This window comes from Brachybacterium sp. JB7, from assembly GCF_003335205.1.
Taxonomy (GTDB): Bacteria; Actinomycetota; Actinomycetes; order Actinomycetales; family Dermabacteraceae; genus Brachybacterium; species Brachybacterium alimentarium.
This window is the reverse complement of the sequence record NZ_QPGN01000017.1, coordinates 1-56,872: the sequence shown is the minus strand read 5'-3', so window position 1 is coordinate 56,872 and position 56,872 is coordinate 1. Positions and strand designations below refer to the sequence as shown.

The 56,872-nt window shown below is 70.3% G+C and carries 49 protein-coding genes (1 of these 49 cut by a window edge); 8 read left to right on the top strand and 41 right to left on the bottom strand.

The window, feature by feature from the left end:
• The 12 genes from ftsW to CIK81_RS15125 form a co-directional block, all read right to left on the bottom strand.
• Positions 1–502: the start of a putative lipid II flippase FtsW gene (ftsW, locus tag CIK81_RS15180; RefSeq protein ID WP_096164098.1), read on the bottom strand. It extends 947 nt beyond the left edge of the window; the window shows 502 of its 1,449 coding nt (coding positions 1–502); the start codon lies at positions 500–502; its stop codon lies beyond the left edge, outside the window.
• A complete protein-coding gene (murD, locus tag CIK81_RS15175; protein ID WP_096164097.1) occupies positions 499–2,019 on the bottom strand; it encodes a UDP-N-acetylmuramoyl-L-alanine--D-glutamate ligase in 1,521 nt (506 codons plus the stop codon). The genes ftsW and murD overlap by 4 nt, the downstream gene beginning before the upstream one ends.
• Positions 2,016–3,116: a phospho-N-acetylmuramoyl-pentapeptide-transferase gene (gene mraY / locus CIK81_RS15170; RefSeq protein ID WP_096164096.1), complete on the bottom strand. Its 1,101-nt coding sequence runs from the start codon at positions 3,114–3,116 to the stop codon at positions 2,016–2,018. Before mraY ends, murD begins: the two co-directional genes overlap by 4 nt.
• Entirely contained in the window at positions 3,113–4,591 is a 1,479-nt protein-coding gene (murF, locus tag CIK81_RS15165) for a UDP-N-acetylmuramoyl-tripeptide--D-alanyl-D-alanine ligase (protein ID WP_096164095.1), read from the bottom strand. Before murF ends, mraY begins: the two co-directional genes overlap by 4 nt.
• A 2-nt stretch (positions 4,592–4,593) precedes the next feature.
• Positions 4,594–6,180: a UDP-N-acetylmuramoyl-L-alanyl-D-glutamate--2,6-diaminopimelate ligase gene (locus CIK81_RS15160; protein WP_096164094.1), complete on the bottom strand. Its 1,587-nt coding sequence runs from the start codon at positions 6,178–6,180 to the stop codon at positions 4,594–4,596.
• Positions 6,174–7,982 carry a penicillin-binding protein 2 gene (locus CIK81_RS15155; protein WP_241964203.1) on the bottom strand — a complete coding sequence of 603 codons (1,809 nt, stop codon included), beginning with the start codon at positions 7,980–7,982 and terminating at the stop codon, positions 6,174–6,176. The genes CIK81_RS15160 and CIK81_RS15155 overlap by 7 nt, the downstream gene beginning before the upstream one ends.
• 2 nt (positions 7,983–7,984) lie before the next feature.
• The gene (locus CIK81_RS15150; RefSeq protein WP_096164093.1) at positions 7,985–8,503 is read right to left on the bottom strand and encodes a hypothetical protein; all 519 of its coding nucleotides are present in this window, start codon (positions 8,501–8,503) and stop codon (positions 7,985–7,987) included.
• A gap of 1 nt (position 8,504) precedes the next feature.
• Positions 8,505–9,500, bottom strand: a complete 996-nt coding sequence (gene rsmH, locus CIK81_RS15145) for a 16S rRNA (cytosine(1402)-N(4))-methyltransferase RsmH (RefSeq protein WP_096164092.1) — start codon at positions 9,498–9,500, stop codon at positions 8,505–8,507.
• Between the two features lie 195 nt (positions 9,501–9,695).
• Positions 9,696–10,127 (bottom strand): division/cell wall cluster transcriptional repressor MraZ, encoded by a 432-nt coding sequence (gene mraZ, locus CIK81_RS15140; protein ID WP_076810555.1) that lies wholly within the window; start codon positions 10,125–10,127, stop codon positions 9,696–9,698.
• Positions 10,128–10,819: 692 nt separating this feature from the next.
• On the bottom strand, positions 10,820–11,218 hold the full coding sequence (locus CIK81_RS15135) for a DUF3040 domain-containing protein (protein WP_114305459.1): 399 nt from the start codon (positions 11,216–11,218) through the stop codon (positions 10,820–10,822).
• Positions 11,219–11,477: 259 nt separating this feature from the next.
• Positions 11,478–12,713 carry a DNA polymerase IV gene (dinB, locus tag CIK81_RS15130; RefSeq protein ID WP_114305460.1) on the bottom strand — a complete coding sequence of 412 codons (1,236 nt, stop codon included), beginning with the start codon at positions 12,711–12,713 and terminating at the stop codon, positions 11,478–11,480.
• 214 nt (positions 12,714–12,927) lie between these two features.
• The gene (locus tag CIK81_RS15125) at positions 12,928–13,410 is read right to left on the bottom strand and encodes an SAV_6107 family HEPN domain-containing protein (RefSeq protein ID WP_114305461.1); all 483 of its coding nucleotides are present in this window, start codon (positions 13,408–13,410) and stop codon (positions 12,928–12,930) included.
• Between the two features lie 237 nt (positions 13,411–13,647).
• Here CIK81_RS15125 and CIK81_RS15120 point away from each other — a divergent pair, with 237 nt between their 5' ends.
• Positions 13,648–14,496 (top strand): spermidine synthase, encoded by an 849-nt coding sequence (locus CIK81_RS15120; protein ID WP_096164088.1) that lies wholly within the window; start codon positions 13,648–13,650, stop codon positions 14,494–14,496.
• 151 nt (positions 14,497–14,647) lie between these two features.
• Here the strand turns inward: CIK81_RS15120 and CIK81_RS15115 are convergent, their stop codons facing one another.
• Positions 14,648–14,851, bottom strand: a complete 204-nt coding sequence (locus tag CIK81_RS15115; protein ID WP_096164087.1) for a cold-shock protein — start codon at positions 14,849–14,851, stop codon at positions 14,648–14,650.
• Positions 14,852–15,160: 309 nt separating this feature from the next.
• Positions 15,161–16,141, bottom strand: a complete 981-nt coding sequence (locus CIK81_RS15110; protein ID WP_096164086.1) for a proteasome assembly chaperone family protein — start codon at positions 16,139–16,141, stop codon at positions 15,161–15,163.
• Positions 16,142–16,294: 153 nt separating this feature from the next.
• Between CIK81_RS15110 and CIK81_RS15105 the strand changes: the two genes are divergently transcribed.
• Positions 16,295–18,541 (top strand): ATP-binding domain-containing protein, encoded by a 2,247-nt coding sequence (locus tag CIK81_RS15105; protein ID WP_114311631.1) that lies wholly within the window; start codon positions 16,295–16,297, stop codon positions 18,539–18,541.
• Between the two features lie 191 nt (positions 18,542–18,732).
• Here CIK81_RS15105 and nrdR read toward each other — a convergent pair whose 3' ends face one another.
• The gene (gene nrdR, locus CIK81_RS15100) at positions 18,733–19,191 is read right to left on the bottom strand and encodes a transcriptional regulator NrdR (protein ID WP_096164084.1); all 459 of its coding nucleotides are present in this window, start codon (positions 19,189–19,191) and stop codon (positions 18,733–18,735) included.
• 28 nt (positions 19,192–19,219) lie between these two features.
• The gene (locus CIK81_RS15095; protein WP_096164083.1) at positions 19,220–19,615 is read right to left on the bottom strand and encodes a LysM peptidoglycan-binding domain-containing protein; all 396 of its coding nucleotides are present in this window, start codon (positions 19,613–19,615) and stop codon (positions 19,220–19,222) included.
• A 170-nt stretch (positions 19,616–19,785) separates the two neighbouring features.
• Between CIK81_RS15095 and lexA the strand changes: the two genes are divergently transcribed.
• Positions 19,786–20,481 (top strand): transcriptional repressor LexA, encoded by a 696-nt coding sequence (gene lexA, locus CIK81_RS15090; protein WP_096164082.1) that lies wholly within the window; start codon positions 19,786–19,788, stop codon positions 20,479–20,481.
• Positions 20,482–20,520: 39 nt separating this feature from the next.
• On the opposite strand, the gene CIK81_RS15085 is transcribed toward lexA, so the two are convergent.
• Positions 20,521–22,551 (bottom strand): ATP-dependent DNA helicase, encoded by a 2,031-nt coding sequence (locus CIK81_RS15085; RefSeq protein WP_096197350.1) that lies wholly within the window; start codon positions 22,549–22,551, stop codon positions 20,521–20,523.
• 35 nt (positions 22,552–22,586) lie between these two features.
• Positions 22,587–24,170, bottom strand: a complete 1,584-nt coding sequence (gene hflX, locus CIK81_RS15080; protein ID WP_096164254.1) for a GTPase HflX — start codon at positions 24,168–24,170, stop codon at positions 22,587–22,589.
• 192 nt (positions 24,171–24,362) lie between these two features.
• Here hflX and CIK81_RS15075 point away from each other — a divergent pair, with 192 nt between their 5' ends.
• Positions 24,363–24,977: a class I SAM-dependent methyltransferase gene (locus tag CIK81_RS15075; RefSeq protein WP_096164253.1), complete on the top strand. Its 615-nt coding sequence runs from the start codon at positions 24,363–24,365 to the stop codon at positions 24,975–24,977.
• 60 nt (positions 24,978–25,037) lie between these two features.
• Here the strand turns inward: CIK81_RS15075 and dapF are convergent, their stop codons facing one another.
• Positions 25,038–25,886, bottom strand: a complete 849-nt coding sequence (gene dapF, locus CIK81_RS15070; RefSeq protein ID WP_114355854.1) for a diaminopimelate epimerase — start codon at positions 25,884–25,886, stop codon at positions 25,038–25,040.
• Between the two features lie 9 nt (positions 25,887–25,895).
• On the bottom strand, positions 25,896–26,915 hold the full coding sequence (gene miaA / locus CIK81_RS15065; RefSeq protein ID WP_114355853.1) for a tRNA (adenosine(37)-N6)-dimethylallyltransferase MiaA: 1,020 nt from the start codon (positions 26,913–26,915) through the stop codon (positions 25,896–25,898).
• Positions 26,916–27,092: 177 nt separating this feature from the next.
• Here miaA and CIK81_RS15060 point away from each other — a divergent pair, with 177 nt between their 5' ends.
• Complete coding sequence (locus tag CIK81_RS15060) at positions 27,093–27,578, top strand: YbjN domain-containing protein (protein ID WP_241964202.1); 486 nt, start codon at positions 27,093–27,095, stop codon at positions 27,576–27,578.
• Positions 27,579–27,676: 98 nt separating this feature from the next.
• On the opposite strand, the gene miaB is transcribed toward CIK81_RS15060, so the two are convergent.
• From miaB to CIK81_RS15000, 12 genes are all read right to left on the bottom strand, one after another.
• Positions 27,677–29,260: a tRNA (N6-isopentenyl adenosine(37)-C2)-methylthiotransferase MiaB gene (gene miaB, locus CIK81_RS15055; protein WP_114355856.1), complete on the bottom strand. Its 1,584-nt coding sequence runs from the start codon at positions 29,258–29,260 to the stop codon at positions 27,677–27,679.
• Positions 29,261–29,421: 161 nt separating this feature from the next.
• Positions 29,422–30,108 carry a regulatory protein RecX gene (locus tag CIK81_RS15050; protein WP_114355852.1) on the bottom strand — a complete coding sequence of 229 codons (687 nt, stop codon included), beginning with the start codon at positions 30,106–30,108 and terminating at the stop codon, positions 29,422–29,424.
• Between the two features lie 3 nt (positions 30,109–30,111).
• Positions 30,112–31,239, bottom strand: coding sequence for a recombinase RecA (recA, locus tag CIK81_RS15045; protein WP_096164076.1), 1,128 nt, complete (start codon positions 31,237–31,239; stop codon positions 30,112–30,114).
• Between the two features lie 440 nt (positions 31,240–31,679).
• Positions 31,680–31,904 (bottom strand): DUF3046 domain-containing protein, encoded by a 225-nt coding sequence (locus tag CIK81_RS15040; RefSeq protein WP_096164251.1) that lies wholly within the window; start codon positions 31,902–31,904, stop codon positions 31,680–31,682.
• 1 nt (position 31,905) lies between these two features.
• The gene (locus CIK81_RS15035; RefSeq protein WP_096164250.1) at positions 31,906–32,211 is read right to left on the bottom strand and encodes a helix-turn-helix domain-containing protein; all 306 of its coding nucleotides are present in this window, start codon (positions 32,209–32,211) and stop codon (positions 31,906–31,908) included.
• A 205-nt stretch (positions 32,212–32,416) separates the two neighbouring features.
• On the bottom strand, positions 32,417–32,902 hold the full coding sequence (locus tag CIK81_RS15030; RefSeq protein WP_096164075.1) for a CinA family protein: 486 nt from the start codon (positions 32,900–32,902) through the stop codon (positions 32,417–32,419).
• Positions 32,899–33,492 (bottom strand): CDP-diacylglycerol--glycerol-3-phosphate 3-phosphatidyltransferase, encoded by a 594-nt coding sequence (gene pgsA / locus CIK81_RS15025; protein WP_096164074.1) that lies wholly within the window; start codon positions 33,490–33,492, stop codon positions 32,899–32,901. The genes CIK81_RS15030 and pgsA overlap by 4 nt, the downstream gene beginning before the upstream one ends.
• Before the next feature lie 105 nt (positions 33,493–33,597).
• Entirely contained in the window at positions 33,598–36,411 is a 2,814-nt protein-coding gene (locus CIK81_RS15020) for a DNA translocase FtsK (protein ID WP_241964201.1), read from the bottom strand.
• Positions 36,412–36,635: 224 nt separating this feature from the next.
• On the bottom strand, positions 36,636–38,330 hold the full coding sequence (locus CIK81_RS15015; RefSeq protein ID WP_096164072.1) for a ribonuclease J: 1,695 nt from the start codon (positions 38,328–38,330) through the stop codon (positions 36,636–36,638).
• A complete protein-coding gene (gene dapA / locus CIK81_RS15010) occupies positions 38,327–39,265 on the bottom strand; it encodes a 4-hydroxy-tetrahydrodipicolinate synthase (RefSeq protein WP_114306917.1) in 939 nt (312 codons plus the stop codon). The genes CIK81_RS15015 and dapA overlap by 4 nt, the downstream gene beginning before the upstream one ends.
• Before the next feature lie 55 nt (positions 39,266–39,320).
• Entirely contained in the window at positions 39,321–42,104 is a 2,784-nt protein-coding gene (asnB, locus tag CIK81_RS15005) for an asparagine synthase (glutamine-hydrolyzing) (RefSeq protein ID WP_114306918.1), read from the bottom strand.
• A gap of 164 nt (positions 42,105–42,268) precedes the next feature.
• Positions 42,269–42,997, bottom strand: a complete 729-nt coding sequence (locus CIK81_RS15000; protein ID WP_096164069.1) for an HAD-IA family hydrolase — start codon at positions 42,995–42,997, stop codon at positions 42,269–42,271.
• A 74-nt stretch (positions 42,998–43,071) separates the two neighbouring features.
• Between CIK81_RS15000 and CIK81_RS14995 the strand changes: the two genes are divergently transcribed.
• Positions 43,072–43,785 carry an AzlC family ABC transporter permease gene (locus CIK81_RS14995; RefSeq protein ID WP_096164068.1) on the top strand — a complete coding sequence of 238 codons (714 nt, stop codon included), beginning with the start codon at positions 43,072–43,074 and terminating at the stop codon, positions 43,783–43,785.
• Positions 43,782–44,096 carry an AzlD domain-containing protein gene (locus CIK81_RS14990; protein ID WP_096164067.1) on the top strand — a complete coding sequence of 105 codons (315 nt, stop codon included), beginning with the start codon at positions 43,782–43,784 and terminating at the stop codon, positions 44,094–44,096. The genes CIK81_RS14995 and CIK81_RS14990 overlap by 4 nt, the downstream gene beginning before the upstream one ends.
• 27 nt (positions 44,097–44,123) lie before the next feature.
• Here CIK81_RS14990 and CIK81_RS14985 read toward each other — a convergent pair whose 3' ends face one another.
• The 6 genes from CIK81_RS14985 to CIK81_RS14960 form a co-directional block, all read right to left on the bottom strand.
• The gene (locus tag CIK81_RS14985; protein ID WP_096164066.1) at positions 44,124–44,570 is read right to left on the bottom strand and encodes a hypothetical protein; all 447 of its coding nucleotides are present in this window, start codon (positions 44,568–44,570) and stop codon (positions 44,124–44,126) included.
• A gap of 10 nt (positions 44,571–44,580) precedes the next feature.
• A complete protein-coding gene (gene dapB, locus CIK81_RS14980) occupies positions 44,581–45,348 on the bottom strand; it encodes a 4-hydroxy-tetrahydrodipicolinate reductase (RefSeq protein ID WP_096164065.1) in 768 nt (255 codons plus the stop codon).
• Positions 45,349–45,475: 127 nt separating this feature from the next.
• Entirely contained in the window at positions 45,476–46,810 is a 1,335-nt protein-coding gene (locus CIK81_RS14975; protein WP_114306919.1) for a pitrilysin family protein, read from the bottom strand.
• Positions 46,811–47,066: 256 nt separating this feature from the next.
• On the bottom strand, positions 47,067–49,322 hold the full coding sequence (locus CIK81_RS14970) for a polyribonucleotide nucleotidyltransferase (RefSeq protein WP_199586387.1): 2,256 nt from the start codon (positions 49,320–49,322) through the stop codon (positions 47,067–47,069).
• A gap of 212 nt (positions 49,323–49,534) precedes the next feature.
• Positions 49,535–49,804, bottom strand: a complete 270-nt coding sequence (gene rpsO / locus CIK81_RS14965; RefSeq protein ID WP_096164062.1) for a 30S ribosomal protein S15 — start codon at positions 49,802–49,804, stop codon at positions 49,535–49,537.
• 155 nt (positions 49,805–49,959) lie between these two features.
• Positions 49,960–50,976, bottom strand: coding sequence for a bifunctional riboflavin kinase/FAD synthetase (locus CIK81_RS14960; protein ID WP_096164061.1), 1,017 nt, complete (start codon positions 50,974–50,976; stop codon positions 49,960–49,962).
• 370 nt (positions 50,977–51,346) lie between these two features.
• On the opposite strand from CIK81_RS14960, the gene CIK81_RS14955 reads away from it, so the two are divergent.
• Positions 51,347–52,894, top strand: a complete 1,548-nt coding sequence (locus CIK81_RS14955) for a L,D-transpeptidase family protein (RefSeq protein WP_096164060.1) — start codon at positions 51,347–51,349, stop codon at positions 52,892–52,894.
• 158 nt (positions 52,895–53,052) lie between these two features.
• Here the strand turns inward: CIK81_RS14955 and truB are convergent, their stop codons facing one another.
• The 3 genes from truB to infB all read right to left on the bottom strand — a co-directional run.
• Positions 53,053–54,027, bottom strand: a complete 975-nt coding sequence (gene truB, locus CIK81_RS14950; RefSeq protein ID WP_114305478.1) for a tRNA pseudouridine(55) synthase TruB — start codon at positions 54,025–54,027, stop codon at positions 53,053–53,055.
• On the bottom strand, positions 54,024–54,539 hold the full coding sequence (gene rbfA, locus CIK81_RS14945) for a 30S ribosome-binding factor RbfA (RefSeq protein ID WP_096164058.1): 516 nt from the start codon (positions 54,537–54,539) through the stop codon (positions 54,024–54,026). Before rbfA ends, truB begins: the two co-directional genes overlap by 4 nt.
• 315 nt (positions 54,540–54,854) lie before the next feature.
• A partial coding sequence (infB, locus tag CIK81_RS14940) for a translation initiation factor IF-2 (RefSeq protein ID WP_114355850.1) occupies positions 54,855–56,872 on the bottom strand: 2,018 nt, incomplete at its 5' end.

Genomic DNA, 56,872 nt, shown 5'->3' with positions numbered 1-56,872 from the left:
GCAGGGCTCCCAGCCAGACGGCGAGCGCCAGTTTGAGGAACTCCGAGGGCTGGAGGGTCTGCCCGGCGATGCGGACCCAGTTCTGGTTGCCGTCCGCCGCCACGCCCAGGCCGGGGACGAACACCAGGCACTGGAGCGCGACGCCGAGGCCGAGCAGGGGCCAGGCCGCACGCCGGTAGAAGCCTGGCGGCATCACCGCCGCGACGACGAGCAGCACCAGACCCATGACGGCGAACGTGCCCTGGCGGAACAGGCCGGCGTAGCCGGAGTTGCCGCGGGAGATGTTCAGCACCGCTGAGGAGGACAGCACCATGACCAGACCCAGGCTGACGAGCAGGGCTCCGATCACGACGAGCGCATAGAAGTCCAGGGCCGGCGATCTGAGCCAGGAGCCGACGCCGTCGCGCACTCGGGAGCCGATGTTGCCGAGAGGCTGGTCATCTTCAGGGCGGACGACATCGGTGGACCGACGGGGGCCCCGGCGGGTGTCCTCGATCGTCATGTGTGCGCTCCTGGCAGTCGGCTGACGGCCGCCGCGAACAGATCCCCCCGTTCCGCGTAGTCACGGAACTGGTCCATGGAGGCGGCTGCCGGTGCCAGCAGCACCACATCCCCTGCCGTGGCGAGGGATCGTGCGGCCTGCACCGCCTGCTCCATGAGTCGGGAACGTCCGGCGACGTCCACAGTGTCACCCGGATCGATGCGGCGGACGGGGACCTCGGGGGCGTGTCGGTCCAACGCGGAGGTGAAGGGTTCGGGGTCCTCGCCCAGCAGGACCACGCCGACCAGCCGGTCGTGACTGGCCTCGACCAGCTGGCTGATGTCGGCTCCCTTGGTGAGCCCGCCGGCGATCCAGACGATCCGCTCTGCGGTGCGCAGGGAGGCGGCGGCGGCGGCCGGGTTGGTGGCCTTGGTGTCGTCGACGTAGGAGACCCCGTCGACGGTAGCGAGCTGCTGGGCGCGGTGGGCCCCCAGGCGGTAGGCCCGCAGTCCGTCGCGCACAGCGTGCGCCGGGACCCCGTGGGCCCGGGCGAGCGCAGCGGCGGCGAGGGCGTCGAGCACGATGTGCGGGCCCGCGCCGTGCGGCCCCAGGTGGGCGAGGTCCTCGAGGCTCGCGAGCTCGGCGGCGGCCGTGCGGCGCTCGTCGAGGAACGCGCGGTCCGCGAGCAGGCCGTCGATGACTCCGACCTCCGAGAGTGCCGGAGCGACCAGGGAGATGCCGACGGCGCGGGCGCCCTCGACGACGTCCGCCTCCTCGACCAGACGCCGGGTGGCCTCGTCGGCGACGTTGTAGATGCAGGCGCGGTGGACACCCTCGAAGATGCGGCCCTTGGCGCGGGCGTACTGTGCGGCGCCGCCGTGCCAGTCCAGATGGTCGGCGCTGATGTTCAGCACGGCCGCGGCCTCGCAGTCCAGGTGCTCGGTCCAGTGCAGCTGGAAGCTGGAGAGCTCGAGGGCGAGCACGTCGAAGCCCTCGGGGTCCAAGGCCGCCTCGATCACGGGCAGACCCACGTTCCCGCAGGCGACAGCCCGCAGGCCGGCATGCTGGAGGATCGATTCGAGCATGGTGACGGCGGTGGTCTTGCCGTTTGTCCCGGTGACGGCGAGCCACTGGGGGCCGTCGGAGGCCTGCATGCGGCGCGCGAGCTCCACCTCGCTCCACACCGGGATCCCGGCCTGCGCGGCGGCGGCCAGGAGCGGCTGATCCGGGCGCCAGCCCGGGGAGGTGATCACCAGGTCGATCTCTCGGTCTGCGGGCAGGGAGAGGGTGTGCTCCTCGCCCAGGCGCACCTCGACCCCGAGGACCTCGAGGACGGTGGTGCGCTCGCGGATCTCCGGGGTGTCGGAGCCGTCGACCACGAGGACGCGGGCACCGCGCTGCATGGTCTGATCGGCGACGGCATAGCCGGAGACGCCGAACCCGGCGACCAGGATGCGAAGTCCCGAGACGTCCAGCCCCGGCCAGGGCAGGTGCTCGACGTCGATGCGGCCCGGGCCCCGGGGGGCGGAGGCGGTCATGAGGTGAGCCTCGGCAGCGCATCGAGGTAGAACACGCCCAGGCCGAGGCCGGCGAGCACGCCGGCGACGATCCAGAAGCGCACCACGATGGTGACCTCGTTCCAGCCCTTGAGCTCGAAGTGGTGCTGCAGCGGTGCCATCCGGAACACGCGCTTGCCGGTGAGCTTGAAGCTCCCCACCTGGATGATCACCGACAGCGAGATGACCACGAACAGGCCGCCGATGATCGCGCCGAGCACTTCGGTGCGGGTGACGATGGTCAGTCCGGCGATCGCGCCGCCGAGGGCGAGGGAACCGGTATCGCCCATGAAGATCTTCGCGGGCGAGGTGTTCCACCACAGGAAGCCGACGCAGGCACCGATGATCGCCGCGCACAGCACGGCCGCATCCAGCGGGTCGCGGGTGTCGTAGCAGTGCACCAGGCCGCCGGCGTCGAGGTCCACGTTGCACACCTGGCGCCACTGCCAGAAGGCGATCACCAGGTAGGTGGCGGTGAAGATGATGGTCGCGCCGCTGGCGAGGCCGTCGAGGCCGTCGGTGAGGTTCACGCCGTTGGACCAGGCGGCGACCAGGAAGTTGGCCCAGATCGCGAAGAGGACGAAACCGACGATGGTGCCGCCGAACGCGAGGTCCAGCCACGGGATGTCGCGCACGAAGGAGATCTTCGTGGAGGCCGGAGCACTGCCGCTGCCGTCCGGGAACAGCAGGGCGAGCACGGCGAAGGCCGTGGCGACCAGGAACTGTCCCAGCAGCTTCGCGCGCGGGCGCAGACCCAGGCTGCGCTGCTGCGAGATCTTCAGGTAGTCGTCGAGGAACCCGACCACCCCGAGACCGACCATGAGGAACAGCACCAGCAGGACCGAGATGCTGGGAGACGTCAGCAGGAAGAGGTGGGAGAGCCCGTAGCCGAGCACGGTCGCCAGGATGATCGCGACGCCGCCCATGGTGGGCGTGCCGCGCTTGGTGGCGTGCGAGGTGGGGCCGTCGTCCCGGATGAACTGCCCGTAGCTCTTGCGCACCAGCAGCTTGATGAACAGCGGGGTGCCGACGATGGACAGCAGGAAGGCGGCGGCTCCCGCGATGATGATCGCGATCATGCGTCGTCTCCTCCGTGGGGCGGGTGCTCGGGGCGAGCAGCATCCGGACGGTCCAGGTGCTCGATCAGTGGGCCGGCGATCTGCCGGAGGCCGGAGTCGCGCGAGGACTTCAGCAGCACGACGTCACCGGGCACCACGGTCCGTTCTAGCACAGCGAGCGCGTCGTCGACCGTGTCGAGATATTCCGACTCCCCGCCGAAGCTGCCCTCGAGGCTCGCACCGTGGTGGATGGGTGCCGCCCCGTCGCCGACCACGTAGAGCTGGCTGATGTTCAACCGCACCACGAGGCGACCGATCTCGTCGTGCAGCCGCACGGTGTCGGGCCCCATCTCCAGCATCTCGCCGAGCACCGCGATGGTGCGATGGCCCCGGCCGAGATGCGCGAGGGTCTTCAGCGCCTGGCGCATCGAGTCGGGGTTGGCGTTGTAGGCGTCGTTGATGACGAGCGCACCGCCGGCGCGCAGCGCCTCCATGCGCTGTCCGGAGGCGAGCTTCGCGCCCTCGAGGGCGTGCGCCGCAGCAGCCGGGTCGACGCCCGCGCTGACGGCGGCCGCCAGGGCTGCCAGGGCATTGGCAGCCTGATGCTCGCCGAGCAGGTCGGGCCGCACCGGGAAGCGACCGGCCGGAACGGCCCCGCCGCGCAGCGTGGTCACGCCCTCGGGCACGGCCAGGGTGAAGCTCACGCGGGCGTCGTCGTCCAGGGCTAGATCCTCGCCGCGCAGGTCGCCGGTGGTGATTCCCCAGCTGAGCACGGGGGCGGCGCTGCGGTCGGCCATGCCGAGCACGAGGCGGTCCTCGGCGTTCAGGATCGCGCGGCCATCGGAGGTGAGCGCGTCGACCAGCTCCCCCTTCGCCTGCGCGATCGCCTCGACGCTCCCGAACTCGCCGAGGTGGGCGCTGCCCACGTTCAGCACGAGGGCGACATCGGGACGGGCGACGTCGGTGAGCTGGGCGATGTGGCCGACCCCCCGTGCGCCCATCTCGAGGACGAGGAAGCGGGTGGTGGCGACCAGGCGCAGCACGGTCAGCGGCAGACCGAGCTCGTTGTTCAGGGAGCCGACGGGGGCGATGGTCTCGCCCTGGGCTCGCAGGATGGTGCCGAGCAGGTCCTTGGCGCCGGTCTTGCCGGCACTGCCCGTGATCGCGAACACCGTGAGCTCCGGGTTCTCCCGCCGGGCGCGGGCCAGCTGTGCCCGGGCGAGGTCCCACAGGGCGGTGCGCACGTCGTCGACGAGGACCGCCGGACGGCCGAGATCGCGCGAGACGAGGGCGAGGGGAGCCCCGGACCCCTGCGCGGAGGCGACGTACTCGTGACCGTCGGTGTGCTCCCCGACGAAGGCGGCGAAGAGGTCGCCGCTCTCCACCCTCCGGGAGTCGATCCGAGCCGTCCCGGTGACGAGCTCGTCACCGGTCGCCCCACCCACGAGTCGGCCGCCGGTCAGTCCAGCGATCTCCCCAGCCGTGGTCTGCAGCATGGTCAGCGTTCTCCGTCCGTGTCGTCGGCGCCCGCGGGTCCGCGGCCGGTCAGCGCATCGCGCAGCCGGAGGCGGTCATCGAACGGATGGACGATACCGCCGATCTGCTGTCCGGTCTCGGCGCCCTTGCCGGCAACGAGGATGGTGTCGGACACGTCAGCGAGGGAAGCGGCCAGCTCGATCGCCGCGCCGCGCCCATCCACCTCGTGGACCTGCGCGTTCGTCGTCTCCGGGATGCCCGAGCGCACGGCGCGGCGGATCTCGGCGGGATCCTCCGTACGAGGGTTGTCATCCGTGATGATGACCACGTCCGCGAGGCGTGCGACGACTTCGCCCATCGCCGATCGCTTCGAGCGGTCACGGTCGCCTCCGGCGCCCATCACCACCAGCAGGCGACGGGTCCCGGGCACCGCGCGCAGGGTCACGAGCGCCTGCTCGAGGGCGTCGGCGGTGTGCGAGAAGTCCACGACCCCGCGCACCGGCGAGCTCGCGACGAGCTCCATCCTGCCCGGCACGGTGCCGGCCGCACCGAGCACGCGGGCGACCTCGGGGCCGGTGCGCCCGATGGCTGCCAGGAGCAGTTCCGCGGCGAGGGTGTTGGCGACGTAGTGGCGGCCCGGCAGCGCGGCGTGCAGGGAGCGGGGCCCCGCCGGTCCGTCCACCGTGAACGTGCTGCCGTACTCCTCCGCCCGGATGTCGCGGGCGCGATGGTCGGCCTCGATCCCGGGCAGCGTCGAGTAGGTCGTCACCGGCACGCTCGCCTCACGGGCCAGGCGTCGGCCCCATTCGTCATCCACGCAGACGATGCCGCGAACGGAATGGGCGGGGGTGAACAGCTCGCGCTTCGCCTCGTAGTAGGCCTCCATCGTGCCGTGGAAGTCGAGGTGGTCCTGGCTGAGGTTCGTGAAGCAGGCGACGTCGACGACGACCTCGTCGGCCCGATGCAGCACGAGCGCGTGGCTGGAGATCTCCATCGACGCGACCTGCACGCCGTCCTCGACCATGCGGGCGAGGATCCCGTGCAGCTCGGGCGACTCCGGAGTGGTGCGCACGGTGCCGATCCCGTGGGCGGCGCCGGCGGCGTCACGGTAGGCGGTGCCACTGGTGCCGACGACCCCGGCAGGCACGGCCAGCTCATCGAGCACGCGGGTGAGCACGGTCGTCACGGAGGTCTTCCCGTTGGTGCCGGTCACGCCGATCGTGCGCAGGCGCTCGGCCGGACGGCCCAGGACGAGCGCGGCCGCGGTCGCGGTCGCGCCACGGGGGTCCTCGACCACGAGCACGGGCAGGCCGGCATCGAGGCAGGCCCTCTCCCCCGCGCTGTCCGTGAGTGCGAGGACCGCACCGAGCGAACGCGCCTGCTCGGCGAACTGCGCACCGTGCGCATTCGCGCCGGGCAGCGCGCTCCAGAGGTCCCCTGGCCGGACGCTGCGGGAGTCGAGGGTGACCCCGGTCAGTCGCACGTCCTCGGCCGGCGCGGGGGCCCCGAGGGCGGCGGCGAGCTCCACCGCCCCCATGCCGAGGGGGTGGCGCGGACGTGCCGGCTCCGGAGTGGGTGTGCTCGTAGCGATCACCGCGTTGTTCACCATTCGTTCTCGAGTTCACGACCGGCCACGCCGGTCGGGGCGATGCCCTGGTTCTGCAGGGCGAAGGTCGTCAGCTCCGAGAAGGCCGGTGCCGCAGCACGGCTGCCGGAGATGAAGGTGTCGAGTCCGTACACGAACACCCCGACCACGAGATCCGGGTCGTCCGCCGGAGCGAAGCCGATGAAGGATGCCGTGTAGGTCTCCTTGCCGCCCTCCGCCGCCTGGGCCGTGCCGGTCTTGCCGGCGGTCGCGTAGCCGGTGACCGCGGCGCTGGAATCCTCATCGACGTCGTTGTCCATGAGAGCACGCATCGTCGCCGCGGTCTCGCTGGAGACGACGCGGGTGCTCTCGGGCTGGCCGAGGGGACGCAGCGTGCCGTCGGAGCCCTTCACCCCGGAGATCAGCGAGGGCTGGACCCTCACACCGTCGTTGGCGAACGTGCCCACCGCGGAGACCATCTGCAGGGCGTTCACGCTGTATCCCTGGCCGAAGGCCGTGGTGTACCGGGTACGGCCGGTCCAGTCCTCGGCGGGGTGCACGACGCCGGCCGACTCCGCGGGCAGCTGGACTCCCGTGGGCTCGCCGAGGCCGAAGGCTCGCAGATAGTCGTAGCGGACCTCCGGGCTGAGCTGCTCGGAGACCTGCACCGTGCCGACGTTGGAGCTGTTCTTCAGCACGCCCGCGAGCGTGAGCTTCTGATCGGGATGGTGGTGGGAGTCCTTGATCCGCTCCCCGTCGAAGTACATCTCGTAGGGGATCTCGTACTCCGACTCGGGGGTCGCGGTGCCCTCCTCGAGCGCGGTCGCCATGGTGAACAGCTTGCCGGTGGAGCCCGGCTCGAACACGTTGGAGATCGACCGGTTCCCGAGGAACTCGCTGCCGTCCTGCTTGATCTCGTTGGGGTCGTAGGACGGGTATTCCGCCATCGCGAGCACCTCGCCGGTGCTCGGCTTGAGCACGACGGCGCTGCCGCCTTCCGCTCCCCACTTGTCGACGGCGCCCGCGACGATCTGCTGCGCCTTCCACTGCAGGTCACGATCGACGGTCAGCACCAGGTCGCTGCCGTCGACGGCAGGAGTGGTCTGCTGCTTGCCGGTGGGGATGATCTGACCGCCCGCACCGCGCTCGTAGCTGGTCTCGCCGTCGGTGCCGCTGAGCTCGTCGTCGAAGGAGAGCTCGGTGCCGGCCAGCGCGGAGCCGTCCGCCCCGACGAAGCCGAGGATGTTCCCGCCGACCGAGCCGGCCGGGTAGATGCGGTCGGCGACGCGATCGGCGCCGATCCCGGGGATCTTCAGCGCGAGCGCGGCGTCGCGCACCTTCGGCTCCACGTTCTTCTGCAGGTAGACGAAGCCGCGGTCACCGGTGAGGGCCTTCTCGGTGTCGCTGACGGACAGTCCGAGCACCGGGGCCAGCTCCTGCGCGGCGGCGTCGATCCCCGTGACCTCGGCGTCCTTCGACCCCTTGCGGTACTGGTCCACCTGGAGCTGGTTGACCCACAGGTCATAGCGCTCCACCGAGTGGGCCATCGTGGTGCTGTTGCGATCCAGGATGTCGCCGCGCAGCGCTGGAATGTCTCGAGTGACCGTGCGCTGGGCGACGGCCTCCTGGGCACGGGCGCTCGCGTCGAGACCCTGCACCCAGATCAGGCGCCCGGACAGCAGCAGCACCCCCACCATGATCATGCAGATCAGGAGGCGGTGGCGGACCGCGGGTGCACCGACCCGAGCGCGAGGGACGCGGAGCATCGGTGCGCCGGTGCGCGGTCGGCGGCTGCCGGTGGTACGGGTCGAGCGTGACCGGGCCATGGTCAGACTCCCTCGTTGCCCATGCCGTGGTAGGTCGTGGGCTGGTCGTAGATCTGAGCCGGCGGGACGGCGACCTCTGCGGGCACGTCTGCCAGCTCCGGATTGACCTCAGTCTGCGCTGTCGGAGACGTCTCTCCGATGACCTCGCCCGTGTCGAGGTCGATATATGCCGGATCAGTGACGGGAACCATCCCGATCTCGCGCGCCTGGCGCTCGAGCTCCTGCGGCGTGCCCAGACGCTCGTCGGTCTCGACCAGCGCCTGCTTCTCCTCGGTCAGACGCTGCGACTGGCTCTGGAGACGAGTGATCTCGTAGCTCGTGTCGGACATCTGGATGTTCAGGTACAGCAGCGCTGCGAGGGTCGCGGTCACGATGAGCGTGCACAGGATCGTGAACGGCATCGAGCTGCCGCTGGTCTTCGGCGCCGCGACGACGGTCAGCCGCGGCCGGGCGGTGGGTGCGGTGCGCGGCCCGCGGACCGGACGGACCGCGGGGGCGTGAACGGCGGACGTGCTGGCCATCTCAGTGAGCTCTCTCGGCGAGTCGGGTACGGGTCAGGGCGCGCAGGCGGACCGAGGCGGCGCGGGTGTTGGTGCCCCGCTCTGCCTCGTCGGCCTGCAGGGCGCCGCGGACGATCGGGGAGAACGTCGGCTTGTGCTCCTCGAGCTCGACCGGCAGTCCCGGAGGCGCCGAGGATCTGGTGCGGCGGGCGAACGCGGTCTTGACCAGACGGTCCTCGCCGGAGTGGTAGGACTCCACGACGATGCGGCCGCCCACGTGCAGGCAGTCGAGGGCCGACTCGATCGCGGAGGCGAGGATCTCGAGCTCCTCGTTGACGGCGATCCGCAGAGCCTGGAAGGTCCGCTTGGCGGGATGCCCGCCGCTCGCCTTCGAGGAGTTCGGGATCGCCGAGTCCAGCAGCGCAACGAGCTCGCCGCTGCGGGTCAGCGGGACGGTCTCGCGCTGCGCGACGATGCGGCGGGCGATCCGACGGGCGAAGCGCTCGTCACCGAGGTCGTGGAGGATGCGGGAGATCTCCGCCTCCGGCAGGTCCCGCAGAAGGTCCGCGGCGGTGGGCCCGCCCGAGGCGGTGTCCATGCGCATGTCCAACGGGGCGTCCACGGAGTAGGAGAAGCCGCGGTCGGCGGTGTCGATCTGGAAGCTCGACAGACCGAGGTCCATCATCACGCCGTGCGCGCCGGGCAGGCCGAGCTCCTCGAGCACCTCGGGGATCTCGTCGTAGGTCGCGTGGACCAGAGTGACGCGATCGCCGACGCCCTCGCGGTCCAGGCGCTCCCGTGCCAGCTCGAGCGCAGCGCTGTCGCGGTCGATGCCGACCAGGCGAGCCTGAGGTGCGGCACGCAGCACGGCGGTGGCGTGACCCCCCATGCCGAGTGTCGCGTCGACGTAGATCGATCCCGGCTCCTGGAGTGCCGGGGCGAGCAGCTCGACGGAGGTGCCGAGGAGGACGGGCACATGCCGATCCTCTGCCGGCCGGTCGTGCTGCGTCGGATCCATGTCGCCTCCCCTGGGTGGTTCGTGTGCTGTTCGTTCTGATCGGTCGTCCCGATCGGTGGGGTCCTGCCGGCTCCGCCTTCTGGTCGCGGTGCCGTCCTGCCAGATTCCTCGTCGTTCCCGACCCGCCACCGGGGAAGTTGCATCGGGGCGGGAACGACGAGAGGTCTCACAGGACGGAGATCCGTCGAGCCGAGCTCAGAACAGGCCCGGGACCACCTCCTCGGAGGTCTCGGCGAAGCCCTCCTCCTTCTGTTCGAGATAGGTCTCCCAAGCCGGGAGCGACCAGATCTCGAGCCGGTCCAGTGCGCCGATGACGGCGCACTCCCGGTCCAGATCCGCGTATCCACGCAGATGGCCCGGAATGGTGATGCGGCCCTGCTTGTCCGGGATGACGTCCTCCGCGCCGGAGAGCAGCACGCGCAGGTAGTCGCGTGTGCGCCGATCGGTGGTGGGCGCCCGACGGGCCTCCTCGAGCTTCTGGCGGAACTCGGCGAGCGGATACACGGCGATGCAGTGCTCCTGCCCACGAGTCATGACCAGTCCCGAAGCGAGCTCGTCACGGAACTTCGCCGGGAAGATCAGGCGCCCCTTGTCGTCGAGCTTGGGCGTGAAGGTGCCGAGGAACATCCAGGCCCTCCTTCACTCGCCGAGACTCGCGACTGGAAACCATCTCCTCCCAACGCGCCCCACTTTACCCCACTACTCCCCACCTTTCACTACTGATTCCCCCGATCTGCCCCGCATGCCGTACGTCACTGCAGGTCAACGGCGGGGAGGGAGGTGGAGGGAATCTGCGTGCGGCGCGTCGATCCGGCCTCTGCACAGCGCTCCGACAGGGCTGTTCCCGCTGCGCACCATCGATGACCAGACAGCATGTGAGCAGGTCAGAGCCCCTTGCTGCTCAGGCGAGGTGCTGCCGGAGTGCAAGTGGAGCGAAAGGGAGGGCCCGCGTGGAGCGAAGTGGGGAATGGAGCGGATCACGACAGCCCGGGCCGCCGTGACGGGCCTGCCGGAGCTCCTGCGAGGACGTCGTCGTGCGATCCTCGGAGAAGTCGGGGCCTGACCGCATGGTCGGAACACGGCCCCGGAGGGCACAGAGGGCACCGGGCCGAGTCGGCGAAGGCGACTGGGGATCACCGGGCCCGAGTCGGCGAAGGCGACTGGGGATCACCGGGCGCGGCCGCCGGGGCCCGAGGGCCGCTGCGCCCAGGGCCGACGGAAGCGACGTCCACGAGGAGCAGGACGACATGCAGAAGCCCCGGCTCTCTGAGCCGGGGCTTCGGTGTTCGTAGGCGGGAGAGGGAGGCTGCCGCGTCGCGTCAGCGCCGGGGGTCGTCCCCGGAGCGCTTCTCCCAGCGCTGCTCGAGCTTGCGCATGAACGTCCCGCCGTTGTCGTCGCGCGGCGCACTGGGACCCGTGCCCCCGCCGCCGTCGTCCGGCCCCTCCTGCGAGGAGGAGTTCGGAGTGGTCACTGCGTACACCGCGCCGGCGAGCATCCCCAGGAAGGCGATGACCCCCAGCCAGACGGCCGGCAGCGAGACGGCCAGCACGAGGACACCAAGGCCCACGAGGACTCCCCCGAGGCCGATGATGACCCGACGACCACTGCGCCGCGAGTTCTTCGTCGGCGCGAAAGCTCGTGCGAGGTGCGGATCGTCGGCGAACAGCTGACGTTCCATCTCGTCGAGCATCTTCTGCTCGTGTTCAGACAGCGGCATGGTCCCGCTCCTTGTCCCCGGTCCTCACGCGCCCTACCGGCGCCCGACCACCGATCGAGTTCCGTTGCCCTCATCGGCGGTTCACCCAGTTTAGAGCCAGTTCCTGGGGAATGGGAACACTCCGGGGAGAGCATCACGTCGAACGCCCCGCGCAGCGCACCGGACACGATGCCCCGACCGTGCGACGGCGGCTCTCCACGCTCTGTCTCACCCCGTCTCACGCGGGGACCCCCGCGATGCTCAGCGGCGATCGTGGCGGTCAGCGACCATCAGGGTCTTCCGTGCGCTGGGCCCCGTCGGACGCCGGGCCCAGGGTGGAGCCGCGGCTGAGGCTCGCGGCGCCGAAACGACTCGTCGCCTGGTCCATCGCCGTCTCCAGATCCCTCCACAGCGTCGAGCGCGAAGCCAGCTCGTGCTGGACCGGCGCGGTGCCCGAGGACTCGAGATGGGTGACGCGCACTCCGGCGAGACGGATCCGTCGCAGCCGATGCCGCTCGCGCTCCCACAGTGCGACCACGTGCTCCCGCAGACGCTCCCCGCTCGCGGTGGGCTGGTCCAGCGTCGAGGAACGAGTGATGGTGGTGCCGTCAGGGCTGCGCAGCTTGAGCACGACAGTGCGTGCGACGGTCCCCTCCTGGCGCAGCTGCCGAGCGACGTCGTCGGCCATCATCGTGATTCGGCGACGCACCTCGTCGCCGTCCGTGAGGTCCTCGTCCCAGGTGCGCTCGGTCCCCAGCGACCTCTCGCGCACCTGACGTCCCAGCCCTGTGCGATCGCTGCCCTCAGCGAGCCGACGGATCTCCGGAGCACGAGGACCGAGCACCCGCGCCAGCGCATTCGGCGGGATGTCACGGATCTCCCCGATCCGGTGCACCCCGATCTTCTCCAGCGCGGCGACGGCCTTGGGGCCGATCCCGGACACAGCGGAGACGGGCAGCGGAGCCAGGAACTCCGCGGTGCCGGCCGCCGGGACGATCAGCTGCCCGTCGGGCTTCGCGTGCGCGGAGGCGATCTTGGCCACGGCGCGAGAGACCGATCCCCCCACTGAGCTGGGAAGTCCAAGCTCGTCGCGGATTCGCCGGCGCAGCAGAGCGGCGATCTGCTCCGGTTCCCCGAAGAGCCGACGGGCCCCGCGGACGTCGAGGAAGGCCTCGTCGATGCTGAGCTGTTCGACGTCCGCGACGACGGAGTTCAGGATCGTCATCACCTGCGCCGAGATCATCCGGTAGTGGTCACCGCGCGGGGGGACGATGAGGAGATCCGGGGCGAGACGCCGGGCAGTCGCCATCGGCATCGCCGAGCGGATGCCGCGCGTCCGGGCCGGGTAGCTGGCGGCGGCCACGACTCCGCGTGCGCCGGCGCCGCCGACGACGACGGGAAGTCCTCGCAGGCTCGGGTCGTCACGGATCTCCACCGAGGCGAAGAAGGCGTCCATGTCCAGATGGAGGATCCCGGGGATCTCCACCTGCTCCTGCGACCCGCCGTCGGCTCTCACGGGACCTCCTTCTGCTCCGAGCCGCACTGTACTCGGCCCCTCCGCAGGCCTCCGGGGTGCACCGCCGGGTCCATGAGAGCTGTTCGTGGCCGGACTCCGCGGCGTCCGACGCACGGGGTCGTGCGGGCGGGCTCGCCTGGCCGGGAGCTCGGGTGTCGGGCCGTCGGACCCCTCGGAATCCGCGGAGCCTTCGGAATCCGCGGAATTCTCGGAGTCAGCCCGCCAGCGCAGTCATGGAATCTGGCAGGTCGCTGAGCAGCCTCTCGGAGACGCTCTGCAGGTGCTGCGCCGTCTGCTCGATGTGGTGCTGCAACAGGTGCGGATCGGGCTGCGCCGCGCTGTCACGGTCCAACCTCCCGCGCTCCGTCACGAACGGCGCGAGCTCGAGTGCGCGACGTGCGTCCTCCTCGTCGAGCCTTTCCAATGCGGTCCACACGTTCAGCGGCAGCTTCCGACGGCGATCGCGGTTCGCGCGGGCCACCAGGATGCCCGCGCCGCGCAGGGCGGCGCGGTGCACCAGCTCGAACGCCTCACGGGGGTCGTCCTCGAAGGAGGCTCGGCCGAGCTGGAGCAGTTGGCGGGCGCGCTCGAGATCGGCCTGGTCCTGATCCAGATGCGCCAGACGCAGGCGGATGCTGCGGGCGTCAGCGGGCAGCGAGGCGGCGCTCCCCCGGTGGCGGGATGTGGTGGTGTTCATCGCTGCTCCTCCTGTCCGATCTCCGCGGCGGGCCTCGGGTCCTCCCTGCCTGGTTCATGAACCGTAGGACCCGGCACTGACAGACGACGGGCCGCAGTGGTCGTGGTGGACGAGTGGGGCCTGGGGAGGAACGGTGGCCGATTCGGGCCCGTGTCGACGGACGCCCAGGTAAGTGCCCCGGCCGCAGAGGGCGGTCATCGGGCGCGGAGGGAGCGTGCCGTCTCCTAGAGTGGGCGGATGTCCCGCCGCGAGCGTGCGCGCCACGCCCCTTTCGAGCACCTCGGTCCGCTCGACGTCCACATCCCGATCTCCACCGGTACCGCACGTCTCACCCTGGAGAACGACGGTTCCGTGCTGCTCGACGTCAACGGGGTGCCGTCCTCGCACCTGCATCCGGATCCGGAGCATCTCGTCTTCGAGTACATGCGATGGATGCTGATCGCGATCGATCAGCATCTCGGCATCGATGCCGATGCGACGCCCCGGGACACGGGATCCGGCGCGCAGCTCGCGCATCTGGGCGGTGGGGGCTGTTCGCTGCCCCGGGCGATCGCTGCCCGGCGCCCCCGTTCCCGGCAGATCGTGGTCGAGCTCGATGAGCTCCTGGCCGATTCAGTGCGCGGCTGGTTCGATCTGCCTCGGTCCCCTCAGCTTCGGCTGCGGATCGAGGACGCTCTCAGCGCCCTGGTCTCCTGGCGCGACGATCGGTTCGACGTCCTGGTGCGCGATGTGTTCTCGGGGTCGCTGACGCCGCCGGAACTGATCACGCGGTCGGCCGCCGAGCATGCGGCCCGGGTGCTGAAGCCTGGGGGCCTCTACCTCGCCAACTGCGCGGCCCCTCCCGGAACCGGACTCATGGCTGACGAAGTCGCGACGCTCAGTGCGGTCTTCGCGCACGTCGGCGTGATCGCCGAGCCTGCCCACCTGTCCGGCAAACGACGGGGCAACTGCGTGCTCCTGGCCTCGGACCGTCCGCTGCCCGAGGGCATCGACCGCGACCTGCGCTCGGATGCCGTCTCCGTGCGCCTCGCCCGGAGCACGCAGGTCCAGGCGCTCGCGAGGGCAGGACGAGTGCTCGGCGGCTGAGCTCGGCAACGGCGACAACCTCCAGCTCCAGCTCCGACAGCCTCCCGCACCGTCCCACCGGCATCGCGTCGGTCGACACCTCCCCGTACGACGACGGACCGGCCAGGAGCTGACGCTCCTGACCGGTCCGTGAGATTGACGAAGTCGTCGATCAGAGGGGACGAACCTGCTCGGCCTGCGGGCCCTTGTCTCCCTGCGTGACCTCGAACTCCACGCGCTGACCCTCGTCGAGGGCGCGGTAGCCGTCCATGTCGATCTTGCTGTGATGCACGAAGACGTCAGCGCCGCCTCCGTCGATCTCGATGAATCCGAAGCCCTTTTCGGCGTTGAACCACTTGACCGAGCCCTGTGCCATACCTGTCACCTTCTGTGTCGTCCATCAACGATCGCGGAAAAGCGATCGCGCTGCCGCGTGAAGCTGTCCCCGCCGGAGCGGTTGGCGTGACGTGCATTCCGTCTTCCAGCTGCCGAGGCACCTGGGACGGACCGTCCAACCGGACCTGCAACTACGCAACACCGCCATTCTGTCATAGCAGTGTCCTCGTTCACACTGTGATGACGGACGGGCGGTCACGAACAGGTAACGACATGACGCGGATCACGGCAGGGTCGCGTCGAGAGCGCCTGATGGCGACGCGCGTCGAGCCCCAGCGGCCCACGTCGCTCAGAGCTGCGGCGCATCCCCGGGCCCCTCGCCGTCGTGATCGGCGAGGAAGCGCTCGAAGTGCTCACCCAGCTCCTCGGCGGTGGGCAGATCCATCGTGGTCGTCAGCGGGGAATCGTCCGCTCCCTCGTTCATCGAGTCGTACTGCTCCTCGAGCGCGCTGACGATCTGGCCGACCTCGGCGTTCTGCGCGATGGTGCCCTGCAGCGCGACGGTGGCCGCATCCGTGAGATCGCCGAGATGCACCAGCGGCAGGTCCAGACCCGCCGCCTCGCTGACCCGGCGCAGGAGCGCGAGGGCCCCGGCCGGGAAGTCGGTCCGGGTCAGGTAGTGAGGGATCTGCGCCGCGTAGCCCATCGACGCGTGATCGGCGCGGCCGAGCTGGAGCTCGAGCAGCGCACCGAAAGCGGCGGGCACCACGATCTCCGCGGAGTCCTCGTCCTCGTCCGATCCGAGCGTCGTGCCCGGAGCCGGCGTCGGGCGCGTATTCGGTCGGCCGAGCAGATCGGGATCGTTCGCATGTGCGAACAGTCCGATCGGTCGGGTGTGCGGCACCGCCATCGGCACGGCCTGCATCCCGACCACCCGTTCGACGTCGAAGAACTCGACGAGGTCGATGAGCGCCTCCGCGAGCCGGCGCCATTGGAGGTCGGGCTCGGGTCCGTCGAGGAAGAGGAACGGCCGGTCCGACTCGTCGTACATGAGCGAGAGCGTGAGCTCGGGGATGTCGACGCTCGCGTAGGAGGTCCCGTCGAAGACGGCCTGCGGGCGCGACCCGCGATAGTCCAACAGCTCGTCCATGTCGAAGCTGACCAGGCGCAGGTGCCGCAGTTCGTCCCGCAGATAGGTCGACGCGATGCGGCAGGCGTTGCCGGCATCGACCAGTCCGGGCAGGGCGTGCACGAGGGTCAGCCCGGTGCGCGGGACCGCCGCCAGGACGTCCGCGGATTCGAAGCGGTACAGATCACGCGGATCACGCATCAGCGTCTCCTCCCTCGCAGCCGGTTGGACGTCACTCGCGCGATGGCACGCGTCTCCAGGCCTGTCCACCATAATGGACCACTGTGCTCTGCCGATCCTGGGTCCATTCCCAGAGGTGCGGCGAGAGGATCCATCGTCAGAGGGAGCAGGTCCGTGGACGACGCCGAGGGACAGATCGCCCGGGAGATCGCACGTGAGCAGGCGTACGCAGACCGCCTCTACGCGCGGCTCGACGAGCTGATCATCCAGGTGCAGAGCAATCTGGACGACATCCAGGGCTCGCAGCACGCTTCGACACATCAGAACAGGTCCGAACGCGACTCGTTCATGGCGCTGTACGAGGACCGCCTGGCGCTGCTGCGCTCGGTCGCCCGCAGCGTGGTGTTCGGCCGCCTGGACATGGACGACACCGCCCGCCACTACATCGGCCGGATCGGATTGTTCACGGCGGATCGCGAGCAGCTGCTGGTGGACTGGAGAGCCCCCGCGGCAGCAGCGTTCTACCAGGCGACCAGCACCCAGCGACTGGACGTGCGGCTGCGGCGCCATCTCATCAGTCGTGGGCGCGCCGTGGTCGGGCTCGAGGACGACGTCCTGGACCAGTCCGTGCTCGAGACCGCCGGCGAGGACGTGGTGCTGCAGGGCGAGGGTGCGCTGCTCGCGGCCGTCTCCGGCCAGCGCACGGGCCGAATGGGCGACATCGTCGCGACGATCCAGTCCGAGCAGGACCGCATCATCCGCTCCGAGAACCGCGGCGTGCTGGTCGTCCAGGGCGGCCCGGGCACCGGCAAGACCGCGGTCGCGCTGCACCGCGCCGCCTACCTGCTCTACACGCATCGTCGCCGCCTCGAGCACACGGGGGTGCTGATCATGGCTCCGACCCCGGGATTCCTGCGATACATCGAGCGCGTCCTGCCGAGCCTCGGCGAATCCGGTGTGGTCATGCTGACCCCGGGAGAGCTGTTCCCTGGCATCGAGACCTTCCTGCATGACGGGGACGAGGTGGCGAGCCTGAAGGGCGACGTCGCGATGGCGGAGCTGATCTCCCGTGCCGTGGCGCAGCGGCAGGTGCTGCCGCAGGAAGACATCCGCCTGCGCATCGACGGGACTCCGCTGACCCTGACGCGCTCGATGCTCAGAGCTGCGCGCCGGGACGCCCGCGCCAGCCACAAGCCCCACAACACCGCTCGCACCGTGTTCGTGCGCGCGGCGCTGGAGCGGCTCGTGGAGGCCTACGAGAAGGCGCTCCTCGCCGAAGGGCAGACCATCATCCCCGAGGACCGGCCCGATCTGCTCTCGGACCTGCGCAACAACGCGGAGATCAAGCGGCAGCTGAATCTCGCCTGGCTGCCCTACGCCCCGCAGGGGTTCCTGCGCATCCTGATGTCCCGGCCTGATCGACTCCGGGCCGCCGCCCCGGCCGCGCTCGCGGACCGCGTGCACCTGCTGGTCCGTGACAAGGACGCACCCTGGACCGTCGAGGACATCCCGCTGCTGGACGAGGCCGCCGAGCTCCTCGGCGAGGACTCAGCGCCCGCGGAGGCCCGCGCCCGCGAGGCGGCGACCCGCCGAGAGGCGGACGTCGACTATGCACGCAAGGTCATCGAGAACGTCGACACCTCGGGGATGATCCGTGCCGAGGACCTCGCCGACCAGGTCAGCCAGATCCGAGATGGCCGCACCCTCGCCGAGCGCGCCTCCTCCGAGCGCAGCTGGACCTATGGCCATGTCGTGGTCGATGAGGCACAGGAGCATTCCCCCATGAGCTGGCGAGCACTCATGCGAAGGGCCCCCACCAAGTCCTTCACGGTCGTGGGCGACGTCGCGCAGACCTCGTCGGCCGGGGGCACGCATTCGTGGACGCAGGCGCTGAGCCCCTACATCCAGGATCGTCTCCAGGTCGAGCACCTCACCGTCAACTACCGCACGCCCAGCCGGATCATGGACCGGGCCGTGGCGATGGCGCAGGCGCACCAGCTGCCCGTGACCGAGGTCAGCTCGGTGCGGGAGGGGGACCGGGATCCGCGGATCGAGCGCTCCTCCCCGAGCGACCTCGCTCTTCGCACCGCCGAGGCCGTGGCCGCGGTGCATCACGAGGGCGTGGGGCGCCTCGCCGTCATCGTCGCGCAGGAGCGGATCGCCGACGTGCTCGGCCGGCTGCGCTCACGCTCGGACCTGCCGACGGTGGGAGCGGGATCCTCCGGGGTGGACGACTCGATCGCCGTCATGACCGCACAGGACGCGAAGGGGCTCGAGTTCGACGGGGTCGTCATCGTGGAGCCTGCGGAGCTGGTGGAGGCGCATGGTGCCGGGGATCTCTACGTGGCGATGACCCGGGCGACGCGCCACCTCGGCGTGGTGCACGCACGGGACCTGCCGGCGGGGATCGAACCCGCCTGAGACGGCGATCGGCGGCCGCGGCTTCCCCTCCGCGACCGCCGATCTGGTGTGCACTGCGTGAGTGCACGAGGGACATCTTATGCACACCGACGAGCGGTCCTGAACTTTATCCACAGAATCGTCGCAAACCGGCTCCGCGATCGCCTCCGAACCCGGCGACGAGGCCCGTGCCGGCGTCCTCGCGGCAGGCCTCAGGCGGTGCCGGCCGACTCCGAGCGCAGCCGCACGATCGCGGCCTCGAAGTCGTCGAGCGATTCGAAATCCTGGTAGACGCTCGCGAAGCGGAGGTAGGCCACGAGGTCGAGCTCCTGGAGCGGGTGCAGGATCGACAGACCCACCTGATGAGCATCGATCTCGGCCTGGCCGCTCGAACGGATGTCCTCCTCGACGCGCTGGGCGAGCATCGCGAGCTGGTCATCGGTGACCGGGCGTCCCTGGCAGGCCTTGCGCACACCGGAGATCACCTTCGCCCGACTGAACGGCTCACTCACACCGGAGCGCTTGTGCACCGAGAGGGAGGCCGTCTCGGACGTCGAGAAGCGCCGGGAGCAGTTCGGGCACTGACGACGGCGCCGGATGGTCGCGCCGTCGTCGGACGTACGCGAATCCACGACCCGGGAGTCAGGATGGCGGCAGAACGGGCAGTGCATCCGCACAGGATAGCGGCCCGCTCGCGAATCAGTGCGATGCGCCCTCGAGGGCCGGGAGCTCGATCAGCTGGCCGGCGGTGACCCGCGGCGTCGTGAGGTGGTTGAGGCTGCGCACCTCGGAGACGAACTCCTGCTCGCTCATGCCGTCGGGGGCGAACTCGTCGGCATAGCCCCACAGGGTGTCGCCCGCTTCGACGGTGAGGGTCACGGGCTCCTCGGCTCCCCCGCCCGCCAGTGCGGAGGGCACCTCGAACATCAGCAGCAGCGCGGCGGCGACGAGCAGTCCGAGCAGGAACGCCAGAGCCGTGAGGACGACCCGGCCCCGCCGGGTGGCCTTGAGTCGAACGCCCGCTCGATCAGACTGCGCGGCGCGCTCGTCACGATGCTGCGAGAAGGGAAGGACCGTGGCCGTTTCCGTATGCATATCCGAACTCCTGTTCGATCGAATGTCTGTGCGACTGTAGCCCGACGGTCACGCGACACGCAAGGCCGATCTCGAACACATGTTTGGCATCCGGTGCGTGCCGCCCTACGCTGGGTGACATCACTACGGAACCTCGAGGGTCCGACAGACGAAGCCAGGAGGCCTCCACGATGACGCCGAGCACGCCCAAGCCGATACGCTCCCGCGGCGACGCGCCGGTCGACTCCGCGACCACCGGCCTCACCCGTCGTCAGCACCTGGTCCTGGAGACCATCAATTCCGCGATCGCCGCGCACGGCTATCCGCCCACGATGCGCGAGATCGGCGATGCTGTGGGCCTGACCTCGTCCTCGTCGGTCTCCCATCAGCTGCAGGCGCTCGAACGCAAGGGCTTCCTGCGCCGGGACCCGAAGCGCCCCCGTGCCATGGAGATCGTCATGCCGGGAGACGACGGCGCCCCGGAGGCACCCGCCGAGCCCGACATCAGCCCGAACTCGGTGACCGTCCCGCTGCTCGGCCGCATCGCCGCGGGCGTGCCGATCACCGCCGAGGAGCAGATCGAGGACGTCTTCACCCTGCCCTCGCGCCTGGTGGGCGACGGGGACCTCTTCCTCCTGCAGGTGGTCGGCGACTCGATGATCGACGCCGCCATCTGCGACGGCGACTGGGTCGTCGTGCGCAGCCAGAAGGAAGCCCAGAAGGGCGAGATCGTCGCGGCCATGATCGACGGCGAGGCGACGGTGAAGACCTTCGTCCAGCGGGACGACCATGTCTGGCTGATGCCTCACAACCCGGCCTTCGCCCCGATCCTGGGAGATCATGCCGAGATCCTCGGCAAGATCGTCGCGGTGCTGCGCTCGGTCTGATCCGGCGCAGCCCGGGGCGACGGCGCCCACCGGCCGAGCTCAGGAGGTCGAGAGCCTCCGCAGCGCGCCGAGAGCGATCTCGGGCTCCGACGTCGGCCACAGCGGCGGCATCGCCTCCCGCAGGAAGCTGCCGTACCGCGCCGTCGCGAGCCGCGGATCCAGCACGGCCACCATGCCGCGGTCCTCATGGGAGCGGATCAGGCGCCCCGCCCCCTGAGCGAGCAGCAGTGCGGCGTGCTGGGCCGAGATGCCCATGAAGCCGTTGCCGCCCTGCTGGGCGATCCGCTCCTGGCGCGCGGAGACCAGCGGATCGTCCGGGCGCGGGAACGGGATCCGGTCAATGGTGACCAGTCGCAGCGAGGGTCCCGAGACATCCACCCCCTGCCACAGTGTGAGCGTGCCGAACAGAGAGGCATCCTCATCGTCGCGGAACTTCCGCACCAGGTTCGCCATCGAGTCCTCACCCTGCACTTCGATGGTGAGGTCCAGGCGGGCCCGCACATGCTCGGCCGCGAGCTCGGCGCCCCGACGCGAGGAGAACAGGCACAGCGCCCCGCCGTGCGAGGCCTCGACCAGTTCGGTGAGATGGTCGAGCATGGCCGTCGACGGGCCCTCGCGGCCGGGCTGGGGAAGGTGCCGGGCCGTGTACAGGATCCCCTGGCTCCGGTAGGCGAAAGGGCTGCCCACGTCGAGGCCCGCCCAGGCGCTCCTGTCCTCGCGCGGCGGCGTGGACTCCGGGCCCATGCGATCTGCCCGCGCGAGGCCCACCTCGCCCGCTGCCGGCTCGAAACGGCCGCCGAGAGCAAGAGTCGCCGAGGTCAGCACGGCGGTACGGCTCTCCAGAATCGCTCCGCGCATCGCGCCGGCGACACTGAGCGGCGCCACCTGGATGCTCGAGCGTCCCGTGGCCTGGGAATGCGAGACCGAGACGACATCCTCATCGGCCGGAGCGCCGAGACGCTCGCACACCTCGATGATCTCCTGCAGGTTCGCGCGGACCGCTTTGCGCGATCCGGCGGTGCCGACGGTGGCGTCGTCCCCGGCGTCCTTCGCATCGGAGTGCGCCGTGCGGGCCTCGACCCGCAGCTGCTGGACGGCGTCGCCGAGGCGCTCCGGCAAGGCACCGATCACGCGGCCGTCGGGGGCGAGCTCGAGCGCCTCGCGCAGCTCCTCGGCGGCATCGTCCAGGGCGGTGGCAGCGACGCCGAGGCCGCGCAGATCCCTCACCGTCCCTCGGAGCATCCCGGGGTTCAGGGATTCGGTGACGGCGCTGGTGACGCGCCCGGAGAGATCGTGGGCCTCGTCGAAGACGACCACGTCGTGGTCAGGGATGATTCCCAGGGAATCGAAGGAGTCGATCGCCATCAGTGCGTGGTTCGTGACCACGAGGTCCACCTCGCGGGCCAGTTCGCGGCTGCGCTCGGCGAAGCAGGACTCCAGCATCGGACAGGAGCTTCCGATGCACTGCGACCCGGTCACCGAGACCTGGCGCCAGGCGCGATCCGAGACCGGGTCCTCGAGCGAGTCGCGGTCTCCGCTGTCGGTCTCCTCGGCCCATTCCCGCAGCCGCTTGACCTGGTCCCCGAGCCGTTCGCTGCCGGTGCGGGCCGGATCTGTGGACGCCTCCGAGAAGAGCGCGCCAGGGTCGATGTCCATCGGGTACCCGCCGTCGATCTTGTGTCGACAGAGATAGTTCGCACGGCCCTTGAGCAGGGCGAAGGTGGGCGTGCGTGGCAGATGCGGGGCCAGCGCCTCCACGAGACGCGGCAGGTCCTTGCGCACGATCTGGGTCTGCAGGGCGATGGTCGCGGTGGACACCACGACCGGGCGGCCGCTGACCAGCGCATGGCGCAGCGCGGGCACCAGGTACGCAAGCGATTTGCCGGTGCCTGTGCCCGCCTGGACGAGCAGATGACGGTTCGCGGTCATGGCGGTGTCGACCGCCTCCGCCATGGCCTGCTGGCCGGGCCGCACGGCGCCGCCGATCGCCGAGACCGCCGCATCCATGAGGGTCGACAGCTGGATGCCGGCGGCCCCTGGGGCGGCCTCGTGATCGGTGGCGGTGGTCATCGCTCCAGCGTATCCGCGCTGGATCCGAGGACCTCTCAGGCCGCGCCGTGGAGCTCTGCGGCGAGCGCCTCATCCACCCGGGCATGGAGCTTGGTGCCCTCCATGACGTGCTCCTCCGCGAGCACCTCGCCCGTCGTGTGAGCACGCGCGATGAGATCCCCTCGCGAGTACGGGACCAGCACGTCGACCTCGACCGCCGGGCGCGGCAGGCGATCGGCGATCAGGTCCCTCAGCTCGTCCATGCCCGCCCCGGTGCGTGCGGAGACCACGACGGAGTTCTCGACCTGGCTGCGCAGGCGGGCGATCGTCTCGGGTTCGGCGAGGTCTGCCTTGTTCAGCACCACAACCTCGGGCACATCGAAGCCTTCGATCTCGCCGAGCACGGTGCGCACTGCACGGATCTGGCCCTCGGGGTCGGGATGGGAGGCGTCGACGACATGCAGCAGCAGGTCGGAATCGCCCACCTCCTCGAGAGTCGACCGGAATGCCTCGACCAGCTGGGTGGGCAGATGCCGCACGAAGCCGACGGTGTCGGCGTAGGTGAACTCCCGCCCGTCGGGCGTGGTGGAGCGCCGGACCGTCGGGTCCAGCGTCGCGAACAAGGCGTTCTCGACCAGGACGCCGGCTCCGGTGAGCCGATTCAGCAGCGAGGACTTGCCGGCGTTCGTGTAGCCCGCGATCGCGACCGCGGGGACCTGGTTGCGCCTCCGGTCGGCGCGCTGGGCGACGCGTCCCGGGGCCATCGCCTTGATCTCCCGGCGCAGCTTGGACATGCGGTCACGGATGCGCCGACGATCCAGCTCGATCTTGGTCTCGCCGGGTCCGCGCGATCCCATTCCGGCACCGCCTGCGGCGATGCGCCCGCCCGCCTGCCGGGACATCGACTCGCCCCAGCCGCGCAGCCTGGGCAGCAGGTACTCGAGCTGCGCGAGCTCGACCTGTGCCTTGCCCTCGCGGGACTTGGCGTGCTGGGCGAAGATGTCGAGGATCAGCGCGGTGCGGTCGATGACCTTGACCTTGACGATGTCCTCGAGCGCGCGTCGCTGCCCGGGGCCCAGCTCGCCGTCCGCGATCACGGTGTCGGCGCCGTTCTCGGCGATGATCCCTGCGAGCTCCGCCGCCTTGCCCTTGCCGAAGAACGTGGCGGGGTCGGGATGCGCACGGCGCTGGAGGAGGCCGTCGAGCACCTCCGAACCCGCGGTCTCGGCGAGAGCGGCGAGCTCGAGCAGGCTCGTCTCCGCCTCAGCGGCATTGCCCGAGGTGTAGAGGCCTGCGAGCACCACACGCTCCAGTCGGAGCTGGCGGTACTCGACCTCGGAGACATCCTCGAGCTCGGTGGACATTCCTGCCACGCGCCGCAGCGCCTGGCGGTCGGCGAGGTCGTACTGCTCGCCGTCGCTGCTCTGGCCGGGGGCGTCCTGGGCGGCGGCGCTGCTGCGGGAGAGGATCCGCTCGGTCAGCGGGTCACGGCGACGGGCCGCCGGGCTCGGGTCCGCGGGAGATCCGGCCGACGGGTCTTCGTGCGTCCCCTCGGTGTGCGGCGCGCCAACGGTCCCCCCGGTGGTGGTCCCGTCGACATCGGCGTCGGAGGCGGGTTCGGGATGGAAAGCGATGGGCACGGTCGGGGTACTCCTCAGGTAGGGGACGATCTGTTCCACCAGAGTCCCACGCCGATCCTCCGGGGTCGAGGGATTTTGCGGTGGGCGGATACCGGAGTGATCGGGCCGACGAGCCGCGGCGGACGTGCCCGGGCGGACGGGCCGGTGGGGCTCACCGTCCGCCGGCACGCTCCGGGTCCGTATCCTTCTGGGGTGGACGAGCACTACTTCACCCCTTCCCCCGCGACCGATGCCCGGCGTTTCCCGCTGCGAGTGCGCCTCGCCGGTCGGGATCTCGATCTGGTCTCCAGCGCCTCCGTGTTCAGCGGGCACGGCCTGGACAAGGCCACCGCAGTGCTGCTGAACCGCCTCGATGAGATCTCCGAGCCGCCCGCGGACGCGCGGATCCTCGACCTGGGCTGCGGATGGGGGCCGATCTCGCTCACCGCCGCGCTCACCCATCCCGCCGCCGAGGTGTGGGCCGTGGACGTGAGCGAACGAGCCCGCGAGCTCACCGCGGAGAACGCCGAACGCGCAGGGATCACCTCCCTCCGCGTGGTGGCGCCGGACGAGGTCCCCGAGGATCTCCGCTTCGACGCGATCTGGTCGAATCCTCCGATCAGGATCGGCAAGCCCGCCCTGCACGAGCTGCTGCTGCAATGGACCGCGCGGCTGACTGCGGAGGGCACCGCCGCCCTCGTGGTGGGCAAGAACCTCGGCGCGGACCCGCTCGCGCGATGGCTCGGTGAGCAGCTTCCCGAGCGTGACGTCGCGAAGGTCGCCAGCGCCAAGGGCTTCCGGGTGCTCGAGGTGGGCCCGGCGCGCTGAACTCCACCCGGTGTCGGCCCGATGTCGGCCCCGGTGTCAGGCCCGGTGTCAGGCCCGGTGTCAGACCAAGGTGGCGCCGTCGGCCACGAGCTGTGCCGGACCGGTCAGCGTGACCTCCCCGGTCTCGGTCCAGCCCACCTGCAGGCGGCCGCCGGGGACGTCCACCGTCCACGGCTGTCCGGTGTCGTCCCCGGCGCGCAGCGCTGCGGCGACCGCCACGGCGGCGACACCCGTGCCGCAGGAGCGGGTCTCCCCCACGCCGCGTTCGAACACCCTCATCACCACGTGCCTCTGGCCGAGCTCGACGACCAGCTCGATGTTCGCGCCGTCGACCGGCTCAGGATCCAGCGCGGGGCGGCGGGTGAGGTCGAGCTCCTCGAGGGCGAGTCCGGAGGGCAGGAAGGCGACGGTGTGGGGATTGCCCATGTCCACATCGGTCGCGCTGAGCATATGACCTGCCACCTCGACGGTGCGGGCGTTCTGCGTGCTGCGGCTCTCCCCCATTCCGAGCCTCACCGACCACGTCCCACCGTGCGAGGGGGGACGCTGCAGGATCGCGACGGTGCGGGCTCCGGCGCGGGTCCACACGGCGAACTCGTCCTCGCGGACGTGACCGGCGCGCTGCAGGTGCGCGGCCAGAACGCGCACCCCGTTGCCGCACATCTCGGCGATCGAGCCGTCGGCGTTGCGATAGTCCATGAACCATTCGGGAGCATCCGCGGGAGCTTCGATGCCGGCGCGGCGCGTGCGCACGGCGCGGATCACGCCGTCTCCGCCGATGCCGGCGCGGCGGTCCGCGAGGGCGGCGACCGTGGCGGCGTCGAACTCCAGCGCACCATCGGGGTCATCGAGGATGACGAAGTCGTTCTCGGTGCCGTGGCCCTTGGTGAAGTGGATCCTGTCGTTCATGCCGTGAGCCTATGCCGCCGGATCATGGCCCGTGCTTCCGCCGTCACGCAGCGCGTCCAGAGCGCGGCCGGTCACGTCCTGCGTCAAGGCGTCGAGCCACCGCACGCGGGCATCGCGTCGGAACCAGGTGTCCTGCTTGCGCACCAGGCGTCGGGTGCCGACGACCGTGGCCTCGATCGCGTCGGCGCAGCTCATCCTCCCTTCGAGCACGGCGATGCCCTGCTCGTAGCCGATCGCTCGTCGCGCCGTGAGGCCACGGTCCAGGCCCCGCTCGCGGAGCCCTCGGATCTCGTCGAGCAGCCCGAGCTCGACCATGCGCTGCACGCGCAGGGCGATCCGGTCGTGCAGCACCGGGCGTTCGAGCCGCAGACCGATCTGCACCGTGCGGGGGTCGGCGTACAGGGGTCGCGGCAGGAATGCGCTGAAGGGACGTCCGGTCAGCTCCCCGACCTCGAGGGCGCGCACGATGCGCCGCGTGTCCCCGGCACCGATCGTGCGCGCGGCCTCCGGGTCGGAGACGGCGAGCTCGTCGTGCAGAGCGGCGGGCCCGCGCGTCGCGGCCTCCCTCTCAAGACGCGCTCGAATGCTCGGGTCGGTGGGTGGGAACTCGATCTGATCGAGCACCGCTCGCACGTACAGCCCTGATCCGCCGACGAGGATCGGGGTGCGGCCGCGGGAGCGGATGGCCGCGATGGCCGTGCGGGCCTCGTCCCGGTACACCGAGACGCTCGCCTCCTCGGTCACATCCAGCACGTCCAACTGATGGTGCGGCACTTCCGTGCGCTCGGTGGCCGTCACCTTCGCGGTGCCGATATCCATGCCGCGGTAGAGCTGCAGCGCATCGGCGTTCACCACCTCGCCGTCCAGCTCACGGGCCAGGGCGATGGCGAGATCGGACTTGCCGGTGGCGGTCGCTCCGACCACGGCGACCAGAGGGATGTCGCGGGGAGCGCGGGCGCTGGGCGCGGCCGCGTCGCCCGTCGCCGCCGCCTCGCGCGCGGTGGTGCTCTCGGGCAGCGGATCGTCCATGCGCGGAACTTTACCCGCGCCGCTGTGCGGGTCGCTCCAGCGGGCGGCGAGGGGCTGGTTCGAGGGTCGGACGGATCACCCCTGGTGGCAGGCCGACATCGTGAGCGAGGGAGTAGTGTGGGCCGTCCCGGAACCCCGGACCGTTGTCTTCGTCTACTGCAATGCATGAGGTTGGAAGTGACTGCACCGAACGAGTCCCCTGCACTCCCGGACTCGGCCGATCGCCTGGCCCCGATGTCCTTGAGCAGGGTCGAGGAGAGCCTCTCTCGCCTCGGATATGCCTTCGTCGAGGACGATGAGCACCCGGAGATCCTCCGCGCACGCTTCGACGACTACCGATTCCAGTTCATGGTCTCCGGCGAGGAGCGGGCTGTGATGCAGACCCGCGGCCGCTGGAGCCATTCGGTCGATTTCTCCCGCAAGGTCGAGATGATCAAGCTCTGCAACGAGTGGAACATGAACCGCGTGTGGCCGAAGGTCTACGTGCGCCGTGAGTCCGAGGGCCTGCTGGGCGTGTACGGCGAGCTCGCTGCGGATTTCCGTGCCGGCGCTCTGGACACCCAGGTCGACAGCGCGATCAAGTGCGGTCTGAGCACCGTGATCGCCTTCTTCCACAGCCTCGAGGAGCGCCTCGGCGCAGAGCTCGACGAGCTCGACGTCTGAGGCACGCTCCGCGGCCCCGGCTGCGGATACGCAGAACGGCCGGCACCTGCGGGGTGCCGGCCGTTCTGCGTCGTCCTGTCGTGTGTCGGGTCCGCTGCTCAGGGGCGGCGCAGGCTCGGCATGCCGAGGGTGACGAGGCCCGACGGAGCAGTTGCCCCGGTCCCGCAGGACGACCCCGCGTCCAGGCCGCTCTCCCCCGCTTCCCACGCGTCTCCGGAGCGGGTGCGTCGCACCGAGAACTGCTCGCGCGTCGGGCTCACGCCGGGTGCGGCCTCCCGGGCGCTGTCCGCGATCAGGTAGAACGGCGCGGCCCGGGTGACGGTTGCGGTGACCATGTCCCCGGGACGCGGCATGTCTGCGCTCTCCAGCCCCTCCGGCACCGCCAGGTGCACCAGGCGGTGATCCCGCGAGCGGCCCGAGATGCGGTGCGTGGTCTCGTCCCGGGTCCCCTCCCCCTCGGCCACGAGGACCTCGACGACGCGCCCCTCGAGCTTCTGGTTCTCCTCGTAGGTGATGCGGTCCTGCAGCGCGGTGAGCCGTTCGTAGCGCTCCTGGACGACCTCCTTGGGGACCTGTCCCTCCATCGTCGCCGCAGGTGTCCCGGGGCGGATCGAGTACTGGAAGGTGAAGGCGCTCGCGAAGCGAGAGGCCTCGACCACGTCGAGCGTGCGCTGGAAGTCCTCCTCCGTCTCCCCGGGGAACCCGACGATGATGTCGGTGGTGATGGCCGCCTCGGGGATCCGCTCTCGCACCCTGTCGAGGATGCCCAGGAACTTCTTGGAGCGGTACGAGCGCTTCATCCGGCGCAGCACGTCATCGGAGCCCGACTGCAGCGGCATGTGCAGCTGGGGCATGACGTTGTCGGTCTCGGCCATCGCTGCGATGACGTCGTCGGTGAACATCGCCGGGTGCGGGGAGGTGAAGCGCACGCGCTCGAGATCCTCGATGTCGCCGCAGGAGCGCAGCAGCTTGGCGAAGGCTCCTCGATCGCCGAACTCGACACCGTAGGAGTTCACGTTCTGTCCCAGCAGCGTCACCTCGAGAGCGCCGGTATCCACCACGTCACGCACCTCGGCGAGGATGTCGCCCGGGCGGCGGTCCTTCTCCTTGCCGCGCAGCGAGGGCACGATGCAGAAGGTGCAGGTGTTGTTGCAGCCCACGCTGATCGAGACCCAGGCGGCGTAGGAGGACTCGCGCCGTGTGGGAAGCGTGGACGGGAACACTTCGAGCGATTCGAGGATCTCCACCTGCGCCTCCGCGCGGTGCTGAGCACGGTCCAGCAACACCGGCAGTGCACCGATGTTGTGCGTACCGAAGACGACGTCGACCCACGGAGCACGGTCGACGATCGTGGAACGGTCCTTCTGCGCGAGGCAGCCCCCGACGGCGATCTGCATGCCCGGATTCGCGTCCTTCGCGGGACGCAGCGCGCCGAGAGTGCCGTACAGCTTCTTGTCCGCGTTCTCCCTCACCGCACAGGTGTTGAAGACGACGACGTCGACCTCGCCGCGACGGGCGTCGGCATCGTCCGGCGCCGCCACGAAGCCGGACTCTTCGAGCAGGCCGGTCAGGCGCTCGGAGTCGTGGACGTTCATCTGGCACCCGAAGGTGCGCACCTGATAGGTGCCGCGCGGGGTGCTCAGGGCGCCGGCTGACGTCGCGGCGTCGGTATCGGTGGTCATGGGATCGAGAGCGGAGATGCGGGAGGACATAGTGCCCGTAAGAATACTGGCCGATGCCTCCACAGCCGTTCCCCGCCGCGTTCGCGACGGAGGCAGGCTGGCGGCGCTCGTCGTCGGCCCCCGGCCCCGGCCCAGGCCCCGTCAGCATGCGTCAGCGTGCGTCAGCTCTCCGGATCGTGCGAGGCCTCGCGCAGCTCACCCGCGATGACGTGGACGGCGAGACTCCCCGGGTAACCCTTGCGGGTCAGGAGGGCGTCCAGGCGGCGGGAGAGCCGACGGCGGTGGGCGCCGTCCCGTTCGGTGCGCAGGCGCTCCCGATCCCGGACACCGATCCGGGAGCGCACCAGCTCACGGCAGCGCACCTCTTCGTCGCTCTCCCCGGTCTCCAGCGCCGCATCGATCAGCGGGGCGTCCACCCAACGTCTGCTCAGCTCGCGGCGCAGTGCTTCATCACCGAGGGCGCGCAGGGAACGTCGCTGCTGCACCCACTCGTGGGCGAAGGCGGCGTCGTCGACGAGATCGGCGCGGATGATCCGCGCCATCACCTCGTGAGCGATGTCCGCGGGGACCTCCCGCTCGGCGAGCCGTTGACGCATCTCCCCTTCCGACCGGCGGCGCGTCGACAGCAACCTCATCAGATACCGGCACTCGTGCACCACGGCCTTCTCCCACGCGATGGCCTCGGGGGGCGGCGCCTCACGGGTGGCCTCGAGGATCTGCCGGGTGCGACCGGAGAGGTCCGCCCGGATCTCCGAGGCGGTGCGCGGTCCGTCGTCCGCCGTCACGGGAGCGGCGGCGACGACCTCGTGGTCGCCGCCGCCGCTCCCGTCGGACTGCGTGCCCGTCATCTCTCAGATGGTGGCCGGGACGTCGTCGTCGAGGAACTCGTCCTCACCGAGAGGCGCCTCGACGGCACCGGCCTCCGGCTCCGCCTGCTCGAGGGCGTACTTGCCGACGCCCAGGGTGCGCAGGATCTTGTCCTCGATCTCGACCGCCAGGTCCGGGTTGTCCTTGAGGAACTGGCGCGAGTTCTCCTTGCCCTGGCCGAGCTGGTCTCCCTCGTAGGTGAACCACGCACCGGACTTGCGAACCACGCCGTGCTCGACGCCGAGGTCGATCAGGCCACCCTCGCGGGAGATGCCCTCCCCGTAGAGGATGTCGAACTCGGCCTGCTTGAAGGGCGGGGCCATCTTGTTCTTCACGACCTTGACGCGGGTGCGGTTGCCCACGGAGTCCGTGCCGGACTTGAGGGTCTCGATGCGGCGGATGTCCATGCGCACGGAGGCGTAGAACTTCAGCGCCTTGCCGCCGGTGGTCGTCTCGGGGCTGCCGAAGAAGACACCGATCTTCTCGCGCAGCTGGTTGATGAAGATCGCGGTGGTCCCCGAGGAGGAGAGCGCGCCGGCGAGCTTGCGCAGCGCCTGGGACATCAGACGCGCCTGGAGGCCGACGTGGGAGTCGCCCATCTCGCCCTCGATCTCGGCCTTGGGCACCAGCGCGGCGACGGAGTCGATCACGACGACGTCCAGCGCGCCGGAGCGGATCAGCATGTCCGTGATCTCGAGGGCCTGCTCACCGGTGTCCGGCTGGGAGACCAGCAGGGCATCGGTGTCGACGCCGAGCTTCTTGGCGTACTCCGGGTCCATTGCGTGCTCGGCATCGATGAACGCGGCGATACCGCCGTTGCGCTGGGCGTTGGCGACGGCGTGCAGGGCCAACGTGGTCTTGCCGGAAGATTCCGGGCCGTAGACCTCGACGATGCGGCCGCGCGGCAGCCCACCGATGCCGAGAGCGGCATCCAGGGCGACCGAGCCGGTGGGGATGACCTCGACCGGAGGCCGCGTGTCGTCGCCCAGCCGCATGATCGATCCCTTGCCGAACTGGCGGTCGATCTGGGCCAGGGCGTTGTCGAGCGACGACTCGCGGGTCTTCTCCGTCGAACGCGTGACGGGGGGCTTCGACGATTTCGGTGCAGCCATGTGCTTGGTTCCTTCCAGTGGGCCGGGCGAGCCGACTCGATGACAGTGAGGCCACACTAGGCGCGGCCTCCGACACTCGTCGCCGCCCCGGGCCGCTTGTGGATGACACGCGACTGGGGAGGAAGGACGAGAACGGGGACGTCGGGCCGGGGGACCATTCCACCCCACTGTACCGAACGTGCGTTCGAACGAGGGCTCTGCGGGGCGTGTCGCGGCGTGTCGATATCGCGCAGCCCCTCGGGCCGCGACGCGAAGGGGTTCCGGGAGAGAAAGAGACAGCCAGTGATCCTCCGAGGGAGTGCGCGACCCCGCGACCCCGCGAGGGACGGAGAGGGGAAGCCGCCCGACGGATCGCGTCGACCACCCCGAACGCGTCCACCACGACCACACCGGCGAGGGTCGACCTCTGCCGGCCGAGCTCTCCTGCCGGAGCACCGCGGTCAGCGGCGTCGCTGCTCCGGCGGGACTTCCCAGCGCTGGGACTCCGGGACGTCCATCGAGTCGCACAGGGCCGTCCAGACCTGGCGCACGGCGACCCCGTGCTCGAGGGCCTGCTCGGCGGTCAGACCGCCGACGCCCTCGAGCACGAGGTCACGGGTGTAGGTGCGGGCGAGGACCGGGCCGAACACGTGGTCGGCCAGCTCCGAGAACTCGCTGCGCCTCACCTCAGTGCGCACCGACCAGCGGGCTCGCCTCCTCGGCGAGGCCCTCGGGCACGGTGTCGGGGATGCTGATGTTCTCGGCGACGGCGATCCGGTCGGACACCTCACGCAGCACGAACGACAGCGGGAGGCCCAGGGCATCGGTCACGGAGGACAGCAGCTCGCTGGAGGCCTCCTTCTGGCCGCGCTCGATCTCGCTGAGGTAGCCCAGGGACACGCGGGCATCGGAGGACACCTGACGCAGGGTGCGACCCTGGTTGCGTCGTGCATCACGCAGGACATCACCGAGCTCCTGACGGAACAGGACCATGGCCTTGCCTCCCTTCCTCTGGTTGAACTGGTGGAACACCTCGGGGGTGCGGTGCGTCGAAGTCATCACGACAAGCACAACGCGCCGACCCTCGGAAGTGTTCCCCAGAGTGTAGTGGCCCCCATCCTCGGGATGCCTGGGAACTGTGCACGACGAGACGGTGGGGAGGAAGGCTGCGCTCCCCTGCGCTGACCTGCGGGGTCGTTCAGGACTCGAGCATCTCGACGAGCAGCGAGAGCGCGGCGTCGACGGTCCGGGAGCGGATCGTCGGGCGGTCGCCGCTGAGATGCAGTTCACGCGTGAGGGTCTCGCCGTCCCGTCGGGCGATCCCCAGCCAGACGGTTCCTTCCGCCGTTCCGCGGGCGTCGGGCCCGGGGCCGGCCACGCCGGTGGTGGAGACGGCGAGGTCCGCGGCGTACAGGTCGAGGGCGCCCTCGGCCATGGCCGCCGCGACCTCCCTGGTCACAGCACCGGTGCGCTCCAGCAGATCGGCGTCGATCCCGAGCACGCGGGTCTTGGCCGCAAAGGAGTAGCAGGCCGCTCCCCCCGCGATCGCGGCGCTGGACCCGGGGACGTCCACCAGGCGGGCCACCAGGGCCCCTGCGGTGAGCGATTCCGCGGTCGCGAGCATCAGCCCGCGCTGCGCGGCTCGGGAGATCACGAGCTGCGGGCTCGTGGCGCCCGTGGTCATGCAGCGCCACCGGCCAGTGCCTCACGACGCAGCCGCAGCCCGTCCTTGAGGTTCACGAGGCCGGACCATACGGTCAGCACGACGGCCAGGGCCACCAGCGCCAGGCCGATCCAGCGCGCGGGCTCCCACCACAGCTCGAACGGGATCAGGCAGAAGGTGATGGCGATCGTCTGCACCATCGTCTTGGCCTTGCCCGCCATGTTCGCCGGCAGGGCCCCGTACTTGAGGATCGTGAAACGCATGACCGTGATGCCGAACTCGCGCACCAGGATCAGGATCGTCATCCACCACGGCACGTACTCCCAGACCGACAGCATGATCAGTGCCGCGCCCGTCATCGCCTTGTCGGCGATGGGATCGACGATCTTGCCGAAGTCCGTGATGAGGTTCCGGCTGCGGGCGAGGTGGCCGTCCAGGAAGTCCGTGATCATCGCGACCACGAACACGGCGGCGACCAGGATGCGCCCCGGGATCGAGTCCGGGTAGATGATCGCGAGCACCACCAGCACCGGGACCATCGCACACCGCACCATCGTGAGGATGTTGGCGATGTTCCAGAGCGGGACGGGCTCCGTGCGGGGTGTGGTCATCGGGACTCCTGAGCTCCGGCGGAATGAGGGACGTGCGGTGGAACGGACGGGACGAGGGGGCGGAGCGGGGTGGTGTGTGACGCCGCCGTCGCGGACCGGTCAGGGTCAGCGGCCGGTGAGGCTCCATGCATCCTCGCCGTCCTGGTCGTCCTCGTCGTCGTAGTAGTCGGTGGCGGGTTCGGTGCCGTCGTCGGCGAGCGGATCGGTGCCGTAGCGGTCCTCCCCGTTCTCCGAGGAGGCGGCTGCCTCGGAGTGATCCGGTGCCTCCGGCGCCGGGGCGCTCTCGAGTTCGACGGCCTGATCGGCCCCGTACGGTTCCTCGGCCTCGCCGCCCGGCGGCGCCTCGCCGCGGATCAGGGCGATCGCGGTGCCGAGCTCGTCCGGATGGACGAGCACGTCGCGCGCCTTGGACCCCTCGGAGGGCCCGACGATCTCGCGGGATTCCAGCAGATCCATGAGCCGGCCGGCCTTGGCGAAGCCCACGCGGAGCTTGCGCTGCAGCATCGAGGTCGAGCCGAACTGCGTGGTGACCACGAGCTCGGCCGCTTGCAGCAGGACGTCGAGATCGTCGCCGATGTCGTCGTCGATCTGCTTCTTGGCCGCGACGACCTGGACGTCCTCGCGGTAGTTCGGCTTCATCTGCGTCTTGACGTGGTCGACGACCTGGTGGATCTCGGACTCGTTGACCCACGCGCCCTGCACGCGCATCGGCTTGGCCTTGCCCATCGGGTGGAACAGGGCATCGCCCTGGCCGATGAGCTTCTCCGCGCCGACGGAGTCGAGGATCACCCGCGAGTCCTGCAGCGAGGAGGTCGAGAAGGCGAGGCGGCTGGGCACGTTGGCCTTGATGATGCCGGTGACCACGTCGACCGAGGGGCGCTGCGTCGCGAGGATCAGGTGGATCCCGGCGGCACGTGCCAGCTGCGTGATGCGCTGGATCGAGGCCTCGACGTCCCGCGGCGCGACCATCATCAGGTCCGCGAGCTCGTCGACCACGACCAGGAGGTACGGGTAGGGCGCGAGGCGTCGCTCGCTGCCCGCGGGCAGCTGCACCTCTCCGGCGCGCACCGCCTTGTTGAAATCGTCGACGTGCTTGTACCCGAAGGCGGCGAGGTCGTCGTAGCGGGCGTCCATCTCCTTCACCACCCACTCGAGGGCCTCCGCGGCCTTCTTGGGGTTGGTGATGATCGGGGTGATCAGGTGCGGGATGCCCTCGTAGATGCTGAGCTCGACGCGCTTGGGATCGACCAGCACCATGCGCACCTCTTCAGGAGTTGCGCGCATGAGGATCGACGTGATCATCGAGTTCACGAAGACCGACTTGCCGGCACCGGTGGCGCCGGCGACGAGCAGGTGCGGCATCTTGGCGAGGTTCGCGACGACGTAGCCGCCCTCGACGTCCTTGCCCACGCCCATCACCAGCGGATGCTCCGTGCGACGGGCGACGGAGCTGCGCAGCACGTCGCCGAGGACGACGGTCTCGCGATCGGTGTTGGGGATCTCGATCCCGATGGCCTTCTTGCCGGGGATCGGCGAGAGGATGCGCACGTCGGAGCTCGCCACGGCATACGAGATGTTCTTGTCCAGGGCCGTGACCTTCTCGACCTTGGTGCCTGGGGCGAGCTCGACCTCGTAGCGCGTGACCGTCGGCCCGCGGGAGAAGTCGACCACCTTGGCATTGACGTTGAACTGCTCGAAGACCTCCTCGAGCGCAGCGACCACCTGGTCGTTCACCTCGGAGCGCGTCTTGTGCGGTGCGCCCTCCAGGAGGAACGAGGAGTCAGGCAGCGTGTACACGACGTCGCCGGCCAGCTCGAGCTGCTCCCCGGCGCGCGGCAGGTCACCCATCGGCGGGTGCACGAGGTCGGGCTTCGCCTCCTCGGACTGCTTGGCCGGCACGGCTCGGGTCGGCGCGGGCTTGCTCGCGGGCGACGCCTTCGCCGCAGCGGCCGTCGGCATCGGGGTGGTCGCACCGGCGGCGTCCCCCTTGCCGGGGAAGGTCTTGGCCCGATTGTTCTCATCCTCGACGACGTCGAAGACCTCGGTGGAATCGGCCTTCGCGGCTCGCTTCGCCCGGGACGCACGGCCCTTCTTCGAGCCGGCCCCCGCGGCCTCCTCGGCGCTGACGCCCTGCTGGAAGGCCTCGTCGCCGGCATAGCCGAAGCTCTCGTGATCGCGGTCCTCCGCTGCCTCGGCCGCGGCCTTCTCACGCCGGCTGCGGCGCCGCGGACGCCCGGCGGGCTGGGCCTCGGTCGCCTGCTCGTGGACCTCAGGATCCCGGCGGCGCGGGCGCAGGCCGAACGCGACGCGCTCCTCGTCCTCCTCCTCGCTGTTGCCGACCATCACGTCGTACACCCCGCGCACCCGTGAGGGGATCGACTCCACCGGGGTCGCGGTGAGGACGAGCACGCCGAAGGCGATCAGCACGGAGTGGATCACCACGACGGCCACGGGCGGCAGCAGGGCCTCCAGGGGTGCGGCGGCCAGGTAGCCGAGCACCCCTCCCCCGCGCGCCAGCGCGTCGATGCCGTCCGCCGGTGCGGGCAGGCGTGCCGAGACCGAGGCGATCGCGGAGATCGCGGTGAGCAGCACGAGGATGCCGATCGCGATCCGGCTGTTGGCGCGCACCTGGTCGGGGCGGCGGAACATGCGCATCGACCAGCCGGCCGCGAGCAGCGGGATCAGCATCGAGGAGATGCCGAAGGTGCCTGCCACGACGGTGTGCACGGCCCCGAAGACGGGGCCGGCCGACTGCCACCACTCGACGACGGCCACTAGGGCCGCGATGAGCAGGAGGAACAGGGCATAGCCGTCCCGACGCTGGTCCGGGGCCACCTCCCAGCGGGCCACGCCGATCGAGCGGATCAGTCCGCCGACCATGCGAGCGATCGCGAGATAGCCGGTGCGCACTGCGCGCACCGGAAGAGGGAGCGTCGAGGGGTCGTTCGCCGCGGCGCCGGCCGTGCGGGACGTACCTGCAGCCGAGCTCCGGGACGAGCCTTTCGACGCACGTGCGGGGGAAGACGTACGTGTCGCCATGGGTCATAGGGTACCGCCCGGTGCCACTGCGGCCCGGGAGGCGGAGCGCCCGGGCCCGTCGTACCGGATCCATCTCACGCCCCGAGGCGGGCTCGTGGAACGGGTCAGGCCTCGAGCACGAGCGGGACGATCATCGGCCGACGGCGCAGGCGCTGGGAGACATAGCGTCCGATCACGCGTCGCATGACCTGCTGCAGCTGATGGGCATCGCGGCGGTTCGCGGGGTCGGCGACCGCTTCCTCGAGGGCTTTGATGATCTCGGGCCGGACCTTCTCGAACACGGCGGCGTCCTCCGCCACACCGCGGGCGCGGATCTCCGGGCCCGCGAGGAGCGCGCCGGTGGCCGTGTCGACCACGGCGAACAGCGAGATGAAGCCCTCGTCACCGAGGATGCGACGATCCTTGAGGTCCGCCTCGGAGATCTCTCCGACGCTCAAGCCGTCGACATACACGTAGCTGGTGGGGACCTCTCCGACCACCTGCGCGACGCCGTCCCGGAGATCGACCACATGGCCGTCCTGGGCCAGGACGACTCGCTCGCGCGGGACACCGGTGGCCTCGGCGAGACGGCCGTTGGCCAGGAGATGGCGCACCTCGCCGTGGATCGGCATGACGTTCTTCGGTCGCACGATGTTGTAGCAGTACAGCAGCTCACCAGCGCTCGCGTGGCCCGAGGTGTGGACCTTGGCCGTCCCCTTGTGGACCACCTCCGCGCCGAGCGCCATGAGGCCGTTGACCACGCTGAACACCGCGTTCTCGTTGCCGGGGATGAGGGACGAGGCGAGGATGACGACGTCGCCGGGGCCCACGCTGACGCGATGGTCGCCCTGGGCGATCCGTCCCAGTGCGGCCATCGGCTCGCCCTGGCTGCCCGTGCACATGAGCACGACCTGCTCATCGGGGATCGTGGTGATCGCCTTCGCGTCGATCAGGGTGCGCTCGGGCACGCGGAGATATCCCAGCTCCGAGGCGATGCCCATGTTGCGGACCATCGAACGGCCGACGAAGGCCACCTTGCGGCCGTGCGCCGCGGCCGCGTCGAGCACCTGCTGCACGCGGTGGACGTGGCTGGAGAACGAGGCGACCACGATCTTCTGCGTCGCCCGGGCGAAGATCGCCTCCAGCGTGGGGCCGATCTCCTGCTCACCGACCGTGAAGCCGGGCACCTCGGCGTTGGTCGAGTCCGTCATGAACAGGTCCACCCCGGCCTCCCCGAGGCGGGCGAAGGCGCGCAGATCCGTGATGCGTCCGTCCAGGGGCAGCTGGTCCATCTTGAAGTCGCCGGTGTGCAGCACCGTGCCGGCCTCGGTGGAGAGGTGCACCGCCAGGGCGTCCGGGATCGAGTGGTTGACCGCGACGAACTCGCAGTCGAAGGGGCCGAAGCTCTCCTTACGGCCCTCCTCCACCGCGATCGTGGTCGGCGTGATCCGGTGCTCCCTGAGCTTCGCCGTGAGGAAGGCGAGGGTCAGCGTGCTGCCGACCAGCGGGATGTCGTTCTTCATCCGCAGCAGGTAGGGCACGCCACCGATGTGGTCCTCGTGGCCGTGCGTGAGCACGATCGCCTCGATGTCGTCGAGCCGGTCACGGATCGCGTCGAAGTCCGGCAGGATCAGGTCCACGCCGGGCTGGGCGTCCTCGGGGAACAGCACCCCGCAGTCGACGATCAGCAGGCGCCCGTCGATCTCGAACACGGTCATGTTCCGCCCGACGTCGCCGAGACCGCCCAGCGGGGTGATCCTCAGCGTGCCGCGGGCCGGCTCCGGGGCCGGGCCGGACGCCTGGAAGAACCCGGTGGTCATACCGAGGCGCGGGTGGGGTCGCACGAGGGAATGCCGTCGGCCGCGTCGATCGCGTCCGCGAGCGCACGCAGCTGGTCGGTGTCCGCCGGGACATGCGGCCCGCGCATCGCGGCGTGCGGCAGCACGCCCTGCAGGGCCAGGGCGGCCTTCGCCGCCACGGCGCCGGGCATCTTGGCCATGATCGCGTCGACCAGCGGGACGAGGCGACGGTGGGCGTCGAGCGCACCGGCGAGATCGGAACGGTCCACAGCATCGAGCATGAGACGCTCGAGCTCGCCGGCGACCTGACCGACCACGGAGACGAGGCCGGCGGCGCCGATCGTGAGCCACGGGAGGTTCAGGGCGTCCTCGCCGGAGTAGTACGCCAGGCCCGTCTCGGCCATGATCCGGCTGGCCTGCTGCAGGTCGCCCTTGGCATCCTTCACCGCGAGGATCCGGTCGTGCTCACCGAGCCGCAGCAGCGTCTCGTAGGACAATGCGGTGCCCGTCCGGCTCGGGATGTCGTAGAGCATCACCGGCAGGTCGGTGGAGTCGGCGATCGCGGTGGTGTGAGCGATCACCCCGGCCTGGCTGGGCTTGGAGTAGTACGGGGTGACGACCAGCAGCCCGTCCAGGCCCAGATCCGCATGGGCCCGGGCGAGATCGATCGAATGCGCGGTGTCGTAGGTGCCCACGCCGGCGACCACCCGCACCTCGGGGCCGACGGCATCGCGTACGGCCCGGGAGAGCTCGATCTTCTCCACGTCCGTGAGCGTAGGGGCCTCGCCCGTGGTGCCGGAGACCACGATGAGGTCGTTGCCGTGCTCGCTCACGTGCACGGCGAGCTGCTGGGCGGCGTCGAGGTCCACTCCGTGGCCGTCCTCGGTCAACGGGGTGACCACAGCGGTCCCCACCGCGCCGAAGGGCCGCGCGGGGCGCAGGTCGGTGCTGGTCATGGTCTCCTCCCGGAACTGTCCTGATCCCTGGAGCCTAATGCAGGCTCCGGCCGGCTCAGCGCCGTGTCGCGGGTCCGAGATCGACGAGGATCGCGAGCGGCGTGCGCTGGCGGCCCTGGCCGAGGGGATTGTCCGCGAACGTCGCCTCGAGCCGAGCGTTCTCCGTGGCGACGTCCGATCCCAGGACGTTGCGACCGATGTCGTTCGCATCCATCACGACAGTGCCCACGAAGGCATCGCGCAGCGCTGCCGGGATGTCCGCCCCGCGGATCGCCGCGGAGATCTTCGCGGAGACCGCGTCCGGGTCCTTCGGGGGCAGCTTCGCGGAGACGTTCGAGGGGAACGCCGAGTACGGCGTCGGACCGTCGATCGCGCGCACGTTCGCCCCCACGACCTCGTAGAACAGGCCCCGCTTGCCGATCACCTTGCCGGCCGCACCGGCCGCCGAGGCGGCGACCACGCGCGGGAGGCCGACCTCCTGGATGGCGAGCTCCATCGTGGTCGGATCGCCCAGACCGATGCCGGCCGGGGTGCGGGTGACGAAGCGGCTGAGCACCTTCGCGGACCGGCGGGGCCTGATCTCCCAGGTGAACCAGGACCGGCCCTGCGTGATCGCGATGATCTTCTCGCTGATCACGAAGTACCACTGCGCACCGACGGGCACGGTGCCTTCGGGCAGGGACGCGGCGAAGCGCTCGACGCGTTCGCGGACCAGGGAGACGATGTCGTCCTCACGGGAGACCAGCTCGGTCTGCAGCGGCAGGCGGCGCCAGGTGCGGCCGTCGGCCTCGGAGACCAGGTCGAGCTCCTTGCCGGGATTGGCGACATAGTCGCTCTTGGGCTCGACGACATCGCTCGCGGAACTCGTGTCGGCGTCGGTGCCGGCGACCTGGGCCACCGGTGCGCTCAGCGCCGCCTGCTCCTGCGCGGCCGCGTCATCGCTCAGCGCCCGCGAGGAGTTCTCGGCGTCGTCGAAGAAGGTGCGCATCCACAGCTCGACGTTCAGCAGGCGCCAGAACATCATCGTGCCGTGGTTGCCGGGGTTCTCGATGTAGTCCTCGAACAGCGCCACGACGCTGGGGGCGTCGAAGTAGGGGCGGCTCGCGAAGGACTCCGAGGTGAAGATCTCCATGAGGTGCGGGGCGATCGTGCGGAACCATTCGCCCTCGGGGGTGGTGAAGCCGATCTTGTTGCGACGCTTGGAGATCATGTCGGGCAGGATCCCGTCCATCGACTCGCGCAGGATCCGCTTGTTCCAGCCGTCATGGATGATCGCGGATTCGTCCAGCGAGAACAGGAACTTCAGCAGCTCCTTGTCCACGAACGGCACGCGACCCTCGATGCTGAAGCGCATCGTGTTCTTGTCCTCGTAGCGCAGCAGCGAGGGCAGGGAGTGGCGGAAGGTGTCCTCCAGCAGGCGCTCCTTGAGGTCGTCCTGGACGGAGGAGACCTTCTCGGAGCTGTGCTCGGCCACGAAACCGGAGTTCAGGAGCGCCTCGATCGGCACCGACGTGCGACCGGAGTACTTCGACTTCGCGAGCTTGCGCAGGATGTCGCGCGAGCCCACGACCTCGCTGGCGAGATCCTTGAACCGCTTCTGCCGACGCAGCTGGCGCAGGTAGACGTAGAAGTACGGGTTGTACCCGGCCATCATCTCGTCGGCGCCCTGGCCGTCCAGCAGCACGGTGACGTGCTGGCTGGCCTCGCGCATCACCGCGTACTGGGCGTACGGACCGGTGGAGATGATCGGCTCCTCCTGGGTGCGCACGAAATCGCGCAGGTCCTCGAGGAACGCCTCCGGCTGAGGGTGGATCTTGTGGGCGGTGATCTGGCCGGCGTTGTCGTCGAGCAGCTTGTCGACGTACGCCTCCTCGTCGTTCGAGGAGTTCGGGAAGACGGCCGAGAAGGTGTTCTGGCGGCTGCCGACGGCGCTGAAGCTCTCGTCCTGCGGCTGCTCGCGCAGCTGACGCGCGATCACGGCGGCGACCGCGGAGGAGTCCAAGCCGCCGGAGAGCGAGGTGCCCACGGGGACCTCGGACTGCAGGCGCATCCGGATCGACTCGTGGAAGCGCTCGCGGTACTCGTCCACGACCTCCTCGCTGTAGGGGCGGCTGGGGCGCGCGGCGATCTCGCGCAGCTCCTCCTGCAGGCGGGTGAAGGGGGCGACCCGTGTGCCGTCGGGGCGGATCTCGAGGATCTCACCGGCCATGAGCCGCCGCACGCCGCGGAAGAAGGTCTGGGAGTCGTCGTCCTGGACGCGGAACTTCAGATAGCGGTAGACGGCGCGGTCGTCCGGCGCGGCCTCGAACTGGCCTGCCGCCAGCAGCGAGCGGATCTCGGAGCCGAAGAGCACCTTGGGGCCCACTGCCTCAGCGTCAGCGTCTTCGTGCTCATCGATCCAGTAGTACAGGGGCTTGATGCCGAAGTGGTCGCGGGCGATGGTGACGGTCCCGGTCTGCGCATCGTGGATCGCGAAGGCGAACATGCCGTTGAACCGGTCGTAGGCGGCGGTCCCCCACTCGGCGTGCGCTTCGAGCAGCACCTCGGTATCCGAGTCGGTGCGGAAGGTGTGGCCGAGGGCCTCGAGCTCGTCGCGCAGCTCGAGGTAGTTGTAGGTCTCGCCGTTGTACACGATCGTGTAGCGGCCGTCGGCGCTCGTCATCGGCTGTGCGCCGCCGGCGACGTCGATGATCGCCAGGCGACGATGGGCGAGACCGGTCTCCCCGTCGACGAAGATCCCTTCACCGTCCGGGCCCCGATGGGCCAGGGCACTGTTCATCCGGCGGGCGATGCCCTCGGTGTCAGCGCCGAATCCGTAGCTGCCGGAGATTCCGCACATGGGACGAGTCCTTTCGAGGGGGACGGCTGCGATCCACGGTGGAGACGCGTCTGGTCGACGCGGGCACCGGAGCCTCTGGGCACCCGTGAGATCGCGCGGCACGGGATCGGCCGCCCGAGCTTATCAACGCGATCAGGCGCTGATCGACAGGCGCGGCGTGAGGTTCAGCTACCTCGGCGGGAGAGGACCAGATCCTCGCCGTCGACAGTGATCTCCAGGTCATCCAGGGATGTGACCAGGGCATCCGCGAGCGGAGCGAGATCGGCGGCGGGAGTGGTGCTGGTCACCGCGATGGTGCGGGCCCCGGCTGCGGCCCCGGAGTGCAGACCGCCCACCGAGTCCTCGATGACGATCGTCCGCTCGGGAGCGACACCAAGACGCTCGGCGCCCAGCAGGTACGGCTCGGGATCGGGCTTCCCGTGGGTGACCTGATCGGCCGTGACCCTCTGCGCGGGCGCCGGGAGCCCCGTGGTGGCCCATCGGGCCTCGAACAGCCCAGCGGTGCAGGAGGTGACGATGGTCCAGGTGGGACGGTTGAGCTGCTCGGCGGCGGCGTCGAGCTCCCGCAGCAGGCGCTCGGTGCCCGGGAGGGTGAGGATCGCGTCGACGTCCGCGATCTCGAGGGCTTCGATCCGGTCGTGCGCCCGCGCCAGCTGCTCCTCATCGAGCTCGGGCATCAGCTCGGCGAGGACCTGGCGAGCAGGCCGGCCGTGCTGTGCCGCGCCGAACGTGAGATCCGTGCCGAGCTCGCGCAGCAGCGTGTTCCAGGCGCGTTCGACCGCCGGGCCGGAGTCGATGAGGGTCCCGTCCATGTCGAGCAGGAGGGTGGTCGTGCGCAGTGGGAGGGCGTCGGTGGGCGCGGACGCGTCAGGGGAGTCCGGAATGGCCGTCATGCCCTTACGTTCTCACATCGCAGGACGGACGTGGAAGCCGCGTCCTCCCTGGTGACCGTACAGTGGGAACCATCATGACCAGCGTTTCCCCGAACCTCGGCCACGCGGGCGGGAGCATCCCGGACGGGGTGCGCACGATCCGTCGCACGGGCTTCGCCATCGGCGTCGCGACCGGCCTGTACGGCATCTCCTTCGGCGCCCTGGCGACGGCCTCCGGACTGGACGTGTGGCAGGCGATGGTCCTCTCCGCGGTGATGTTCACCGGAGGGAGCCAGTTCGCGTTCATCGGGGTCGTCGGCGGGGGCGGGTCCGCCCTCGGTGCGGCCCTCGCGGCGGCCCTCCTCGGCGTGCGCAACACGCTGTACGGACTGATCCTCGCACCGTCCCTCCCCCGCACCGGATGGCGCAGCGTGCTGCGCGCTCACCTCACGATCGACGAATCGGCGGCGCTCGCAGCCGGCGGACGGGACGAGGCGGAGAAGCGCGCCGGGTTCTGGGCGGCCGGGGTCTGGGTGTTCGTGTTCTGGAACCTGTTCTCCCTGGTCGGCGCCCTCGCCGGCCAGTTCGTGGCCGACCCTGCGGCGTGGGGTCTCGATGCCGCCGCCGCAGCCGCTTTCCTGGCTCTGCTGTGGCCGCGCCTGCGCAGCCGGGATGCGGTGGCGATCGCGGTCGCGGCCGCCTTCGTCGCCCTGCTGACCACCCCGGTGCTTCCCGCCGGGCTGCCCGTGCTCGCGGCCGCGCTGGTCGCCGTCGTCGTCGGGGTGCTGCCGAGGAGGGGCCGACGATGAGCATGCTGTGGATCGCGGTGATCGCCGCATCGGTGCTCTCCTTCGGGCAGAAGTGGCTCGGCTACCAGGCGCCGCCCGACGCGCTCGACCGTCCACGGATCTCCCGGACCACGACGCTGCTGCCGATCGCCCTGCTCGGAGCGCTGGTCGCGACGCAGACCGCGACCAGCGGCACGGAGATCGTGCTGGACGCACGGCTCGCGGCGCTCGGGGTGGCCGTGGCGCTGCTGCTGGCCCGGGCCCCGTTCCTGGTGGTCGTGATCGGCGCGGCGGCCGCCGCGGCCGTCCTGCGAGCCCTCGGCTGGGCCTGAGGACTGCTCAGCGTCCTGAGGGACTGCTCAGCGTCGCGCCGCCCGCCGGGCGTCGATCGCACGACGCGTCGCCATCCGGGCGTTCTTCCGATCCCGCAGCGCGTCGTACGCCAGGGCGAGCCGGAACCAGCCGGCCCAGTCGCGGGACTCGGCGTGCCCGGGGGATCCCGTCCCCTGCCGGGCGTCGTCGTCCTGCAGCGCGGCCCGGGCGGCCTCGAACTCGGCGCGAGGATCGTCCTGGATCGCGTCGGCGGGAGGCGCGTAGCGCCGCGCGAGGTCCCCGGCGGCGGCGCCGAACAGCACCTCGCGCCAGGTCACCCAGACGGTCAGCGCCAGCAGGATCACGACGCCGACCGCGAGGCCGTAGCCCACCGCGCTCCCGGCGCGCACGAAGCCCCAGGCGATCCAGCCCAGGCCCCAGCAGTACGCCGCGGTGATCAGCACCAGCAGGGCGACGAAGAGCTTCTGACGCACGGCGGGCCGCTCAGTCGAGCTCGAGGTAGCCGTCCAGGCCCACCGTCAGGCCTGGATGGGAGGAGACGGCACGGACGCCCAGGAGCACGCCGGGCATGAAGCTGGCACGGTCGAAGGAGTCGTGGCGGATCTGGAACTGCTCCCCCGGCCCGCCGAACTGGACCACCTCGTGGGCGACCAGCCCGCGCTGACGCACCGCGTGCACATGGACCCCGTCGACGATCGCGCCGCGCGCGCCCTCGGGATCCTTCTCGGTCGCGTCCGGGACCGGTCCGAGCCCGCCGGCCGCCCGGCCGCGCGCGATCGCGGCGGCGGTGTGGCGGGCTGTGCCCGAGGGGGCGTCGACCTTGTTGGGGTGATGCATCTCGATGATCTCGGCGCTCTCGTAGTAGCGTGCGGCGGTTTCGGCGAAGCGCATCGCCAGCACGGCTCCGATCGCGAAGTTCGGGGCGATCAGCACGCCCACGCCGTCCGCTCCCGCCAACTGCTCGCGCAGGGCGTCCAGGCCCTCCTCCGTCCACCCGGTGGTCCCCACCACGGCGTGGATGCCGTGCTCGACCAGCCAGCGCACGTTCTCGGCGGTGACAGAGGGGACGGTGAGGTCCACGGCGACCTGCGCTCCTGCCTCTGTGATGAGGTCCAGGGCGTCTCCGCGGCCGAGCTCCGCCACCAGCTCGAGGTCAGGGGCCGCCTCGACGGCGCGGCAGGCTTCGGCGCCCATGCGTCCGGCGGCTCCGATCACGGCGACGCGCAGGGGGGACTGTTCAGCAGCTGTCATGGGGTGCTCCTCGATCGTGGGGTGGTGCGGGCTGGGACGGGATGGAGGTCGAGAGGGCCGGAGGCGACGGCGTCCGGACTCGGCTCGTCGGGAGCCGCGTCGTTCTCTCCTCCCGCTCCCGCCGGCCTCAGTAGTCGGGGCCGACCTCGACCCGGGTGGTGAAGGATCCGGCCAGGCGCGCGGCGAGATCGCGGACGTCGTCGGGACCGACCCGGCCGATCTTCTCCAGGGTCTCGTCGACGCTCGTGTACGTGCCGTGGACCAGCTCGATCGTACCGAGGCGACCCATCCTGCTGCTGGTGTCCTCCAGTCCGAGCGCGAAGGAGCCGGTGATCTGTCCCTTCGCGCGGGACAGCTCCTCCTCGTCGATGCCCCGCTCCCCCATTCGTGCGAGCTCGGCGGCGAGCAGCTCGACCACCTGGGAGGTCCGGCCCGGGCGGCAGGCGGCGTACATGCCGAACAGCCCGGCGTCGCGATAACCGCCGCTGAAGGAGTACACGGAGTAGGCCAGGCCACGCTGCTCGCGGATGTTCTGGAAGAGACGCGAGGACATGCCCCCGCCCAGCACAGACATCAGGACGGACAGGGCGTGGCGATCCTCGCTGAGGGCGGTGAGCCCGTGGCCCCCGAGGTAGATGTGGTTCTGCTCGGTGGTGCGCGAGAGTCGATGGGGCGCGATCCGGGTGACGTCCGGCACGGCGGGCACCGCCGACGTGGAGAGGTCGACGCCACGGGGCCGACGGGCGGGGACCCGGCCGTCTTCGAGCGTCCATCCGCCTCGGCGCAGTCCGGCTCGTATCAGCTCGGCCAGTCCGTCGTGGTCGAGGTCCCCGACCGCGGTGATCACGAGGTTGTCGGGCCGGTAATGCTCGGCCCAGTGCGCGCGGACGTCCTCGATGCTGAGGGAGTTCACGCTCTGCGCGGTACCGCCGACGGGGCGACCGATCGGGGTGTCCGGCCCCAGCACATCGGCCAGGAACGTCTCATAACCGACGTCGTTCGGGTCGTCCTCGGCCATGGCGAGCTCCTCGAGGATGACCTCGCGCTCGGTGGCCAGGGCGTCCTGCTCGAGCAGGCTGCCGGTGATCATGTCCGTGAGAACGTCGACCGCCATCGGCACATCGGCCGAGCGCACCCGGCCGTAGTAGAGGGTGTGCTCCTTGGCGGTGATGGCGTTGGAGTCCCCTCCCACCTCGTCGAAGGCCGTGGCGATGTCCATCGCCGAGCGTCGAGAGGTCCCCTTGAACATCAAGTGCTCGAGCACGTGGGTGGAACCGGCGTGCTCGGGGGCCTCGTCCCGGGAGCCGACGGGCAGCCACAGGCCGATGGCGGCGCTGCGCACGCTGCGGTCGGTCTGGGTCAGCAGCCGCACGCCCCCGGGAAGAATGCTGCGCCGCACGCCGGTGGCCGGGTCGAGCATCACATCGGAGGACGGATCGTCGAAAGCGAGATCGGAAGGCATCGCTCGATTGTTCCACGCCGGGGGTGCCGGGACGCCGTGGCACCCGTCACCGCACCGGGGGTGCCGCCAACGTCACTCCCCCGTCGGCCCGACCCGCCGCGGAGCCGGCCATGGACAGAGGCGCGGCCAGCAGAGGTCGGGCGGCCGGGTCAGGAAGGACCCGGACGCAGGATCAGGAAGGGACCGGACGCGGGAAGGGCAGGCACTCGGGAGTGCCTGCCCTTCCTGCTGCGGCGGCCTCAGGCCGCCGAGAGGATCACTTGTCCTCGGAGGATCCCTCGTCGGAGCCGCTCTCGTCATCCACGGTCACAGCCAGGGAGATCTTCCCGCGGGCGTCGACCTCACGGATCTCCACCTCGATCTTCTGACCGACCTTGGCCACGTCCTCGACGTTCTCGACCCGCTTGCCGTCGTTCAGCTTGCGCAGCTGGGTGACGTGGAGCAGGCCGTCCTTGCCCGGGGTGAGCGAGACGAACGCGCCGAAGTCCACCACGCGCACCACGGTGCCGAGGTAGCGCTCGCCGACCTCGGGGACCTGCGGGTTGGCGATCGCGTTGACTGCGGAACGAGCAGCCTCGGCCGAGGGGCCGTCGGTGGCGCCGATGTAGACGGTGCCGTCGTCCTCGATCGTGATGTCTGCGCCCGTGTCGTCCTGGATCTGGTTGATCATCTGCCCCTTCGGGCCGATGACCGCACCGATCTTGTCGACGGGGACGGTGACCGCGATGACGCGCGGGGCGTACGGGCTCATCTCGTCCGGGGCGTCGATCGCCTCGTGCAGCACGCCGAGGATCGCCAGGCGAGCCTCCTTGGCCTGCGAGAGCGCGCCGCCGAGCACCGAGGCCGGGAGGCCGTCGAGCTTGGTGTCGAGCTGGATCGCGGTGATGAACTCTCTGGTCCCGGCGACCTTGAAGTCCATGTCGCCGAAGGCGTCCTCGGCACCGAGGATGTCGGTCAGAGCCGCGTAGCGGGTCTCGCCGTCCACGGTGTCGGAGATCAGGCCCATGGCGATGCCGGCGACCGGGGCGCGCAGCGGCACACCGGCGTTGAGCAGTGCCAGGGTCGAGGCGCACACCGAGCCCATCGAGGTGGAGCCGTTGGACCCGAGGGCCTCGGACACCTGACGGATCGCGTAGGGGAACTCCTCGCGGCTGGGCAGGACCGGCACCAGCGCGCGCTCGGCGAGCATGCCGTGGCCGACCTCGCGGCGCTTCGGGGAGCCGACCCGCCCGGTCTCGCCGGTGGAGTACGGCGGGAAGTTGTAGTGGTGCACGTAGCGCTTGTGGTGCACGGGCGACAGCGAATCGATCTGCTGCTCCATCTTGAGCATGTTCAGCGTGGTGACACCCATGATCTGGGTCTCGCCGCGCTGGAACAGCGCCGAGCCGTGCACCCGCGGGAGCACCTCGACCTCGGCGGAGAGCGCACGGATGTCACGCAGCCCACGGCCGTCGATGCGGACGCCGTCGGTCAGCACCTTCTTGCGCACGACCTGCTTGGTCAGTGCACGGAAGGCACCGGTGACCTCCTTCTCGCGGCCTTCGAGCTGAGCGCCCTCACCGGCGAGCTCCTCGGTCAGCTCACCGAGCAGCTGCTCGGTGCGCTCCTCGCGCTCGGTCTTCGCGGCGATGGACATGACCTCCGCGAGACGCTCGGCGGCGGCGGTCTCGACGATGTCGTAGGCGTCGTCCTGGAAGTCCAGGAACAGCGGGAACTCGCGCACCGGCTTGGCGGCGGTGGCCGCCAGCTCCTGCTGGGCCACGCACAGGCTGCGGATGAAGACCTTGGCGGCCTCCAGACCCTCGGCCACGACGGACTCGGTGGGAGCGATGGCGCCCTGCTCGGTGATGAGCGTCCAGGCGTTGTCGGTGGCCTCTGCCTCGACCATCATGATCGCGACGTCCTGGTTCCCCTGCTCGTCCTCGACCATGCGACCGGCGACGACCATCGAGAAGACGGCCTCGTCGAGCTGCGAGAAGGTGGGGAAGGCGACCCACTGGCCGCCCTGGGCGGTCGGCATGAGCGCGATGCGCACGGCGCCGATCGGACCCGAGAAGGGCAGCCCGGAGATCTGGGTGGAGGCCGAGGCGCCGTTGATGCCGACGACGTCGTACGCGTCATCGGGACCGCTGGACATGACGGTCAGGACGACCTGGACCTCGTTGCGCAGGCCCTTGACGAACGCAGGGCGCAGCGGACGGTCGGTGAGGCGGGCGGCGAGGATCGCGTCGGTGCCGGGACGGCCCTCACGACGGAAGAACGAGCCCGGGATGCGGCCCGCGGCGTACATCCGCTCCTCGACGTCGATCGTGAGCGGGAAGAAGTCGAAGTGATCCTTGGGGCGGTTCGAGACCGCGGTGGCGGACAGCACCATCGTGTCGTCGTCGAGGTAGACGGCGACGGCGCCGGCGGCCTGCTGGGCGAGACGACCGGTCTCGAAGCGGACCTCGCGACGGCCGAAGGAGCCGTTGTCGATGACTGCGGTGGTCGCGGTGATTTCAGGGCCTTCCATGGCCATGTGCATCTCCTTGGGTAGGGGGTTGCCCTGCCGGTGCGGCTCTCGCCAGTCACGCGCGGTCCGTGGCGGACTCCGAGGAGCCGGATGCCGAGGGACCGCAGGTCACTGCCGAGGACCGAACCTGGTCGGGGCGGGATTCTGGGGCGCCCGCACGGGCGGGCAGATGAAACCGCCGCCCGCCCGTGAGGGGCGAGCGGCGGACAGGATCAGCGGCGGATGCCGAGGCGCTGGATCAGGTCTCGGTAACGCGTGATGTCGCTGGCTGCCAGGTACTTCAGCAGGCGCTTGCGCTGGCCGACCAGGAGCATGAGACCGCGGCGCGAGTGGTGATCGTGCTTGTGGGTCTTCAGGTGCTCGGTCAGGTACTTGATGCGGTGCGTGAGGAGCGCGGCCTGGACCTCGGGCGAACCGGTGTCACCCTCGGCGGTCGCGTATTCCTTGATGATCTCCTGCTTGGTGGCGGTGTCGAAGGCCATGGTTCTCCTGTGGTCGTTGCGCGGCGCTCCGGGACCTGGTGTCCCGGGCTCTCTGGGCGAGCCGCGACCCGCCGATGCCGCGCTCGTCCGAGGACAGGTGCTGCAGGTGGGGCGGACTGGCTCTCCGCGGCCGAATTCACGGCCTGTGCAGGATATCAGGCAGGTGACGGCGCGAGGGGCTGCCCGCTCCCGAGAGTGCGACGGGTCACCTCGACGTCGCGCTCCATCTGCTCGATGAGCTCCTCGATCGAGTCGAACTTGAGCGTGGGCCGCTGGAAGGCGACGACCTCGAGACGCACGGTGTCCCCGTACAGATCCAGATCGTGGGCACCGTGGACGTAGGCCTCGACGGTGCGGCGCGGCGCGCCGTCGATCTCGAACGTCGGGTTCGTGCCGATCGAGATGGTTGCGGCGGCGCCGATCAGGGGCTCGGTGCCGGTGTGCGCGACGTCCTGCTCGAGCACGGTGAGATAGCCGGCGTAGACGCCGTCGGCCGGGATCAGCCCGGCGGGCGTCGGGCCCAGGTTCGCGGTGGGGAAGCCCAGCTCGCGGCCGCGCTGGAACCCGTGGCGCACCGTGTCGGTCACGGTGTGGAAGCGGCCGAGCCCCTCGGTCGCGACGTCGATGTCCCCGGTGAGCAGAGCAGCACGGATCGCGGAGGACGAGATGCGGCCGGTCCCGGCGCCCTCGGGCCCCAGGTCCGAGACGGTCACCACCTCGAAGTCGTACTTCCGGCCGAGCTCGCGCATCGTCTCGATGGTCCCGGCGTTGGCCCGTCCGAACAGGGCATCCTCGCCGAGCACCACGCACTTCATCCCGAGCGCCTCGACGAGGAAGACGCGCACGAAGTCCTCCGGCGAGTAGAGAGCGAACTCCCGCGTGAACTCGAGGTCCAGCACCCCGTGCACCCCGGCGAGCAGCAGTAGACGGTCACGGTCCTCGTGACCGGTCAGCAGCGGCGGCTCGCCCGGCGTGCCCATCACATGCCGGGGGTGCGGCCAGAAGGTCAGGGCCACGGGCGTGAGCGAGCGGGCCTCCGCATGGCTCACCAGCTGGTCGAGCACGTAGCGGTGACCGCGGTGGATCCCGTCGTAGTTCCCGATCGAGACCGCCGTCGCCCCGAGATCGGCAGGCACGTCCTGCACGGAGTGCCAGATGGGGGTGCGGGTCACGGCGCGGTCATGTCCTTCCAGGGCCGGGCGCACACTGGCGCCCTCGAGCGATAACACCGATCCGGCGGCGAGCCGGGACGGCGGACGTCCGTCGACGCGCACGCACCGACGGCCGAGGAACACTGTAACGCCCGGCCGCCTCCCCTCAGTCCCGTCGGTCCCGCACCGCACTGCGCAGCGGACGGCAGCGGACGTCGCCGTCCGGTCGGACGTGACCCAGCTGTGACGAAGCTCGGCCTCGAGGTCATATTGCCGAGCACCCCTCCTCCGTTACCCTGAACGACAAGGCGGCGCCGGGGAGGGACCCCTGTGCCCTCCCGCGCACGACGCGGGGGCTGACACGTTGGCCGCTGGGAACGGAATCCACTCCATGACGAATGTGACCGCATCGGCCGCGACGGGCGGGCCGTCCCGACCCACCGGCCGCCACGGCCGTCGACGTGCCCTCATCATCGTGGTGTCGATCCTCGCCGTGCTCGCAGTGGTCCTCACCGGCGGGGCGCTCGCCTATGCCAAGCAGTACGAGGACAAGGCCCTTCCGGGCACCACCGTGCTCGGCCATGACGTGGCCGGCAAGTCGGCCGAGGAGATCTCGACGCTCGTCGCCGAGCAGGGCAAGGGGGTCACCGTCGCCGTCACCGCCGGTGACCAGCAGGTCGACGCCACCCTCGAGGAGCTCGGCGTGAGCGTCGATGCCGACGCGACCGCGCAGGCCGCCCTCGGGCGCGACGCCTCGCTGCCGGACGTCGTCGCCTCCACCTGGTCCGGGGAGCACCCCATCGAACCGGTCGTGGACGTCGACGAGGACGCCGTCTCCACGTTCGCCGAGGGCCTCGTGCCCGAGGAGATGAAGAAGCCGGTGGACGCGAAGGTCACCTTCGACGAGGATGCCAAGACCTGGAACGCCGTCCCGGGCCGAAACGGCCAGGGCGTGGACCCCCAGCCGCTCGTGGAGGCCGTCTCCCAGAAGGCCCCCGCGCTCGAGGACTTCAGCGTCGAACAGCCGCTCGAGGAGATCGCCCCGGCGATCACCACCGAGGAGGCGGAGAAGACCGTCGGCACCATCTCCTCGCTGCTCGAACAGCCCATGTCCATCTCCAGCGCCGAGGACACGACCCACGAGGTCTCCCCGGAGCGTCGCAGCAGCTGGCTCTCCGTGGCCCCCGACGATTCCGGGAAGGCCCTCGAGGTCTCGGTCGACGAGGACGCCGTGCGCGCCTGGGTCTCCGACCGCGCCGCCGACGATTCGGTCGAGGCCAAGGACGGGATCGAGCAGGTCGACGAGGACGGCGAGGTCGTCAAGGTCGTCAGCAAGAAGAAGGACGGCCTGGAGATCACCAACTCCGATGCCGTGGCCGATGAGCTGATCGCCGCGCTGCAGGGCACCACCCCTCTCGAGGCCGCCTTCAAGACCAAGAAGATCGAGTCCGAGGTCGAGAAGGTCGACGCGCCCGAGGACGAGAAGGACGACGCCTCCAAGGACGATGACAAGTCCAAGGACGACGACAAGGACAAGCCGGCGGACAAGCCCACGGGCGAGAAGTGGATCGACGTCGACCTCAGCAACAAGACCGTCACGGCCTATGTCGGGGACACCCCGGTGTGGGGCCCGCGGTCGATGGTCGACGGCAAGGAGGGCAACGAGACCCCGGCCGGCAGCTACGAGATCTATCTGCGCTACGACCGTCAGGACATGACGAACGCGGCGTACTACCCCGAGGGCCACGAGAAGTACTACTACAACGAGGACGTCCCCTGGGTGCAGTACTTCCACCACGGCTATGGCTTCCATGGGGCACCGTGGCGCTCGTCCTTCGGCTACTCCGGGTCGCACGGCTGCATCAACATGCCCGTCTCCGACGCGAAGTGGCTGTACGACTGGGCGTCGATGGGCACCCGGGTGGAGTCGCACTACTGAGGCGTTCACCCCGATGCCGCCGAACCGGCACAGGCATCGAGTGAGCAGCGGCATCGCGCCAGCGGCGACATCGAGCCAGTTGTCACGGGGAGTCAGGCGCCACGGACGGTGGCATGACAAGACCCCTCCCGGAGGATCCGGGAGGGGTCTCGTGCGTGTCAGCAGCGGGCGTCGAGCGGGACGACGAGCACCGGGCGCCAGTGTGCGCCGTCCGGTCGCAGGACTGCGCACAGGGCACCGGAGGGGTCCAGTGCGGCCACCAGATCGTCGGCCCCTCGTGCGGGTCGCGGCCCGGACGGCTCTCCCTCTGAAGCGGATGCCGGGGAGGGGTCCTGGTCCCGTGCGATGCGCTTGCCGTCGGCCAGCTCGCGGGCCGCCTGCTCATCGACCGTGAGGACAGGGAGCACCCGCCCGGCGGTCTCCCCCAGCCCTTGCAGGGGCAGCTCGACGTCGTCGCCCTCGCCGCGCGCGGGAACGTGCAGGGCCCCGTCGACGGAGAAGGGGCCCACGCTCGTGCGGCGCAGCGCGAGGAGATGGCCGCCGACGTCGAGCGCTGCGCCCAGATCCCGGGCCAGAGCACGCACGTAGGTGCCCGAGGAGCAGGTGACGACAGCATCGAGGTCCAGATGGCCCTCGGTCTCCCGGCGCGCAGTGATCTCGAAGCGGGAGATCCGCACCGGCCGGGCGGCGAGCTGGACATCCTCCCCGGCCCGGGCGCGAGCGTAGGCGCGCTGGCCGTCGACCTTGATGGCGCTGACGGTGGAGGGGACCTGCTGGATGTCTCCGCGCAGCTGCTGCAGCTGCGCCTCGATCTCCGCATCCGTCAGGCCGGTGGCCTCGTGATGCTCCCCGATCGCCTCGCCCTCGCGGTCATCCGTGACGGTGGAGCGCCCCAGCCTGATCGTGGCCTCATAGGTCTTGTCCAGTCCCACCAGGTGCGTGAGCAGACGAGTGCCCTGGCCGATGCCGAGGATCAGCAGCCCTGTCGCCATCGGATCCAGGGTGCCGGCATGGCCCACCTTCTTGGTGTGCAGCAGCCAGCGCACCCGGGCGACGACGTCGTGACTGGTCCGATCCGGCGCCTTGTCGACCAGCAGGATCCCGTGCGGGGCGCTGCTGTGCGGGGCGCTCACGCGTCCTCGCGCTCGTCGGTCCCCTCGTCCGGATCCGCGTCCCGCTCCTCGAGGTCATCTGCCCCGTGGGTCTCGTCGGCCGCATCGGCCTCGTCGCGGGCGACCCGGTACGGCTCCGCCTCGCCGGCGTAGTCAGCGCCCTCCTTCGCCTTGGCGAGCTCGGCGTCACGGCCCCGGGCCTCGGAGAGCAGGTCCTCGATCACGCGGGCGTTCTCGGGAACGGCGTCGGCGATGAACTCGAGGGTCGGGGTCAGGCGCACGCCGGTCTGCCGACCCACCTCACGACGGAGCATGCCGGTGGCGCTGACCAGCGCAGCGGCGGTGCCTTCGCGTTCCTCGTCGGTGCCGAAGACGGTGTAGAAGAGCGTCGCGTGCTGCAGGTCGCCGCTCACGCGGACGTCCGTGATGGTCACGAAGCCGAGTCGGGGGTCCTTGACGCGGGAGTCGAGCATCGTCGCGACGATCACCTTGATGCGATCGGCGAGCTTGAGGGCGCGGGGGTTGTCGGTCATGGTCGGTCATTCTCCTGAGGGGTGCAGAGAGCGGAGTGCTCGTCGATGCGGGGATGGTCTGTGGTGGTGGCGAGCACGGCACTCGTCATGTCATGGCCGAGGGTATGCCGGGACGGGGCGGACGCGATACCCGCTCGCCCGTGCGGCCGGCAGTGGCGGCGTGCGCTGCCCGGAGAACACCGGGGCGATCGACCCCGCGCAGGCCGAGACCCCCGGCGTGCGCCCGGGACCCGAAGGTCCCAGGCGCACGCCGGGGGTGGTGCGACCGCTGCGCAGGGGCGGCCGGGCACCCAGGGGCGCCCGGCCGGCTCCGCATCAGATGCGGGGCTTCTCCTGCATCTCGTACGTCGTGATGACGTCGCCGATCTGCAGGTCGTTGAAGGATCCCAGGTTGATACCGCATTCGTAGCCGTCACGAACCTCGGTCACATCATCCTTGTAGCGACGCAGGCCGGCGATCTCGAGGTTCTCGGTGATCACCACACCCTGACGGGTGATGCGCGCCTTGCCGCCGCGCTTGATGAGGCCACCGCGCACGATGGAGCCAGCGATGTTGCCGAACTTGGAGGAGCGGAAGATCTCGCGGATCTCCGCCGTGCCGAGCTCGACCTCCTCGTACTCCGGCTTGAGCATGCCCTTGAGAGCCTGCTCGACCTCGTCGATGGCGTTGTAGATGACCGAGTAGTACTTGATCTCCACACCCTCGCGGTCGGCGTACTCCGCGTTCAGGCCCTCGGCCCTCACGTTGTAGCCGATGATGATGGCGTCCGAGGCCACGGCGAGGTTGATGTTGTTCATCGTGATCGCGCCGACGCCGCGGTCGATGATCCGCAGATCCACGCCGTCGCCGACCTCGATCCCGAGCAGCGACTCCTCCAGCGCCTCGACGGCACCGGCTGCGTCGCCCTTGAGGATGAGGTTGAGCGTCTCGACCTTGCCCTCGGCCATCGACTTGGTGATGTCCTCGAGGCTGATGCGCTTGCGCGCCTTGGACAGCGACGCGGCACGCTTGGCGGCCTCGCGCTTCTCGGCGATCTGGCGAGCGGTGCGCTCGTCCGGAGCGACCAGGAACGAGTCACCGGCGCCGGGGACCGAGGTGAGACCGAGGACCTGCACCGGACGGGACGGACCCGCCTCGGTGATGTTGTCGCCGTTCTCGTCGACCATCGCACGGACTCGGCCGTGGCCGGTGCCGCAGACGATCGCGTCGCCGACGTGCAGGGTTCCCTGCTGGACGAGGACCGTGGCGACCGGGCCGCGACCGCGGTCGAGGTTCGCCTCGATCGACACACCGCGCGCGTCCTTCTCCGCGTTGGCCCTGAGCTCCAGAGCGGCGTCCGCAGTGAGCAGGACGGCCTCCAGCAGCGCCTCGATGTTCTGGTTCTCCCGAGCGGAGACGTCCACGAACATCGTGTCGCCGCCGTACTCCTCGGCGATCAGGTTGTACTCGGTCAGCTGCTGACGGATCTTCTCCGGGTTCGAGTCCGGCTTGTCGATCTTGTTGACCGCGACCACGATCGGCACGTTCGCCGCCTGGGCGTGGTTGAGCGCCTCGATGGTCTGCGGCATGACGCCGTCATCGGCCGCGACCACGAGGATCGCGATGTCGGTGACGTCGGCGCCACGGGCACGCATGGCGGTGAACGCCTCGTGACCGGGGGTATCGATGAAGGTCAGCGCGCGATCCTCACCCTCGTGCTCGACGCCCACCTGGTAGGCACCGATGTGCTGGGTGATGCCGCCGGCCTCGCCGGCGCCGACGGTCGCCTTCCGGATCGTGTCGAGCAGGCGGGTCTTGCCGTGGTCGACATGGCCCATGACCGTGACGACCGGCGGGCGCGGGACGCGGTCCTCGTCGTCCTCCTCGGCGAGCTCGGCATCGAGATCGATGTCGAACTGCTCCAGCAGCTCGCGCTCCTCGTCCTCCGGGGAGACGATCTCGATCTTGTAGCCCAGCTCAGTGCCGAGCAGATCGAAGGTGACCTCGTCGAGGGACTGGGTGGCCGTGGCCATCTCGCCCATCGCGAACAGGACGGTGATCAGCGACGCCGGGTTGACGTCGATGCGCTCGGCGAAGTCCGACAGGGACGCGCCGCGGCGCAGACGGATCGGCGTGTTCCCGTCACCGCGCGGGATGGAGACGCCACCCGGCGCAGGTGCCGACATCTGCTCGAATTCCTGACGCTTCGCGCGCTTCGACTTGCGCGAGCGGGCGGGCTTGCCACCGCGACCGAAGGCACCCTGCGTGCTGCCGCGACCGCCGCGACCACGGGGACCACCGGGGCCGCCGCCCGGACGGCCACCGGGGCCACCGGGACCGCCGCCGGGACGAC

Excerpts from the sequence above, each read along its gene's own strand:
- CIK81_RS15050 (WP_114355852.1), bottom strand. The coding sequence starts at position 30,108 with ATGACGGGCACGCAGTCCGACGGGAGCGGCGGCGGCGACCACGAGGTC.
- CIK81_RS15115 (WP_096164087.1), bottom strand. The coding sequence starts at position 14,851 with ATGGCACAGGGCTCGGTCAAGTGGTTCAACGCCGAAAAGGGCTTCGGA.
- lexA (WP_096164082.1), top strand. The coding sequence starts at position 19,786 with ATGACGCCGAGCACGCCCAAGCCGATACGCTCCCGCGGCGACGCGCCG.
- CIK81_RS15110 (WP_096164086.1), bottom strand. The coding sequence starts at position 16,141 with ATGCGTGATCCGCGTGATCTGTACCGCTTCGAATCCGCGGACGTCCTG.
- CIK81_RS15125 (WP_114305461.1), bottom strand. The coding sequence starts at position 13,410 with ATGAACACCACCACATCCCGCCACCGGGGGAGCGCCGCCTCGCTGCCC.
- recA (WP_096164076.1), bottom strand. The coding sequence starts at position 31,239 with ATGGCTGCACCGAAATCGTCGAAGCCCCCCGTCACGCGTTCGACGGAG.
- dapA (WP_114306917.1), bottom strand. The coding sequence starts at position 39,265 with ATGACCAGCACCGACCTGCGCCCCGCGCGGCCCTTCGGCGCGGTGGGG.
- CIK81_RS15035 (WP_096164250.1), bottom strand. The coding sequence starts at position 32,211 with ATGGTCCTGTTCCGTCAGGAGCTCGGTGATGTCCTGCGTGATGCACGA.
- CIK81_RS14995 (WP_096164068.1), top strand. The coding sequence starts at position 43,072 with ATGACCAGCGTTTCCCCGAACCTCGGCCACGCGGGCGGGAGCATCCCG.
- CIK81_RS15085 (WP_096197350.1), bottom strand. The coding sequence starts at position 22,551 with ATGACCACCGCCACCGATCACGAGGCCGCCCCAGGGGCCGCCGGCATC.
- rpsO (WP_096164062.1), bottom strand. The coding sequence starts at position 49,804 with ATGGCCTTCGACACCGCCACCAAGCAGGAGATCATCAAGGAATACGCG.
- miaA (WP_114355853.1), bottom strand. The coding sequence starts at position 26,915 with ATGGACGATCCGCTGCCCGAGAGCACCACCGCGCGCGAGGCGGCGGCG.
- CIK81_RS15095 (WP_096164083.1), bottom strand. The coding sequence starts at position 19,615 with ATGCATACGGAAACGGCCACGGTCCTTCCCTTCTCGCAGCATCGTGAC.
- CIK81_RS14975 (WP_114306919.1), bottom strand. The coding sequence starts at position 46,810 with ATGCCTTCCGATCTCGCTTTCGACGATCCGTCCTCCGATGTGATGCTC.
- CIK81_RS15155 (WP_241964203.1), bottom strand. The coding sequence starts at position 7,982 with ATGGCCCGGTCACGCTCGACCCGTACCACCGGCAGCCGCCGACCGCGC.
- CIK81_RS14970 (WP_199586387.1), bottom strand. The coding sequence starts at position 49,322 with ATGGAAGGCCCTGAAATCACCGCGACCACCGCAGTCATCGACAACGGC.
- mraY (WP_096164096.1), bottom strand. The coding sequence starts at position 3,116 with ATGATCGCGATCATCATCGCGGGAGCCGCCGCCTTCCTGCTGTCCATC.
- CIK81_RS15015 (WP_096164072.1), bottom strand. The coding sequence starts at position 38,330 with ATGACCACCGGGTTCTTCCAGGCGTCCGGCCCGGCCCCGGAGCCGGCC.
- CIK81_RS15120 (WP_096164088.1), top strand. The coding sequence starts at position 13,648 with ATGTCCCGCCGCGAGCGTGCGCGCCACGCCCCTTTCGAGCACCTCGGT.
- CIK81_RS15150 (WP_096164093.1), bottom strand. The coding sequence starts at position 8,503 with ATGGCCAGCACGTCCGCCGTTCACGCCCCCGCGGTCCGTCCGGTCCGC.
- miaB (WP_114355856.1), bottom strand. The coding sequence starts at position 29,260 with ATGACCACCGATACCGACGCCGCGACGTCAGCCGGCGCCCTGAGCACC.
- asnB (WP_114306918.1), bottom strand. The coding sequence starts at position 42,104 with ATGTGCGGAATCTCCGGCAGCTACGGATTCGGCGCTGACACCGAGGGC.
- CIK81_RS15000 (WP_096164069.1), bottom strand. The coding sequence starts at position 42,997 with ATGACGGCCATTCCGGACTCCCCTGACGCGTCCGCGCCCACCGACGCC.
- dapF (WP_114355854.1), bottom strand. The coding sequence starts at position 25,886 with ATGAACGACAGGATCCACTTCACCAAGGGCCACGGCACCGAGAACGAC.
- CIK81_RS14955 (WP_096164060.1), top strand. The coding sequence starts at position 51,347 with ATGACGAATGTGACCGCATCGGCCGCGACGGGCGGGCCGTCCCGACCC.
- pgsA (WP_096164074.1), bottom strand. The coding sequence starts at position 33,492 with ATGACCACACCCCGCACGGAGCCCGTCCCGCTCTGGAACATCGCCAAC.
- rbfA (WP_096164058.1), bottom strand. The coding sequence starts at position 54,539 with ATGACCGACAACCCCCGCGCCCTCAAGCTCGCCGATCGCATCAAGGTG.
- nrdR (WP_096164084.1), bottom strand. The coding sequence starts at position 19,191 with ATGCACTGCCCGTTCTGCCGCCATCCTGACTCCCGGGTCGTGGATTCG.
- murD (WP_096164097.1), bottom strand. The coding sequence starts at position 2,019 with ATGACCGCCTCCGCCCCCCGGGGCCCGGGCCGCATCGACGTCGAGCAC.
- CIK81_RS15030 (WP_096164075.1), bottom strand. The coding sequence starts at position 32,902 with ATGACCACGGGCGCCACGAGCCCGCAGCTCGTGATCTCCCGAGCCGCG.
- CIK81_RS14990 (WP_096164067.1), top strand. The coding sequence starts at position 43,782 with ATGAGCATGCTGTGGATCGCGGTGATCGCCGCATCGGTGCTCTCCTTC.
- CIK81_RS15135 (WP_114305459.1), bottom strand. The coding sequence starts at position 11,218 with ATGCCGCTGTCTGAACACGAGCAGAAGATGCTCGACGAGATGGAACGT.
- dapB (WP_096164065.1), bottom strand. The coding sequence starts at position 45,348 with ATGACAGCTGCTGAACAGTCCCCCCTGCGCGTCGCCGTGATCGGAGCC.
- rsmH (WP_096164092.1), bottom strand. The coding sequence starts at position 9,500 with ATGGATCCGACGCAGCACGACCGGCCGGCAGAGGATCGGCATGTGCCC.
- mraZ (WP_076810555.1), bottom strand. The coding sequence starts at position 10,127 with ATGTTCCTCGGCACCTTCACGCCCAAGCTCGACGACAAGGGGCGCCTG.
- murF (WP_096164095.1), bottom strand. The coding sequence starts at position 4,591 with ATGCTGCAGACCACGGCTGGGGAGATCGCTGGACTGACCGGCGGCCGA.
- CIK81_RS15160 (WP_096164094.1), bottom strand. The coding sequence starts at position 6,180 with ATGGTGAACAACGCGGTGATCGCTACGAGCACACCCACTCCGGAGCCG.